37 protein-coding genes are annotated in these 41,033 nt (G+C 56.8%); 24 read left to right on the top strand and 13 right to left on the bottom strand.

The features are described 5' to 3' along the window. Nucleotides 1–146 precede the first annotated feature (146 nt). The 13 genes from rpsJ to rpsQ all read left to right on the top strand — a co-directional run bounded on the left by rpsJ (nt 147) and on the right by rpsQ (nt 8,466). Nucleotides 147–458 carry a 30S ribosomal protein S10 gene (gene rpsJ / locus VF694_RS16270; RefSeq protein WP_003803053.1) on the top strand — a complete coding sequence of 104 codons (312 nt, stop codon included), beginning with the start codon at nt 147–149 and terminating at the stop codon, nt 456–458. A 272-nt stretch (nt 459–730) separates the two neighbouring features. After that, nucleotides 731–2,665: a glycine betaine ABC transporter substrate-binding protein gene (locus VF694_RS16265; RefSeq protein ID WP_301606203.1), complete on the top strand. Its 1,935-nt coding sequence runs from the start codon at nt 731–733 to the stop codon at nt 2,663–2,665. Beyond that, entirely contained in the window at nt 2,662–3,504 is an 843-nt protein-coding gene (locus tag VF694_RS16260; RefSeq protein ID WP_131071097.1) for a quaternary amine ABC transporter ATP-binding protein, read from the top strand. The genes VF694_RS16265 and VF694_RS16260 overlap by 4 nt, the downstream gene beginning before the upstream one ends. A 240-nt stretch (nt 3,505–3,744) precedes the next feature. Further along, entirely contained in the window at nt 3,745–4,419 is a 675-nt protein-coding gene (gene rplC, locus VF694_RS16255) for a 50S ribosomal protein L3 (RefSeq protein ID WP_003803046.1), read from the top strand. A gap of 3 nt (nt 4,420–4,422) precedes the next feature. Continuing rightward, the gene (gene rplD, locus VF694_RS16250) at nt 4,423–5,043 is read left to right on the top strand and encodes a 50S ribosomal protein L4 (protein WP_059318600.1); all 621 of its coding nucleotides are present in this window, start codon (nt 4,423–4,425) and stop codon (nt 5,041–5,043) included. After that, nucleotides 5,040–5,336: a 50S ribosomal protein L23 gene (gene rplW / locus VF694_RS16245; RefSeq protein ID WP_003803043.1), complete on the top strand. Its 297-nt coding sequence runs from the start codon at nt 5,040–5,042 to the stop codon at nt 5,334–5,336. Before rplD ends, rplW begins: the two co-directional genes overlap by 4 nt. A gap of 1 nt (nt 5,337) precedes the next feature. Beyond that, entirely contained in the window at nt 5,338–6,165 is an 828-nt protein-coding gene (gene rplB / locus VF694_RS16240) for a 50S ribosomal protein L2 (protein ID WP_003803041.1), read from the top strand. 12 nt (nt 6,166–6,177) lie between these two features. After that, nucleotides 6,178–6,453 (top strand): 30S ribosomal protein S19, encoded by a 276-nt coding sequence (gene rpsS, locus VF694_RS16235; RefSeq protein ID WP_003803039.1) that lies wholly within the window; start codon nt 6,178–6,180, stop codon nt 6,451–6,453. 3 nt (nt 6,454–6,456) lie between these two features. Further along, nucleotides 6,457–6,786, top strand: a complete 330-nt coding sequence (rplV, locus tag VF694_RS16230; protein ID WP_003803038.1) for a 50S ribosomal protein L22 — start codon at nt 6,457–6,459, stop codon at nt 6,784–6,786. Between the two features lie 9 nt (nt 6,787–6,795). After that, the gene (gene rpsC, locus VF694_RS16225; protein WP_003803035.1) at nt 6,796–7,569 is read left to right on the top strand and encodes a 30S ribosomal protein S3; all 774 of its coding nucleotides are present in this window, start codon (nt 6,796–6,798) and stop codon (nt 7,567–7,569) included. Nucleotides 7,570–7,571: 2 nt separating this feature from the next. Beyond that, nucleotides 7,572–7,988, top strand: a complete 417-nt coding sequence (gene rplP / locus VF694_RS16220) for a 50S ribosomal protein L16 (protein ID WP_003803033.1) — start codon at nt 7,572–7,574, stop codon at nt 7,986–7,988. A gap of 9 nt (nt 7,989–7,997) precedes the next feature. After that, complete coding sequence (gene rpmC, locus VF694_RS16215; RefSeq protein WP_003803032.1) at nt 7,998–8,189, top strand: 50S ribosomal protein L29; 192 nt, start codon at nt 7,998–8,000, stop codon at nt 8,187–8,189. Between the two features lies 1 nt (nt 8,190). Next, complete coding sequence (gene rpsQ, locus VF694_RS16210) at nt 8,191–8,466, top strand: 30S ribosomal protein S17 (RefSeq protein WP_003803027.1); 276 nt, start codon at nt 8,191–8,193, stop codon at nt 8,464–8,466. Nucleotides 8,467–8,794: 328 nt separating this feature from the next. On the opposite strand, the gene VF694_RS16205 is transcribed toward rpsQ, so the two are convergent. Further along, on the bottom strand, nt 8,795–9,763 hold the full coding sequence (locus VF694_RS16205; protein WP_003803025.1) for an AraC family transcriptional regulator: 969 nt from the start codon (nt 9,761–9,763) through the stop codon (nt 8,795–8,797). A 129-nt stretch (nt 9,764–9,892) separates the two neighbouring features. Here VF694_RS16205 and VF694_RS16200 point away from each other — a divergent pair, with 129 nt between their 5' ends. From VF694_RS16200 to VF694_RS16180, 5 genes are all read left to right on the top strand, one after another. After that, the gene (locus VF694_RS16200; RefSeq protein ID WP_003803023.1) at nt 9,893–10,453 is read left to right on the top strand and encodes a carboxymuconolactone decarboxylase family protein; all 561 of its coding nucleotides are present in this window, start codon (nt 9,893–9,895) and stop codon (nt 10,451–10,453) included. Next, on the top strand, nt 10,438–11,529 hold the full coding sequence (locus VF694_RS16195) for an acyl-CoA dehydrogenase family protein (protein ID WP_219235358.1): 1,092 nt from the start codon (nt 10,438–10,440) through the stop codon (nt 11,527–11,529). Before VF694_RS16200 ends, VF694_RS16195 begins: the two co-directional genes overlap by 16 nt. Beyond that, entirely contained in the window at nt 11,526–12,335 is an 810-nt protein-coding gene (locus tag VF694_RS16190; protein WP_003803018.1) for an ABC transporter ATP-binding protein, read from the top strand. The genes VF694_RS16195 and VF694_RS16190 overlap by 4 nt, the downstream gene beginning before the upstream one ends. A 10-nt stretch (nt 12,336–12,345) precedes the next feature. Further along, the gene (locus VF694_RS16185; protein WP_131071095.1) at nt 12,346–13,542 is read left to right on the top strand and encodes an ABC transporter substrate-binding protein; all 1,197 of its coding nucleotides are present in this window, start codon (nt 12,346–12,348) and stop codon (nt 13,540–13,542) included. A gap of 77 nt (nt 13,543–13,619) precedes the next feature. Next, a complete protein-coding gene (locus VF694_RS16180; RefSeq protein ID WP_003803013.1) occupies nt 13,620–14,369 on the top strand; it encodes an ABC transporter permease in 750 nt (249 codons plus the stop codon). Between the two features lie 375 nt (nt 14,370–14,744). On the opposite strand, the gene cysG is transcribed toward VF694_RS16180, so the two are convergent. From cysG to VF694_RS16120, 12 genes are all read right to left on the bottom strand, one after another. Beyond that, nucleotides 14,745–16,199 (bottom strand): siroheme synthase CysG, encoded by a 1,455-nt coding sequence (gene cysG, locus VF694_RS16175; protein WP_131071094.1) that lies wholly within the window; start codon nt 16,197–16,199, stop codon nt 14,745–14,747. 1 nt (nt 16,200) lies between these two features. Further along, nucleotides 16,201–17,910, bottom strand: coding sequence for an assimilatory sulfite reductase (NADPH) hemoprotein subunit (cysI, locus tag VF694_RS16170; RefSeq protein WP_003803008.1), 1,710 nt, complete (start codon nt 17,908–17,910; stop codon nt 16,201–16,203). 11 nt (nt 17,911–17,921) lie between these two features. Next, nucleotides 17,922–19,754, bottom strand: a complete 1,833-nt coding sequence (locus tag VF694_RS16165; protein ID WP_440164908.1) for an assimilatory sulfite reductase (NADPH) flavoprotein subunit — start codon at nt 19,752–19,754, stop codon at nt 17,922–17,924. A 154-nt stretch (nt 19,755–19,908) separates the two neighbouring features. Then, a complete protein-coding gene (locus tag VF694_RS16160; RefSeq protein ID WP_003803003.1) occupies nt 19,909–21,573 on the bottom strand; it encodes an AMP-binding protein in 1,665 nt (554 codons plus the stop codon). Between the two features lie 23 nt (nt 21,574–21,596). Further along, nucleotides 21,597–22,169 carry a chalcone isomerase family protein gene (locus VF694_RS16155; RefSeq protein ID WP_003803002.1) on the bottom strand — a complete coding sequence of 191 codons (573 nt, stop codon included), beginning with the start codon at nt 22,167–22,169 and terminating at the stop codon, nt 21,597–21,599. 19 nt (nt 22,170–22,188) lie between these two features. After that, a complete protein-coding gene (locus tag VF694_RS16150; protein ID WP_003803000.1) occupies nt 22,189–22,707 on the bottom strand; it encodes a DUF4442 domain-containing protein in 519 nt (172 codons plus the stop codon). A 9-nt stretch (nt 22,708–22,716) separates the two neighbouring features. Beyond that, nucleotides 22,717–24,042, bottom strand: a complete 1,326-nt coding sequence (locus tag VF694_RS16145; RefSeq protein WP_003802999.1) for an OmpP1/FadL family transporter — start codon at nt 24,040–24,042, stop codon at nt 22,717–22,719. Between the two features lie 125 nt (nt 24,043–24,167). After that, complete coding sequence (locus VF694_RS16140) at nt 24,168–26,111, bottom strand: 3-hydroxyacyl-CoA dehydrogenase NAD-binding domain-containing protein (RefSeq protein ID WP_440164907.1); 1,944 nt, start codon at nt 26,109–26,111, stop codon at nt 24,168–24,170. Beyond that, nucleotides 26,108–27,403: an acetyl-CoA C-acetyltransferase gene (locus VF694_RS16135; RefSeq protein ID WP_440164906.1), complete on the bottom strand. Its 1,296-nt coding sequence runs from the start codon at nt 27,401–27,403 to the stop codon at nt 26,108–26,110. The genes VF694_RS16140 and VF694_RS16135 overlap by 4 nt, the downstream gene beginning before the upstream one ends. Then, nucleotides 27,400–29,745: an acyl-CoA dehydrogenase gene (locus tag VF694_RS16130; RefSeq protein WP_003802996.1), complete on the bottom strand. Its 2,346-nt coding sequence runs from the start codon at nt 29,743–29,745 to the stop codon at nt 27,400–27,402. The genes VF694_RS16135 and VF694_RS16130 overlap by 4 nt, the downstream gene beginning before the upstream one ends. Before the next feature lie 270 nt (nt 29,746–30,015). After that, nucleotides 30,016–30,675, bottom strand: a complete 660-nt coding sequence (locus VF694_RS16125; RefSeq protein ID WP_162829362.1) for a TetR/AcrR family transcriptional regulator — start codon at nt 30,673–30,675, stop codon at nt 30,016–30,018. Between the two features lie 100 nt (nt 30,676–30,775). Beyond that, complete coding sequence (locus VF694_RS16120; protein ID WP_059318604.1) at nt 30,776–32,203, bottom strand: NAD-dependent succinate-semialdehyde dehydrogenase; 1,428 nt, start codon at nt 32,201–32,203, stop codon at nt 30,776–30,778. A gap of 826 nt (nt 32,204–33,029) precedes the next feature. Between VF694_RS16120 and VF694_RS16115 the strand changes: the two genes are divergently transcribed. The 6 genes from VF694_RS16115 to VF694_RS16090 all read left to right on the top strand — a co-directional run. After that, nucleotides 33,030–34,571, top strand: coding sequence for a TolC family outer membrane protein (locus VF694_RS16115; RefSeq protein ID WP_080584989.1), 1,542 nt, complete (start codon nt 33,030–33,032; stop codon nt 34,569–34,571). 41 nt (nt 34,572–34,612) lie between these two features. Then, nucleotides 34,613–34,834 (top strand): hypothetical protein, encoded by a 222-nt coding sequence (locus VF694_RS16110; RefSeq protein WP_003802992.1) that lies wholly within the window; start codon nt 34,613–34,615, stop codon nt 34,832–34,834. Next, nucleotides 34,812–37,001, top strand: coding sequence for a type I secretion system permease/ATPase (locus VF694_RS16105; protein WP_039943650.1), 2,190 nt, complete (start codon nt 34,812–34,814; stop codon nt 36,999–37,001). Before VF694_RS16110 ends, VF694_RS16105 begins: the two co-directional genes overlap by 23 nt. A 71-nt stretch (nt 37,002–37,072) precedes the next feature. After that, a complete protein-coding gene (locus VF694_RS16100; RefSeq protein ID WP_230406343.1) occupies nt 37,073–38,359 on the top strand; it encodes an HlyD family type I secretion periplasmic adaptor subunit in 1,287 nt (428 codons plus the stop codon). Nucleotides 38,360–38,467: 108 nt separating this feature from the next. Continuing rightward, nucleotides 38,468–39,082, top strand: a complete 615-nt coding sequence (locus VF694_RS16095) for a response regulator transcription factor (RefSeq protein ID WP_003802989.1) — start codon at nt 38,468–38,470, stop codon at nt 39,080–39,082. A gap of 175 nt (nt 39,083–39,257) precedes the next feature. Then, nucleotides 39,258–41,033 (top strand): retention module-containing protein (locus VF694_RS16090; RefSeq protein ID WP_440164905.1); only part of this gene is annotated, 1,776 nt, incomplete at its 3' end.

Here is a 41,033-nt window from a genome sequence, read left to right as displayed (position 1 = left end):
TAAGCCTTGATCGCGGTGTGAAGGTGCAAACCTTCCCGCCGCGTCTTTGCTACCCCCAAAAGGGGTGCTTTTTAGTCAGAGTTTCTTCGAGCAATCGGTAAGCCCAGTCAAAAAGCCCCCACTTATATCGTTCTTTAGGATTACCCATGAAAAACCAGAAAATCCGCATCCGTCTGAAGGCTTACGATTACAAGTTGATCGATCAGTCTGCTGCTGAGATCGTAGAAACCGCCAAGCGCACCGGCGCTGTTGTTCGTGGTCCAGTACCACTGCCAACACGTATCCGTCGCTACGACATTCTGCGTTCGCCGCACGTCAACAAGACATCGCGCGATCAGTTTGAAATGCGTACCCACCAGCGCTTGATGGACATTGTCGATCCTACCGACAAGACCGTCGACGCTCTGATGCGTCTGGATTTGCCAGCCGGTGTTGACGTCGAAATCGCTCTGCAGTAATTCTGCCTAGCAGTTCGAGATACATCGAAAGAAACGCCATGCAACTGCATGGCGTTTTTTTTCGTCCGTAAGCAGCGGTCTGACTCAGACGATAGGGTGACTAGCCGCCATTTTTTCTGAGCAGGGGTTTTGTCTCTCGTCCTTGACCCTGTTGTGAGCGATGCACGCTGATGCCGCCGTGGAGTAAAACCTGTTTTTAGTTTGTTTTTACGACCGGACACACTTTCACCCGGAAACAAATGCGACGATGAGCGGGGTGAAGGAGGACGAGAATGAAAAATCAGATACGAAAGCCATTTCTGGCCCTGTGGTACTGCCTGGGCCTATGGCTTTGCCTGTGGGGAGGTCATGCATACGCGCAAGCTTGTCAGCCGGACAAACCAATACGTCTGGCTGACTTGAGCTGGGAGAGTGCCGCGTTCAGCACGGAGCTGTATCAACAGATTCTGGAAAGGGCGTATGGCTGCAAGACTGAACGGGTGCCGGGCTCCTCGGCTGCCTTGGAAAGTGCGTTGGCACAGAATGATATCCAGGTAATCGGCGAGATCTGGTCCGGGCGTACCGAGATCATCGAGAAAGCCATTGAAGCCGGACAGGTTCAGGTTCTGGGCAATACGCTGAAGGGTGGGGCCGAGCAGGGGTGGTACGTTCCGGACTATGTGGTCGAGGGTGATCCTGACAAGGGAATCAAGCCAATTGCCCCCGATCTCCAGAAAGTTGAAGATTTGGGGCGCTACGCCACTATTTTCAGCGACCCGGAACAGCCCCATAAAGGTCGCTTCTATAACTGTCCCTCCGGTTGGGTCTGTGAAACCTTCAATAGCCGTCTGTTCGATCTCTATGGTCTGGGCGAACACTATCAGAATTTCCGACCCGGTACGGGTGCGGCTCTGGATGCGGCCATCAGTGCTGCTTATGACAGGCGTGAGCCTATCCTGTTCTATTACTGGCAGCCAGCAGGCCTCATGGCCAAGTATTCCTTCAAAAAGCTGGCCAGCGCGCCTTTCAATGAACGCTGCTGGGAAGCGGCGGTGTCTGGCAAAGGCCAGGTTTGCCCCACAGACTTCATCCTGGCCCATATTGGTGTGGCGGCCTCCACGCCTTTCGTACAGTCGCATCCTGATCTGGTGGATCTGTTCGAAAAAATCCAGCTTGAGCCTGAGCAGATGAACAAGATCATTCTGGGTATGACGGAAGGCGGACAGAATGCCCGTACACAGGTGCAGAAATTCTTGAAAGAGAACCCTGAGCAATGGCGCCAGTGGATGCCTGCGGCACAGGCAGAGCGGCTGCTGGCCTCCCTGGAGCCGCAGTCAACAGGGAAGGTCGCTGTCTCGCAGCCGTCATTTTTTGCACAGTGGTCGGCGGCGGATTGGGTGAATCGCCAATTGCTGGTAGCCGTGCGGGATTGGGGCACAGGTTTTCGTCAGATCAGCGCCTGGATTCTGACGAACGCCATCTTGCCGGTGGAGCGGGTCTTGCAGCAGGTGCCCGCCTGGGCCATCCTGGCCTTGACCGGTTTGCTGGCCTGGTGGGGCCAGCGACGTTTCCTGCCGGTCCTGCTCTACGTGGCCGGTCTGTACCTGATAGGCGCCATGGGTTTGTGGGACAAGCTGATGCAAACCTTCACTCTGGTGCTGGTGGCCACCGTTTTTTCGATTCTGATCGGTGTCCCACTTGGCATTCTTAGCGCCCGAAGTCGTCTGCTTAGAAAAGTGCTGACGCCCGTGCTGGATGTGATGCAAACCATGCCCAGTTTTGTCTATTTGATCCCAGTGCTGATGCTGTTTGGCCTGGGTAAAGTCCCCGCCGTCCTGGCCACCGTTGTCTATGCTGTCCCTCCCTTGATTCGCCTGACCAGTCTGGGACTGCGACAGGTGGACAAGCATGTGATGGAAGCGGCACAGGCGTATGGGGTCACGCGCTGGCAAATGTTGACCAAGGTCACCTTGCCTCTGGCCCGTCCCAGTATCATGGCGGGCATCAATCAGACCACCATGATGGCACTTTCCATGGTGGTGGTGGCCTCCATGATTGGGGCTCAGGGTTTGGGTGAAGACGTGCTGGCGGGGATTCAGACCCTGGATATCGGTCGTGGCTTGCAGGCAGGGGTAGCGATTGTGATCCTGGCGATTGTCATTGATCGGATCACCCAATCCTTTGGTCGTTCTCAGCGTCACCGTCGTAAGGTCAGGAGGCAAGCATGACGACGATACCTACTTCCCACCATGACTCCGACTGCAAGATCGAGCTGCGGGATGTGTATAAGGTTTTTGGTAATCGGGCGACCGAAGCCATCGATTTGTTAAAGCAAGGGGTCGACAAGCAGGCCGTGCAAAAGCAGACGGACTGCATTGTGGGGCTGGCGGGGGTAGATGCCTGCTTTCCCGCGCAGCAGATATCCTGCGTGATGGGCTTGTCCGGTTCGGGCAAATCCACGCTGGTGCGCCACATCAACCGTTTGATCGACCCCAGCGCCGGACAGGTGCTGGTGGATGGGCAGGACATCTTGCAGCTGGACATGGCCAGCCTGCGACAATTCCGCCGCTATGGAATCAGCATGGTCTTCCAGGCCTTTGGCTTGCTGCCCCATTTGACCGTGTTGGAGAATGTCGCCTTCGGTCTTGAGGTGCGTGGAGACAAGCGTTCGCAAGCCCGGGAGCAAGCTCGGCAATGGCTGGAGCGCGTGGGTCTGCATGATTATGCCGATAACTACCCTGACGAATTGTCAGGCGGGATGCAGCAACGCGTAGGCCTGGCGCGAGCGTTGGCTGTCGATGCCGATATTTTGCTGATGGACGAGGCCTTCTCGGCCCTGGACCCCTTGATTCGCTACGAGATGCAGGATGAGCTTTTGCGTTTGCAGAGCAGCCTGAACAAAACCATTATCTTCATTACGCACGATATCGATGAGGCATTGCGGCTGGGGCAGCATATTGTGGTGTTGCGTGAGGGGAGGGTGGAGCAAAGCGGGACGCCGGCGCAAATTCGGGATGAACCGGTCAATGAGTACGTCGCTCGATTCGTGAATAAGGCACATCAATAAATGGCGGGGGTGGAATCCGTTTTCTTGATGGCGCCCTGATGGCGTGCAGGGGCAAATGGGAAAAAACTGTTGTCAATCAAGCAGTTTCGGGCCATTTTTTGCAGTAAATCTTGCTTGGCTTTACAGCACCGTGCTATATTTACTAGCTTAGCCAAAAAGTTTTGGCTATGGTCGTCGCGCAAATTATTGCGTGTACTCTCAGTTAGCCCTGACCAATCGTAGTCAGGAATGGAGAAAACGATGTCGAACTCGACACCTACGCCTGCCGCGTGGCGGCTGGGCCTTGTTGGGCGTAAAGTTGGCATGACCCGTGTGTTTACAGAGGAAGGCGAGTCCATCCCTGTGACCGTGCTGGACGTGTCCAACAACCGCATCACCCAGGTCAAGACGCCCGCAGTTGACGGTTACGCTGCTGTACAGGTTGCCTTTGGCACCCGTCGTGCAACACGCGTTACCAAGCCCCAGGCAGGGCATTATGCAAAAGCTGGCGTTGAAGCTGGCAGCATCCTGAAAGAATTCCGCCTCGACCCCGCTGCTATCGCCGAGCTTTCCGCCGGTTCCGTAGTTGCTGTGGAAAGCATTTTCGAAGCGGGTCAGAAGGTTGACGTTACGGGCACCACGATCGGTAAAGGCTTTGCCGGTACCATCAAACGCCACAATTTTGGCGGCCAGCGTAACAGCCACGGTAACTCGCGCTCGCACCGCGTACCCGGTTCCATTGGTCAAGCCCAGGATCCAGGCCGTGTGTTCAAAGGTAAAAAAATGTCGGGCCATATGGGTGACGTTACCCGTACGGTTCAGAATCTTGACGTGATCCGCGTCGACGCCGAGCGTGGCTTGTTGTTGGTCCGGGGCGCTGTCCCAGGTCACAAGAACGCCAATATCGTTGTGCGCCCTGCTGTGAAAGGAGCCTAAACCATGGAACTGAAGCTCCTGAACGAACAAGGCCAAGCTGCATCCACATTGCAGGCCAACGAAAACGTTTTCGGTCGTGAATTCAACGAAGCTCTGGTTCACCAGATCGTTGTTGCTTACCAAGCCAATGCTCGCAGCGGCAACAGCAAGCAATTGACACGCGCTGAAGTCAACCACAGCACCAAAAAGCCATGGCGCCAAAAAGGCACCGGTCGCGCTCGTGCTGGTATGACATCCTCGCCCGTGTGGCGTGGAGGCGGTCGTGCATTCCCCAACACCGGTGAAGAAAACTACGCACACAAGGTCAACAAGAAGATGTACCGCGCCGGTATCAGCGCGATTCTGTCTCAGTTGGTCCGCGACGAGCGTCTGTTGGTTGTTGATTCCTTCACTCTGGAAGCACCCAAGACCCGTCTGGCAGCCAACAAGCTGAAAGACCTGGGCCTGGAATCCGTGTTGATCATCACCGACGCGCTGGACGAGAACGTGTACCTGGCTACGCGTAACCTGCCTCATGTTGCTGTGGTTGAGCCACGCTACGCCGACCCGCTGTCCCTGATCCACTACAAAAAAGTGTTGGTCACCAAAGCGGCTGTCGCTCAGTTTGAGGAGATGTTGGGATGAACGCCGAACGTCTATTGCAAGTCATTCTGGCACCTGTCGTGACTGAAAAAGCCACGTACGTTGCCGAAAAAAATCAGCAAATCGCTTTCCGCGTCGCTCCTGATGCCACCAAGCCCGAAATCAAAGCTGCTATTGAACTGCTGTTCAAGGTAGAAGTTGAGTCGGTTCAGGTGCTCAATCAGAAGGGCAAAGAAAAGCGCTTTGGCCGTTTCATGGGTCGCCGCCGCAGTGTGCGCAAGGCATATGTCTCGCTCAAGCCCGGTCAGGAACTCGACTTTTCTGAGGTGAACTAATATGGCATTGGTAAAAGTAAAACCAACGTCGCCAGGTCGCCGTGGCATGATCAAAGTGGTTCACCCTGAACTGCACAAAGGCGCTCCTTACGCGGCTTTGCTGGAAAAGAAATCCAGCAGTGCTGGCCGTAACAACAACGGCCACATCACGGTTCGTCACCGTGGCGGCGGTCACAAGCAGCATTACCGTATTGTCGACTTCCGTCGCAACAAGGACGGTATTCCTGCGAAAGTAGAACGTCTGGAATACGACCCTAACCGCAGCGCTCACATCGCATTGGTGTGCTACGCGGACGGTGAGCGTCGTTACATCATCGCCCCTCGTGGTCTGGAAGTGGGTGCAACGGTTGTATCTGGCGCGGAAGCTCCTATCCGTTCCGGCAACACTTTGCCTATCCGCAACATTCCTGTGGGTCAAACCATTCACTGCATCGAGATGCTGCCTGGTAAGGGTGCTCAAATCGCTCGTTCCGCTGGTGGTTCCGCTGTGTTGCTGGCTCGTGAAGGCACGTACGCTCAAGTGCGTCTGCGTTCCGGTGAAGTTCGCCGCATTCACATCGACTGCCGCGCCACGATTGGCGAAGTCAGCAACCACGATCACAGCCTGCGTCAGATCGGTAAAGCCGGTGCTGTTCGCTGGCGTGGTATTCGTCCTACCGTTCGCGGTGTGGCGATGAACCCAGTCGATCACCCGCACGGTGGTGGTGAAGGTCGTACGGGTGAAGGCCGTGAGCCAGTCAGCCCATGGGGTACGCCTGCCAAGGGCTACCGCACCCGTCGTAACAAGCGCACAGACAACATGATTGTTTCGCGCCGTAAGCGCAAGTAAGGGGCGAACACTATGTCACGTTCGATCAAAAAAGGCCCATTCGTTGATGCTCACCTGATCAAAAAGGTTGATGCAGCCGTTGTGGGTAACGACAAGCGACCAATCAAGACCTGGTCGCGCCGCTCGACCATCCTGCCCGAGTTCATTGGGCTGACGATTGCCGTTCACAATGGTCGTCAACATATTCCCGTTTACATTAACGAGAACATGGTTGGCCACAAGCTCGGCGAGTTCGCCTTGACCCGTACTTTCAAGGGTCACGCTGCGGACAAAAAGGCCCGGAGATAAGTGATGGAAACTACAGCAATTATTCGTGGAGTCCATATTTCGGCGCAAAAAGCACGTCTGGTTGCGGATATGATCCGCGGCAAGTCCGTTGCTCACGCTCTGAATACGCTGACTTTCACTCCCAAGAAAGCCGCTGGCATCATCAAGAAAGCTCTGGAATCGGCTATTGCCAACGCTGAGCACAATGACGGCGCCGATATCGACGAACTGAAAGTTACGTCCATTTACGTGGACAAGGCTCAGTCGTTGAAGCGTTTTTCTGCACGAGCCAAAGGCCGCGGTAACCGTATTGAGAAGCAGACTTGCCACATTGTGGTCAAAGTCGGCGCTTAAGGAGTCACAATGGGACAGAAAATCCACCCAATTGGGTTCCGCCTGGCTGTTAACCGTAACTGGAGCTCGCGTTGGTACGCTGACGGTGCTGAGTTCGGTACGATGTTGGCTGACGACATCCGTGTGCGCGAATACCTGAAACGCAAGCTGAAAAGCGCGTCCGTTGGCCGTGTGGTCATCGAGCGTCCTGCCAAAAATGCTCGCATCACCATTTACTCGGCTCGTCCAGGTGTGGTGATCGGCAAGCGCGGCGAGGATATCGAAAGCCTGAAGGCTGACCTGCAGCGCCTGTTGGGCGTGCCCGTGCACGTTAACATCGAAGAAATTCGCAAACCTGAAACCGACGCTCAACTGATCGCCGATTCCATTGCCCAGCAATTGGAAAAGCGCATCATGTTCCGTCGTGCGATGAAGCGTTCCATGCAAAACGCCATGCGTCTGGGTGCCCAAGGCATCAAGATCATGAGCTCGGGTCGCTTGAACGGCATCGAAATCGCTCGTACCGAATGGTACCGCGAAGGCCGTGTGCCTCTGCACACCCTGCGCGCTAACATCGATTACGGTACTTCCGAAGCGCACACGACGTACGGGATCATCGGTATCAAGGTCTGGGTCTACAAGGGCGACATGCTGCCTAACGGCGAAATGCCTGTTGACACCGTAGCCCCTGAAGAGCGCCGCCCACGTCGTCCACGTGGTGACCGCCCTGAAAACCGCCGTCCAGGTGGTCGTGGTCGCGGTCCTCGTAAAGACGCTGCTCCTGCTGCGTCCGAAGGAGAATAAACATGCTGCAACCTTCTCGCAGAAAGTATCGCAAAGAGCACAAAGGCCGTAATACCGGTCTGGCGACTCGCGGTGCGCAAGTTTCGTTTGGCGAATTTGGTCTGAAAGCCACTGACCGTGGCCGTCTGACTGCTCGCCAGATCGAAGCAGCACGTCGTGCAATTAACCGTCACATCAAACGTGGTGGCCGCATCTGGATCCGTATCTTCCCCGATAAGCCAATTTCGCAGAAACCTGCCGAAGTTCGTATGGGTAACGGTAAGGGTAATCCAGAGTTCTGGGTCGCTGAGATTCAACCAGGCAAGGTCCTGTACGAAATGGAAGGTGTTAGCGAAGAGCTGGCACGCGAGGCATTCCGTCTGGCCGCTGCCAAGCTGCCTATCTCGACGACGTTCGTAACGCGTCAGATCGGTGCTTAAGGAGACGTCATGAAAGCCAGCGAACTCCGTACTAAAGATGCCGCCGAGCTCCAGAAAGAGCTCGAGAGCCTGTTGAAAGCACAATTTAACCTGCGCATGCAGCGTGCTACTCAACAGCTTTCCAACACCAGCCAATTGGGCAAAGTACGCCGCGACATCGCTCGCGTGCGCACTGTCATGGCTGAGACCGCAGGAAAGTAAGATGAGCGAAACTCAAACTACCGAAAAACGTCAACGTACCCTGATTGGTCAAGTTGTCAGCAACAAGATGGACAAAACTGTCGTCGTTCTGGTTGAACGCCGCGTTAAACATCCTCTGTATGGCAAGATCATCGTGCGCTCCAATAAATACAAAGCACACGACGAGACCAACCAGTACAACGAAGGCGATACCGTTGAGATTTCCGAAGGCCGTCCTATCAGCCGCAGCAAGTCCTGGACTGTTGTGCGTCTGATCGAAGCAGCCCGCGTGATCTAAACGCTTGCTCAGATGTCAGGCCTTGGCCTGGCTCTGGTAGGTCAAAAAAACCCCGATCTGTTTACAGATTGGGGTTTTTTTATGCCCCGCTGTCTGCCCCTCTGTGGCGGGAGAAGGCTGGGAAATCAGGGAGGTAAGGGGCGAACAGGGCTCAGGATGATTACCAGAGTCCGTATTTGAGTCTGAACGGGTGGGACAAGCCTTTTGTCTGACCGGCGTGGTAGGCCGCTCGCGGCATCACAATGATCACCTTGGGGCTGATTGTCTGCACGGATGAGCCGCGTGATGACAGGGTTGGACTGTCGTTCGTGGCTGGCGGTGTGGCCGCTCAGGTGCGTGGCTCTTGCTTACGCCATTGAGCCGGGCTGACACCGACACTGCGCCTGAATGCCGCACTGAATGCCGCCGCGGAACTGTAGCCGATGCGCTCGGCGATCTGTTCCATGGTGAGCCCCTGTTCCAGCTGCCGTTTGGCCAGTTGCATGCGTAGTTGCAACAGTATCTGGGCCGGTGCCATCCCGCATAGCAGGGTAAAGCGTCGGTGAAAGGCGGCGCGTGACATGTTCAGATAGGCCGCCATGTCATCGACTGACCAGGCCTTGGCCGGTTCCCGCAGCAGTTGTTCGATCAGACCACCAAAAGCAGGGTCGCTGGCAAGATGGATCAGGCCCGCTGGCAAGGCTCCTTCGGAGGGCGTTTGACCAATTTGCCGCCGCAAAGTGTAGAACAGCAAAAGCTCCACCAGTTTCTCCAACAGGCTGGGGTTGGCCTGTGGGTGGCGCTGCATTTCCGCCTGGATCAAGTCCAGCAAAGGACGGCCCGTATCGGCATCAGCCTGCGAACCGTCAATCAGCAAAACATCAGGCACCGTTGCCAGAAGCAATTCACTCAAACCCCGACCCAAATTCAGAAAGCCGCAGAGCAGGCCGGTGCTCTGGGGCACTTGAGGCTCCAGACCTTGCATGTTTTGCCGCTGCAACGCCGCATTCCAGTTTGGGGGCTTTGGCGATGAGCTCAGCCGGTGAGGAATGTCACGCAGAAAAAACACGGCGTCGCCTGCTTGCAGGGCCAGGGTGTCCTGATGCGGGATGTGTAGCCAGCACGGTCCATGCAAGACCACATGAAAGCCGGCCCGTTGATGCCCGTGCAGGCTGCTTTCCCATTGATTGCAATACTGGCCCAAATGAAACAGGCTGGCCGAGATCTCCAGCCCCGACAAGAGCAGCTCTTCCACAGGGCGCCCTGTGTCGTGGGAGTTGAGGGCGCAATGGCCGTCAGGAAAGGCAGAATCACTCATGTGGAAAATATGCTTATTTCTTTTCGTGGATATTTTTAATATGAATACCGCTATGTTCGCACATGGAGATCAGGCGCCAGTCAATCGACAATAAAACCTTCTCGGATTAACTAAGGAATTGTCGCGATCATGACCCGCTTAACGTTGCATACTGTGGACTCCGCCCCTGAGGCCGTCAAACCAGCCCTGGAAAAAGCTGTGCGTGGTAGTGGCTTTCTCTCTAACCTGCTGGCTATTTTGGCGAACGCCCCCGTTGCCTTGCAAGCCTACCAGGACATGTCTGCCTTGAATGCCACCGCCAGCCTGTCGCTGGTCGAGCGCGAGGTGGTGCAGCTGGTTGCCGGTACCACACACGGCTGCCGCTTCTGCGTGGCCGGTCATACCGCCATCGCGACGAACAAAGCCAAGCTGGACCCAGAGATTCTGGCCGCCTTGCGTGCTCGTGGTTTTGATCAGATCAATGATGAACGTCTCCAGGCCCTGGCCCTGTTCAGCCGCGCGGTGATTGACACCCGTGGTCAGGTATCGGATCAGGATCTGGCCGCCTTCCGTGCTGCGGGCTATGGCGATCAGCAGGCTCTGGAGGTCATTACCGGCATTGGTTTGGCGACCATCTGCAACTTTGCCAATAATCTGGCTCGTACGCCGCTCAATAGCCAGTTGGAGGCCTACGCATGGGAAACGCCTTAACACGCGCCGAACAGGCTGTGCTGGCCTCAGAGCGTTCGGTTTTATCGCCTGCTCTGGCCCAGTGGCTCGAAGAGCACGCCCTGTCGCTGGATAGTGAGGCCTCCCAGTCGCAGGCCTTGTTGCCCCGCCTGGCGCAAGACGGTTTGTTGAGCCTGGGTCTGCAAGCGGACTTTTCCGATTTTGGTGATGCCGTTCAGTCTATTGTGGAAGTGGCTGAGCATTCGCTGACGGCGGGTTTTGTCCTGTGGAGTCAGCGCACCTTTATTGAATATCTGCGTGAGGTTCAGGACCCTGCCATGCGAGAGCGTTACCTGCCCGGTTTGCTGGACGGCAGTATTGCAGGTGCGACCGGACTGTCCAATGCCATCAAGTTCCTGGGTGGCATTGAAGAGCTGCAAGTGCGCGCCCGGCCCGAGCAAGGTCAGTGGCAGTTTGATGGCCGTTTACCGTGGATTACCAATCTGCGTCCCGGTAATTGTCTGGTTGCTATTGTGGCCGCCATGCCCGGCGATCAGGCGGGTATATGGGTGGCCCAGTTGGGTGATTCAGGGCTGGAGCGTTCGGAGGACCTGGATTTGGTCGGCTTGCGCGGCAGCAATACCGCCGCCTTGACCTTTAATGCCGTGCGCCTGGAACAAGAGCGTTTGTTGCATCCTGATGCCGGCCTGTTTGTGCGTTCGGTGCGACCTCGATTCATGGCGTTGCAGTGCGGCATGGCGATGGGGCTGGCGCGTCGCTCCTTAAAGCAGGTACTCAAGGCGCCACGCTGCCAATGGGTGCAGGAACAGCCCGCCCGCCGCTTGTTGGATCGCGTGCAGGAATTGTCGGATGTGCTGCTGGATGCCGTGCGCAAGCCAGACTCGGCCACGCCGCCTGATCTGTTCAGAGTTCGTATCGAGCTCAGCAGTCTGGCGTTGCAGGCCGTGGCCTTGGAAAGCTCCGCGATTGGCGGGGCGACCTATATGCAAGGCAAGCACCCCCAACTGCTGCGCCGTTACCGCGAAGCCATGTTGGTGCCTTTGATATCGCCTACTGTAGCGCAACTGAAAGCTGAACTTGGACAGGATGCCCTATGAGTTCCGCCACCCCCTTGCCGTCTGATTCTGAAGGGGTCGCGCTCTTGTCCGCGCGGGGTATCAGTCTGGGCTACGGTGGCCAGACTATCTTGCAGAACCTGGACCTGAACGTAGGCGCGGGCGAGATCGTCGCGCTGCTCGGTCCCAGCGGAGTCGGTAAATCCTCGTTGCTGCGGGTGCTGGCGGGTTTGCAAAGGCCTACGCAGGGTGAGGTGTCATTTCTAGGGCAGGCTGTGCGAGGGGTTCACCCTGCCTTGGCCATGGCCTTCCAGGAGGCCATCCTCTTGCCATGGCTCAACGTGCAGGCCAATACGGGTTTTGGTTTGGGCTTTGCTCGTCAGCCCTGCGTCTCTGCAGCAGAGCGCCGCCTGCGAGTGGAACAAGCACTGCGTCAGGTCGGTTTATATGACAGCCGCCACCAGCGTCCCGGTGCCTTGTCGGGCGGTATGGCACAGCGTGTGGCGATTGCCCGCTGTCTGGCACGACGTCCACAGGTCTTGTTGATGGATGAACCCTTTGGGGCGCTGGATGAGGTAACTCGTCGTCAGATGCAGGAGTTGATTCTGTCGATTCGCGGTCAGACCGGCTGCGCCATTGTTCTGGTCACTCACGATATCGATGAGGCGCTGTTGCTGGCTGACCGTGTGCTGCTCTTAGGCGGCCGTCCGGCCGGACTGCAGCGTGAGTGGAGCTGCCCGGCACATCCCCGATCTCATTTGGATAACTGGCTTCAGGCCATACGCCTGGAAATTGTGGCCAGCCTGGAGCAAAGCCTCTCCCAGGCGGTTCACGCTTCTGTTTTGTAAGGTGCACTTCATGATTGAATCTCCTACCTCCCGTACCCGTCGTGACTTGCTGAAACTGGCATCCCTGCTGACAGTCGCGGGCGCTGCACCTTTGCTGGCCCAAGGGGCTGCCCGTGCGCAAAGTGAGTCAAATGCGCCTTTGCGTATCGGCTACTTGCCAATCACGGATGCTACCGCCATGTTGGTGGCGCATCACAATGGGTACTTTGAAGAAGCGGGCATTGCTGTTGAAAAGCCTGTCATGGTGCGTAGCTGGGCCCAGTTGATCGAAGCCTTTATCTCCGGGCAGGTCAATCTGGTGCATTTGCTCTCGCCCATGACGGTGTGGGCACGTTATGGCAGCAAGGTGCCTGCCAAAGTGGTCGCCTGGAATCATATGAGTGGCTCGGCCATTACCGTGGCGCAAAATATCAGTTCTGCTGAGCAACTGGGTGGGCAGACGGTAGCGATTCCCTTCTGGTATTCCATCCATAATGTGGTTTTGCAGCATGTGCTCAAGGCCCATGGCCTGACGCCGGTGGTGAAGAACTCGGGCGCGCTGGCTCCCAACGAGGTCAATCTGGTGGTGATGGCGCCGGCCGACATGCCGCCGGCGCTGGCATCAGGACGGATTGCGGGTTTCACTGTCGCTGAACCGTTCAATGCGTTGGCGGAGACCCAGGGCATGGGCCGCATCTTGCGCTTTACCGGCGATGTCTGGCGCGATCATGCCTGTTGCGTGGCCTTTATGCATGAGCAGGATTTGCAGGCGCGACCGCAGTGGTCGCAGGCGGTCGTCGATGGCTTGGTCAAGGCGCAGATCTGGATTCGGGATAACCGTGCCGACGCGGCTCGTATCCTGTCGCGTGAGGGTGGGAATCGCTATACCCCGCACACCCAGGAAAATCTGTTGAAAGTTTTGGCTCCGGACTCGAGCGACCGTGCCCAGTATGTGAAGTCCGGCGTCATTCGTCATCCGGACTGGGATGACCAGCGCATTGACTTCCAGCCTTACCCATTCCCCAGCTATACCGAATCCCTGGTGCACCTGTTGCAGGGCACGCTGATTCAGGGCGAGCGTGGTTTTCTGGAGGGTTTGTCGCCACAACAGGTGGCTAAAGATCTTGTGGACGACCGCTTTGTGCGTGCGGCCTTGGAAAAGCAGGGCGGGCTGACCCAGTTTGGCTTGTCCGAGCAATACACCCGCAATGAGAGCATCGTGGTATGAGTTTGACTGCGTCTGCCCCCCCATCCAGCGTGCCGTCTTTGACGCAGCCCCCTCAGCGAGCGACTGTCAGGCCCAAAATGAACGCCTGGGTAGCCAGCACCTTGTGGGGCCTGGGCGGTCTGGCCGCCGGGGTCCTGCTGTGGTGGTTGGCCACCGCATGGTCCAGCAGCCCCCTTATGCAGCAGTTCGGGCCTGCGGCTGCGTTTCATAGCCTGCTGGAGATACTGGGCTGGTCAGAGACCTGGATGCATGTGGGTGCCAGCTTGCAGCGTATCTTTGTTGGTCTGGCTATCTCCCTGGGCGTGGGTGTGCCCGCGGGTCTGCTGCTGGGTTTGTCTGCCCGTGCCCATGCCGCCTTGACGCCCTTATTTCAGTTCCTGCGCATGATCTCGCCCCTGTCCTGGATGCCGATTGCCGTGATGGCTTTCGGGATTGGGGACGCACCGATTTATTTTCTGCTGGGGGTGGCCGGTGTTTGGCCGGTCCTGCTCAATACCGCTTCGGGTGTACGGCATTTGAATCCGCGCTGGTTGATGTTGGGCCGTAGTTTGGCCGCGACCAGGCTGGAGACGCTGTTGTATCTGATTTTGCCGGGTATTGTCGGGTCTGTGCTGACAGGCAGCCGACTGGCTATTGGTGTGTTATGGATTGTGCTGGTGCCGTGCGAAATGCTGGGTGTGTCCGCTGGTTTGGGTTACCTGATTCTGGATACGCGTGATCGTATGGCTTATTCCGAACTGATGGCGGTGATCGTTCTGATTGGCCTGATTGGCTATTTGCTCGATAGCGCCTTGCGTGCCCTGTTTTCGGCTGTTGCGCAGCGCTGAATGATCAGGCCCTTCAAGGCTGGCCAAGGGCTTGAGTCTATCCGCGTGCTCCCGCCTTTGGTGTGTGCAGAAGCATGAGGAATTGCTCAGTGATGAGTGTTTCCAGACTGTCAGCATCTCTCAAGCCAAGAGCCTTAAGAAAAAAGCCCTCAACGTTTTTGAATGTTGAGGGCTTTGGCGATTTTTTTCTCAAACCATGCCGGTCAGTGACCTCGTCAGCCGCGAGCGCCGCCGGTTGAGTTTGTCGTCCTTCTGCCTGTCTTGCTGGTGATTCCCTGTTCAGAGACGTAACCTTGTGTCTGAATTGCTCGCCATAACGGCCCGGCGCGGCGAGAAAACCTGCTTTGAGATCGAGGCCCGTGTCTGGGCTGGCAATCAGGCTGCGGCAAGCGCCTTGTCCAACGTTGGTTCAATGACGGCACGGGGACTTAATTGATCAATCAACTCGCCATACCAGGACAAGGTACTGCCCAGGGTCACGACCTGACCAATTACCAAAATGCACGGACTGGCAAACTGATGTTGCTGGGCATCTTGGGCAATGGTGTCCAGGGTGGACAACAAGGTGCGCTGCTCCGGGCGTGAGCCGTTTTCAATCAGGGCGCAGGGTGTGGAGGCACTGCGGCCACGCTGTACCAGCTCGTGGCTAAAGCCCAGGATTTGCTGCAAGCCCATGTAGACAGCGACTGTTTGGCTAGTATCGAGCAAGGGATTCCAATCCTCGATTCCGTGCCCGCTTTTGCGATGTGCCGTTACGAACTGCACGGACTGTGCGTGCTCACGGTGCGTCAGCGGGATGCCGCTGTAGGCGGCACATGCGATGGCAGCCGTGATGCCGGGCACCACCTCAAACGCGATGCCATGCTCGGCCAGATGCTCCAGTTCTTCGCCGCCCCGGCCAAAAATAAAGCCATCGCCGCCTTTCAGGCGCACGACGGTCTGGCCAGCGCGGGCGTAGTCAATCATCAGCTGATGAATGCGGTGCTGGGTTTGATGATGGTCCTCGCCCAACTGTTTGCCCACAAAAATACGATGGGCGTCACGGCGGGCCAGTTCCATCACCTGATCGGATACCAGGCGATCGTACAGAATCACGTCGGCACGGTTCAGCGCGCGCAAGGCGTGCAGGGTCAACAGTCCGGGGTCGCCTGGGCCGGCGCCCACCAGAATGACACGACCTTGAGAGACACGGGGGGCTTCAGGCTCTTGCAGCGCGTTTTCCAGGCTAAGACGTGCCTGTTCATCCTGGTGGCTGCGAAGGGCGGCGCCCACCGGGCCATCCAGCAACCAGTCGTAAAACCGGCGGCGCGCACCCAGCTCGGGGCGGGCGCGTCGAATGGCGCTGCGGTACTCTTGCGCCAGACGGCTGATCGCCCCCAGACTGTGGTCCAACATGGTTTCCAATTGCTCCCTGACTCGTCGTGCCAGCATGGGGGCCGAACCGGCCGAGGAAATGGCAATAATCAGGGGGGAACGATCCACGATAGCAGGCACTTGAAAGCTGGACAGCTCGGGGTCGTCCACCACATTGACCAGAATGCGCGCTTCCTGGGCGTCCTGGGCGATCACCTGGTTTACTTCCCGCTTGTCGGTTGCGGCAATGATCAACCAAGCCCCCTGCAGGTGCAGGGCCTGGTAGCGTTCCCGGATCAGGGTAATGCGTCCCTGACGAGCCAGAGCTTCCAGGCTGTCCACCACATAAGGGGCGACTAGCGTGACCTGAGCTCCGGCAGCCAGGACCAGACGTACTTTGCGCTCGGCAATTTCGCCACCGCCGATCACCAGTACTGCACGTTGTTTCAAGTTGGCGAATAAAGGAAAGAGGTTCATGTCAGGCCGGCTGTAAAACCAGGGGAATCAGACGGCTCGTGGGTTCGGCAATGACGCCGACGCGCACTAGGAAATCTCCGAAGTGCTCATCTGGCAGACGCTCGGCTGCGAAACGGCCAAACAGCTCGTCCAGAATGCTCAGGATTTCCGGTTCGGCAATATTCTGACGATAGATCACGTTCAGACGTTCGCCGCTGAAGTTGGCTCCCAGGCGCAAGTCATAGCGGCCCAGTGCGCGTCCAACCAGTGCAATTTCACCCAGGTAAGGGCGGGCGCAGCCGTTGGGGCAACCGGAAATGCGCAGCACAATGCGCTCATTACGCAGCTGGTATTTGTCCAGCAGGGTTTCCAGCTTGGGCAACAGGATGGGGGCGTAGCGTTCGCTTTCGGCCATGGCCAGACCGCAGGTGGGCAAAGAGACGCAGGCAATTGTGCTGCTGCGTATGCCACTTTGCGTTTGATATACGTCCAGCTTGTGGTCGGCCACCAGTTTGTCGATAGCGGTTTTATCCGCCTCGGGAACGTCGGCAATAATCAGGTTCTGGTTGCAGGTCAGCCGGAAATGGCCTTGATGAATCTTGGCGATTTCACGCATGCCGCTTAGCCAGGGACCTGTTTCGGTATCCATGAGGCGTCCCGAATCCACCCGCAGGGTCAGGTGCCAGCGGCCATTGTTGCCTTGAATCCAGCCAAAACGGTCGCCATTGTGGTCAAAGTGATAGGGCCTTGAAGGCTCCAGAGTATGACCACTGCGGTTTTGTACCTCTTCCAGAAACCAGTCTGCCCCCAGCTTGTCCACGGTGTACTTGAGACGGGCATGACGACGTTCATCTCGATTACCGTGGTCCCGTTGGGTGGTGATGATGGCCTCGCATACCGCCAATATCTGTTCGGGGCGCGCAAAGCCGATCACGCTGCCCAGGCGCGGATACGTGGTTTCATCTCCGTGGGTGGCGCCCATACCGCCGCCGATCGCCACGTTAAAGCCCTGCAATTGATTGTTGTCGATAATGGCGATCAGGCCGATGTCCTGCGCAAATACGTCCACATCATTCAAAGGCGGCACGGCAATACCAATCTTGAACTTGCGAGGCAGGTAGGTTTTGCCGTAAAGCGGCTCGAAATCCTCGCCGTCAATGGCGTCTTCGACTTTTTTGCCATCCAGCCAGATTTCGGCGTACGCGCGGGTTTTGGGCAGGAAGGTTTCAGAAATCTTGTCAGCCCACTCTTGTACCAGGCCGTGCTGCTCGGACAGCAGGGGGTTGGTTGCGCTGACAACCTGGCGGTTCACATCGCCGCAGGTTGCCAGGGTGGTGGACAAGGCGTCGTTAATGGCGCGCAGGGTGGGTTTTAAAAATGGCTTGCGTACGCCGTGCCATTGAAAGGTCTGACGGGTGGTAATGCGCAGGCCGAACTGGGCCCAGTCACAGGCGATCTTGTCAAATGCCAGCCACTGGGCAGGCGTCACCACGCCACCGGGCAAGCGGGCGCGAATCATGAAGCTAAAGGCCGGCTCCAGCTTTTGCTTGCGGCGTTCTTCGCGCTGGTCGCGATCGTCTTGCTGATAGCTGCCGTGAAATTTCAGCAGTTTGTTGTCGTCTTCGCTGATGGCGCCGGTAATGGGATCGGCCAAACCCTCGGTAATGCTACCGCGCAGATAGTGGCTATCAATCTTGACCTGTTCGATAGCGGCGATTTTCTTTGTTGTCATGTCCTTGCTTCTCAGTAAACGTCGCGGGCGTAGCGGCCCTGCGCCGAGAGTTCTTCCAACCAGCTGCGAGCCTGGTCTGCATCCAGTCCGCCTTCCTGCTGCGCTATTTTTTGCAGGGTCTGGTGAACGTCTTTAGCCATTTGTGTGGCATCGCCGCATACATAAATATGGGCACCGCCCTGAATCCAGGCATAGACTTCGGCCGCTTTTTCCAGCAGGCGATGTTGAACGTATATCTTGTTTTCCTGATCCCGCGAGAAAGCCAGATCCAGGTGCTGCAACTGCCCATCCTGCAAGGCGCGCTGCCATTCGGTCTGATAGAGGAAATCAGAGTGAAAGTGCGGATTGCCAAAAAAGAGCCAGTTGCGGCCTTTACCGCCCTGGATGCCGCGTTCCTGTACAAAGGCCCGGAAGGGAGCAACCCCAGTGCCAGGGCCAATCATGATGACGTCCCGGTCGTTGTCCTCAGGCAGGCGAAAACGCGTATTGGGATCGATAAAGACCGGCACGGTATCGCCTTCGCTGCGGCTGGCCAGATAGTCCGAGGCGACACCCCACCGATCCTGTCCGTTGAACTGGTAGTGCACATTGGCGACGGTCAGATGTACTTCCTCGTCCACTTCGGACTGGCTTGATGCGATGGAGTACATGCGCGGTGCCAGAGGGCGCAAGGCTTGTACCAGCTCGGCAGCGCTCCAGGTGGCCGGAAAGCGTTCCAGTACGTCCAGCACTTGATGGGTCTTCAGCAACGTTTGCAAGGTGTTCAAACCGTCTGGGCCCACGGCTGTTTGCAGCACGGTATCGCTGTTGCGTTTGGCCAGTTCCACCAGGAAAGGTTTGGTCAGTTGGGTGAGTTCGCGGTAGTGGCTGAGCCATGCTTGCAGCGTGTGCGAGGTGCCCTGAATGGTGACGGTTTCCGTCGGGTCCAGCTTCAAGGTTTGAATGACGGCTTCAACCAGCTTGGCATTTTGTGTAGGCCAGACACCCAGAGCATCACCGGGTTGGTACTGCAGGCCACTGCCTTCCAATGACAGCTCATAGTGATAGATAGTGCGGGTGCTGTCACGGCCCGTGATGCTTTGACTTTGCAGGATGGTGGCCTGGAAGGGATTATCACGGGTATAGCTGCTACGCGCTGGGGTTTCCAGTACGGTGACGTTACTCGATTGCGCAGCAGGCGAGGCTGCTACAGCGTGGGCCTGGTGATCCGTTTCCAGAAAAGCAAAAGCCTTGTCCTGCCAGGGGGCGGCTACCGTATCAATATCCAGATCGGCCAGGCCTGTATCCAGGATGCGCTCTGCCCCCAGAGCGACCAGACGTTGATCGATTTTTTCCGCGATCCCACAGAACAAGGGGTAGCTGGAGTCGCCCAGACCCAGCACGCCAAACTTCAATCCGGGCAGCTTGGGAGCGCGGGCACCGGAGAGGAATTCGAAAAATCCGATGGAGTCGTCGGGCGGGTCGCCTTCGCCCTGCGTGCTGATAATGACATACAGCAAACGCTCTTCTTTCAGCTCGCGCGTGGGGTAGCGGTCGGCGCGCAGCAGGCGCACGGCAATACCGGCCGCCTCACACCGTTGAGCAAAAGCTTCGGCGACGCGTTGAGCATTGCCCGTTTGACTGCCAAACACAATGGTGGCAGGACGTTGGGCGGGGGCAGCGGCGGCCGGTACCAAAGACAGTTCAGGAGCGGCCGGCACCTGAACGGGAAGCCCGTTATGGCGTATTTGTGCGACCCCTGCGAGATAACCGGACAGCCAGTTCAGGGACAGCGGATCGAGCTCTTCGGTGATTTGGGCAATCGCGGTGCGATTCGTTTCCGAGAGGCGGGACAGGGCGTGCATTCTGACACTCGCTTATATGAATAGTTTGTCCCATTCTAAAGAGCGGTATCAGGGTGACGAACGATCTGATTCTTATTTGTTTATGAATATGCCGGTTAATGAAAAAGGGGCATAAGCCCCTTTCATCTTCGTCTAAGCCTGCGCCAAATACGTGCTAGGGACGCAGTTCCCGTCGCAGGATTTTGCCAACGTTGGTGCGTGGCAAGTCGTCGCGGAATTCAACATAGCGTGGCGCCTTGTACCCGGTCAGGTTCTTGCGGCAAAAGGCAATGACCTCTTTTTCAGTCAGCGCGGGATTACGGCTGATGACATAGAGCTTGACCACTTCACCGGCTTTCTCGTCGGGAACCCCAACGGCGGCAGCCTCGACAATATCCGGGTGCTGCGCGGCAACCGCTTCGACTTCATTGGGATAGACATTAAAGCCCGAAACCAAAATCATGTCTTTTTTACGGTCAAGCAAAAACACGTATCCGTGCTCATCCATATAGCCGATGTCACCCGTGCGCAAAAAGCCGTCCCGGTCAAAGACCTTGGCGGTCTCATCGGGGCGCTGCCAATAGCCAGGGGTCACTTGCGGGCCGCGAATGCACAGTTCGCCTGTTTCTCCCAAAGGCAGGTCGTTCTGGTTTTCATCACGGATGCGGATGTCGGTCGAGGGTACGGGCAGACCAATTGATCCGGTAAATTCCAGCTTATCCAGGGGGTTGATGGTGGCGGCTGGCGAAGTTTCTGTCAGGCCATACGCCTGTGCCAGGGGTTTACCGGTTGCTTCCAGCCAACGCTTGGCGACGACTTCCTGTACTGCCATACCGCCGCCCAGCGTAAAGCGAAGTGAGGAAAAATCCAGTTTGCGGAACTCGGCATTGTTCAGCATGGCGTTGAACAAGGTATTTACGCCGGTAATGGCGGTAAAGCGCAGCTTGGCCATGTCCTTGATCATGGACGGAATATCGCGTGCATTGATGATCAGCAGGTTCTCCGCCCCCAGGCGAAGAAACACCAGCAGGTTCGCGGTGAAGGCGAAGATATGGTAGAGCGGCAGGGCGGTCACCACGCAGTCGATCTGGCCTTCTTTGAGGTAGGGGCGAATCCAGGCCAGGGCCTGGCTCAGGTTCGAGACCAGATTACCGTGCGTCAGAATGGCGCCTTTGGCTACGCCCGTGGTGCCACCGGTGTACTGCAGACATGCAATGTCGTCGTGGGTCAGGGTGACCGGGGCAGGGGGGCGGGTACGGCCCTTTGCCAGCACCGATTTAAAGGACAGGGAACCGGGCAAGGACCAGGCAGGCACCCCCTTCTTGATATGGCGCACCACTTGGTTGACCAGCCACCCTTTAACGCTGCCCAGGCAGTCTCCCACACTGGTCACAATAATTCGCTTGATGGGAGTCTCGTGCAGGATTTCTTGCAGTACGTGCGCAAAGTTTTCAGCAATGATGATGGTCTCTGCGCCGCTGTCCTGCAGTTGGTGACGCAACTCCCGGGCGGTATACAGTGGGTTGGTATTGATAATGGTGGCCCCGCTGCGCAATACGCCATACAGGCTGATGGGGTACTGCAGCATATTGGGCATCATCAGGGCGACTCGGTCGCCTTTTTTCACACCCTGGCTTTGCAGCCAACTGGCCAGCGCCAGGGCATTTTCAGACAGTTCACGAAAGCTCATGCGCTTGCCCATGCTGATATAGGCCGTGCGCTGCGCGAACTCGGTGCAGCTTTGCTCAAATACATCCAGCAGGGATGAGTACTGCTGGGCCTGATCTTCGATCGTGGCAGGAATACCGGCGGGGTAGCTCTGCAGCCAGACTTTATCCATGAAGCGCTCCGAGGCGTGTAGGTTCAAGACAATCCCAGCAGGGCCTTTTTGAGCGATTCTTGGGCAGGTTTCTTGCCTAACCAGATTTTCAACAAGGCAGGGGTCAGCCCCGGGTGAGAGAGCTCGCCCAGCATTTTGTCGTTAAACAGGATTCTGACCTGGGGGGAGTTCATGTCCAGAATCACGATATCGCCCTCTTTGGCTTGCCCCACCTGGCGCATCAGATCCTCAAACTGTTTAAGGACCGGGTCCAGGTCTTGTTTTTCAGGATCGGTTAGGTTGTTGTGAATGCCTTCTTTCAGTGCATCGATCAGGGTTTGGGCATCCAGATCGCGTTTGAGAACCAAGCGAACCTGATGCGGCCCGGGGGACTGGATGATGGCTTGGGCATCCTGCGACGGGGAGGCGGTATACAAGGCGGCGACGTACACATCAAAAACAACTTTCTTGCGCAGGCCTGCCCCATTGAGTGTCAGGCTTTGTTGGTCCACCATGACGGCATCAGGCACGGAGACCTGCGCGACGGTGGCCGCCTGAACGGCGGGTAGCCCAAGGGACAGACTTAAAATCAGGGCGGCACAGCGGGGGGTAAACATGAAGCGGTCCTCCTGCAAATTAGCGTGATTGTGATTTCTGCTTGTAAAAGTGGGCGTCGGCAATGTAGATGGTGCGTTCCACCGTGGTGTAGACCTGTCCTTGCGGGTCCTGGATGTGTACGGTGAAGGTGGCTTCAGCCTCGTGATACTGGTCTAGCTGTCCTCGTATTGCGTCCAGTTCTTCCGGACGGATTTGAAAATCGGCGTACAGAGTCTGATAACCGGGACGGCGATACTGGATCTCTGCATTTTTGTCCCACACGATCACAGGGCGTTGCAGGCCGGCCAGCAGCATGGTGGCGTGTACGCCGTCCGTGATGGCAAACAGGGAACCGCCAAATAAGGAGCCATTGATATTGCGGGTGCGTCGACGCAATGGCAGGCGTACGACGATGTGCTGCAGGTTTGGGGAAACTTTATGGACCCGCCCCCCGGTCGCCCGGAAGGCGGGGTGCCAGTTAAAGCCCAGCTGCAAAAAGCGGGCACGCCAGGTGGGAGGCAGGCGTGCGAGCAGCTCCATGCGGCGACTGCGGGCCATGGTGCATCCTTAGAAGCGGTAGGTGAACTGCACGCCCAGAATGTCGCCACTGTTTTTATAGGTACCGCGAGTCAGGCCGCGATTGACGACATCGGTGTTGTTGTTCATATCTGTATTTTTCAGGAACAAGTGGGTGTAGCCGATATCCCAGGTGGCGTTTTTGCTGGGGCGGTATTGCGCACCCAGAGACACCCAGTAACGATCGCTGTCAGGCAACGCAGTGGGGCGGTAGTTTTCATCACGTACTGGCGATTGGTCCCAGGCCACCCCCCCTTTGAGGGTCCATTGCTCGTTGTAATGGTAATTGGCGCCCAGGGCGACGCGCCAGGCGTCCTTGAATTTCAGTTCCAGACCGGAATCCCGGGCGCCGGGGCCGCTGTTTTCGATAGTCAGGCGCGGAATGCTGCTCCAGCCGGTCCAGGATACGTCGGCCAACAATTGCCAGCGCGAGTTCAGGTCGTGTACCAGACTGACAATAGCAGTGTCAGGCAGCTTGATGGTGGCTTCGGCATCCCAGTTGATATTGGGTGCAGGAATGCCGGCGGGGACATTGCGATTGCGCAGCTTGGTGTCACCATCAGCCGTGATCTTAATCTGGGAGCGGTAGGACACGCCCAAACGTGTGCTGGGGGTCAGTTGATAGAGTAAGCCGGCGTTCCAACCCCATGCGTCGCCCTTCATCTTGACGCGGGTGTCCATATCCAGGGGGCCCAGTGCAGGATGGTAGCCGACCGGCGTGGCCAGGCGGTAGTCCGCGTCAATGTGCAGCCAGTTCACCCCCACACCGAACGACAATTGATCGTTGACCTTGTAGGCCACCGAAGGGTTGACGTTGACGGTTTCAATGGCGAATTTTTCGGAGTGATAACGACCAATCCAGCCTTCATCGTATTCGGTAGTCAGACCAAACGGTACGCCAATACCCAGACCCACCCACCATTTGGGCGAGAGCTGGTGAGACAGATAAATATTGGGAACTGCCGCTACTTTACCCGCATCGCCGCCCGAGCCGCCGGTTGCCGGACGGCTGGCGCCACCGGTCAGGGCCAGGGGATCGGTACTGCCTTTATCGGAGAATTTGAACGTGGGTTTGATGACATTCAAGCCGGCCGAGAAGTTGTTGTCGGGCAGCAGGGTCATGCCAGCCGGGTTGAAGTAGATCGTGCTGGCATTTTCACCAATGGCAGCCGAGCCTGCGTAGGCATTGCCCAGGCCGCTCGCATTTTGTTCGAGCAAGTTGAAACCAGCCGCATGGGCCTGGCCCATGCCCACGCTCATTCCCAGAGGAATGAGCAAGGCAGGAATGGTACGCAAAGCTACAACCGTCTTTTTCATGTCTCTTCTCCAAGGTATAGGTGCGACGTCTGACAGAGGCTTATGACAAGTTTTAAAACACCTGTTTGTTTTCTATGGTGCATGACCTAGGCCAATCGGCGTATAGGTATTTGTGCCAATTCGAGCTAATTGCGTTGTTTTTGTGTTGCTTTGTAATGCAGCGGCCCTCCTCGGAAGGGGGCAAAGCCTGTACCGAAAATGACGCCTGCATCGGCCAGATCTTCGTTTTGCACCACCCCGATGCGCACCTGGTGCTCCGTCTGTTCGATCAGGCGCTTGATCAGGCGATCTGCCAGACCGCTGGGTATCGTTCCTGCGGGTGGCTTCTGGGCTTTGCCATCTTTCCAGGTATAGAAACCCTGGCCCGTTTTGCGACCCAGCTCCTGGCGATCCAAATGGCTTTTCAGGCAGGCGGGCATGACGGCCTGCTGGCTAAGTTGCGCACCGGCATCCCGGGCAATGTCCAGACCTACCGTGTCGGCCAGTTCAAGTGGTCCCATCGGCATGCCGAACTGGACCATGGCTTTGTCCACGGTGGCCGGCTCCAGTCCTTCGTCCACACAGCGCATGGCCTCGAGCATGTAGGGCGCCAAGACGGCATTGACTAAAAACCCCGGGCTGTCTTTGACGGGCAAAGGCAACTTGCCGATCTGGTTCACAAAGGCGTAGGCGGTGCTGCGTACGTCAGGTGCGAGCAATTCGCTTTCCACGACCTCAACCAACGGCATGCGAGAGACCGGGTTAAAGAAGTGAATGCCCACCAGCCGCTGCGGATTGATCAGATTCAGGCTGAGTTCGGACAAAGGCAAACTGGAGGTATTGGTCGCCAGAATGGCCCCCGGCTTCAACAACGGCTCTATCGTGGTGTACAGGCTGCGCTTGGCGTCGGCGTTCTCGAAGATTGCCTCGAGCACCAGATCCGCTGAAGCGATGCCATGACCGTTCGGGTCCGGGATCAAACGATCCAGCGCCGCCTGCACCAGCCTGCGGTCTTTCAGACGGCGCTGGAACAACTTGGCGGCCCGCCCCTGAGCCTGTGCGATCCGCTCTCGGTCCTGATCCTGCAAGGTCACTCGCAGGCCTTTGAGAGCACATACTGCAGCAATATCGCCGCCCATGACGCCCGCACCTACGACATGAATATGACTGAGCACTTGTGATGAGGCGTGTTTGCCGATGCTCTTTAGCCGCTCCTGCAGGTGAAAGACACGCAGCAGGTTGGCTGCGGTGTCAGAGCGGGTGATCTGTTCAATCAGCTCGGGTGCTTTCAGCGCGTTGCCATTGTGTTTCTCCCAAATTTCCAAAATGGCGCGAGGGGCTTGATAGTGTTGATACGGATCACGTTTTTCCAGTTGCTGGCGTATCTGGCGAGCCACCAGGGGACGTAGCAGCTTGCTGTTCATCAGACGGGGCAAGCCCTGGGCACGACGAGGTTTTTTACCGCTGAGAACCTGCTTGACGGCCGCTTGCCGGGCCAGACGCACCGGGACGCAGGCATCGACGATGCCCAGACGGGCTGCCTTGCGCGCATCGACGCTTTTGCCACTGAGCATCAGGTCCATGGCGGCAGCCGGGCCGATGTATTCAGGCAGGCGCAACATTCCTCCCCAGCCTGGGAAGATACCCAGCATGACTTCGGGCAGAGCCAGGCGCGTGTCGTCCTGATCCACGGCCAGGCAGTAGCGACACGCCAGGGCCAGCTCCAGTCCCCCGCCCAGGCAGTGGCCTTGTACCAGTGCCAGGGTCGGATAGGTTTGCTTGGCCAGTTTGTTGAACACCGTCCAGCCGCGCGTGACCAATGCCAGACCCTTTTCAGGATTGTTGCCGTGTTCGGAAAACTCGTCGATATCAGCCCCCGCGATAAATCCGGCGGCTTTGCCTGAGTAAATGATCAACGCTTTTGGGGGATGGCCGCTCAGGTAATCCAGGGCCTGATTCAGTTCTTGCAACACGAGTGCAGAGAGTCGATTGACCGAACTGCCCACACAGTCGATTTTCAGCCAGGCAATGTGCTGATCGTCCGTATGCAGGGTGAAGTTTTGCAAATCCAAGGTAGCGACAGGCATCATGATTCAGTTCCTTGCAGCGATTCGATCAACATGGCGCCGCCCTGGCCACCGCCAATACAAATGGCGGCCATGCCCAGACGCAAGTTGCGACGACGCAGGGCATGCAGGCAATGCAGTACGATTCGGGCGCCAGAGGCGCCCACCGGGTGGCCGATCGCAATTGCGCCACCGTCCACGTTGAGCTTGTCCATGTCCAGCAAGCCCAGGGCATCACGTCCCAGATGCGTCTGGCACCATTGCTGATCGTCCCATGCAGCGCGACATGCCAGCACTTGCGCCGCAAAGGCTTCGTTGATTTCCCACAAGTCCGGGCCATTCAAGGCCAAACGATTGCGTTCCAGAATCGGTGTGGCCGCAAATACCGGCCCCAAACCCATGGTGGCCGGGTCCAGTCCCGCCCACTGGGCATCCACAATTCGGCCTATCGGTTTGAGCTGGTGCTCTTTGACGGCTGTCTCGCTGGCCAGAATCAACAACGCAGCGCCATCGGTGACCTGTGAGCTGTTGCCCGCTGTGATGTTGCCCCAGGGCGGGTCAAAGACCGGACGCAGCTTGGCCAGCTTGTCAGGTGTGGAGTCCGCACGTACGCCATCATCGTTCGGGTAGCTGTTGCCGCGCGTATCGCTGAGCGGCACGATCTCTTCAAACGCGCGTTCGTGTTGCGCACGCAGAGCCAGACGATGGCTGCGAGCGGCAAATTCGTCCATGTCCTGACGGCTGATGCCAAATTGATGGGCCAGAATTTCTGCGGTCTGCCCCATGGATAAGCCGACTACGGGGTCTGTCAGCCCCTTGAGCAATCCGATGACGGGTTTCAGGTAAGACAGCCGCAGGCTGCCCAGTGCTTTCAGACGTGCGCCCATGCTGCGAGCTTTGCCCCAGCCTGCCAGCCAGCGAACCATATCGTCGCTGAACAGGATGGGGGCGTGAGACAGGGCATCTACGCCGCCGGCCAGTACCAGTTGCGAACGACCGGTTTGGATGGCCTGCACACCTGAATCGAGCGCTTGCATGCCCGAAGCGCAGTTGCGCATCACTGTCCAGCCCGGCACTTTATGGCCGGTGCCCAGACGCAGACCCAGCACCCGGCCAATATTGGTTTCATCGGGCGAGGGAGCCGCGCAACCCAGAATGACTTCGCTGAGCTGCGACGCCTCAAAGGGTTGGCGCAGCAAAAGCTCGCGGCCGGTTTGTACCGCCAGGTCTCCCGCTGAGAACGGGCCGGGCGCGTTACGCGCTTTCAGAAACGGGCTGCGTGCGCCGTCAATAATATAGACCGGTTGAAAACTCATGCTTGGCTCCCACTGGTGGTTTCAGTGGCGGCGCGTTCCCGGCGCAGATCGAAAGGGAAATCGTCCACGGCGATCACTCGGTCGCGCAGGACATCGCGCGCCTGAATTTGCTCGAACTCTTGAGCGCTGATTCCGCCTGCCTGGAAGACCGCTTCGGCTATATCACGTACGTTGGCCTTGGGGTTGTCCTGTAACTGACCGCTCTTTTCGAACTGACGGATTTTCGCGTCAATATCGCGAGTATTCAGAGCCGCCAGCAATGCCGCTTCGATAGCGCCCACGGGCTCCTTGTCATCGTTGGGCAGATAGGTGTCGTAGGTCAGGCGGTCACGAGTGGGGCCGGGTCGGGTCAACAGTTTGGCGACGGCATGATCCAGCTTGTCATTGGGTCCCAGGCGGCGCAGGCCTAGCGGAAAGACCAGCAGGCGCAGCAGGCCAGCCAAAGGTCGGTTCGGAAAGTTTTCCAGCACCTTGTCCAGGGCATGCTGTGTGCGCATCAAGGCATCCTGGGCCGCCCAGTGAGCTAAAGGCGCATCTTCTTGTTGACGGCCTTCGTCCTGGTAACGCTTGAGGACCGCGCTGAGCATATAGAGTTCGGACAGTGCATCTCCCAGACGAGAGGAGAGGCGCTCGCGCATTTTCAGAGAGCCGCCCAGCACCAGCATGGAAGCATCGGCCAACAAGGAAAAGGCTGCGCTGTAACGGCTGGCCTGACCGTAGTAGGGATGCATGGACTTGGCTGTGCCCGTGGGGCCACTTAGCAAACGCCAGCCACCCAGGCCTAGCCAGAAAGAACGGCCCGTGTTGGCCAGAGTGTAACGAACGTGAGCCCAGAAGGCTTGGTCAAACTTGCGCAGTCCAGCTTCACGATCCGGGTCCAGCGCAGCAGTCATTTCTTCCAGAATGAAAGGATGGCAACGGATCGCGCCCTGACCAAAAATAATCAGGCTGCGCGTCAGAATATTGGCGCCTTCTACCGTGATGCCGACTGGTATTTGTTGGTAGGCGCGACCCAGGAAATTGGAGGGGCCCAGGCAAATGCCTTTGCCGCCGATCACATCCATCCCGTCGTTAACCACCATGCGGCCCCGCTCGGTCACATGGTATTTGACGATGGCTGAGACGACGGATGGCTTTTCGCCCAGGTCCACCGCCGCGGCTGTCATGGTGCGGGCGGCATCCATGGCATAGGTGTGGCCAGCAATGCGAGCCAGCGCTTCTTCCACACCTTCAAACTTGCTGATGGCGCTGCGAAACTGGGTGCGTACGGCGGAATACCCGCCTACCGCGCGGCTGGTTAACTTGGCCATGCCGGTAAACGAGGAGGGCAAGGAGATGGAGCGCCCTGCCGCCAGACACTCCATCAGCATGCGCCAGCCTTGCCCGGCCATGGCAGGGCCACCAATAATGAATTCCAGTGGCATGAAGACATCGTTACCGCGGGTCGGGCCATTCATGAACATGGCGTTCAAAGGGAAGTGACGACGACCGGTCTCTACCCCTGGGTGATCGCTGGGGACCAGGGCGCAGGTGATGCCAATGTCTTTCTCTCCCCCGAGCAAGCCGTCCGGGTCATAGAGGCGAAAGGCCAGTCCCAGCAAGGTGCATACCGGGGCCAGAGTGATGTAGCGCTTGTCCCAGGTGACGCGCATGCCCAGTACTTCCTGACCTTCCCATTCGCCTTTGCAGACAATCCCTACATCGGGAATGGCCGCCGCATCGGAACCGGCCCATGGGCTGGTCAGGGCGAAAGCGGGGATGTCACGGCCATCAGCCAGACGGGGCAGATAGTGTTGCTTTTGCTCATCGGTGCCGTAATGCAGTAGCAGCTCGGCCGGGCCTAGTGAGTTGGGCACCATGACCGACACGGACAGGGCCGAGTTGCGTGTCGAGAGCTTGGCCACCACGGCCGAGTGCGCCTGTGCCGAGAAACCGCGACCACCGTATTCCTTGGGAATAATTAGACTGAAAAAGCGGTTTTCTTTCAGGTAGTTCCAGACTTCGACGGGCATGTCGAAGTCTTCCTGGCTGACTTGCCAGTCATCAATCATGGCGCAGGCCACATTGACTTCATTGTCCAGAAACTGACGCTCTTCCTCGGTGAGCCGATAGGCGGGGTAAGCGCTCAAGGTATTCCAGTTGGGTTTTCCACGAAACAGCTCACTTTCCCACCAGACTGTCCCTGCCTCCAGCGCATCGCGCTCAGTTTGGGACATGGCGGGCAAAACACTGGAAAAGGCACGGTAAATTGGGCGACTGAGCCACTTAGTGCGTAGATTCCGGTTTTTGAGAACGTAGACGCAGCCAAGCACCAGCAGTATCAATAGCAAGGTCAGAAACATAGCAACTCCGGACTAGCTCAAAAAGAAAAAGAATGCCCCCATGCAGCCCCTTCAGCGTGCTGCCCCCTGAGGGGGCGCTTTGTACCGTGGGACGGCTTGGCGGTAGGAAAATTACCCCCATGCTGCGCCGCTGGCTTGTTGCCCCCTTGGGGGGCGTTTTGTCCCTCGGGACGGCTCAGCGGCAAAAACACCTTCATGCTTACCTGAGGCTTGTCGTTCCCTAACAGTACGGTTCGCCTCGGTGCAGCCCGACTGCCAGGACCTCGCAGATCAGCTGCTGGCCGGCAAAGGGGCCCGTAATCCGCCCAGCAGAAAACTCATCAGACGCTGTTGCAATTGCTGCTCACTTTCAGGAGAGTCGTTAAGGGGCAATTGCAAGGCCCGACGCAATGATTGGGTGCCCATCAGGGCATACGAAGTAGCGCCCAGCATGAAATGGAATCGCCAGATGATTTCTTCTTCCGGTACGGTGGGCAGCGCCTCGTGCAAAGCCTGCTTGAAAGGAAGAAAGATGGCGACTTGTTCGTCCCAGCAGATGGACTGAATGAAGTCTTGTGGCGCTGGACGATCCTGTCCGGGCAAAGGAATGAACGAGCGTGGAGCGCCCTTGCCTGAACCGGCTAGACGTATCAGCGGGCCAAAAAAGGCATCGACCACCTGAGATGCTTTCAACGGTCCATCACCGGCTTGCTGGCGATAAAAAGCCAGCTTTTCCAGCCGCTCTTGATTGATGCTGTTCAGGCGGCGTTGAAATACAGCCTGTGTCAGTCCGTCTTTACTGCCGAAGTGATAATTGACAGCCGACAGGTTCACCTTGGCCTGCGCTGTAATCTGGCGCATGGAGGTGTTTTCGTGGCCATACAGCGCGAAAAGATGCTCGGCTGCGTCGAGAATGGCGGACTGTGTCCGATCAGAGCGTTTCACCGTCATTTCCTAATTTCAAACGAGTGTTTGAATAATTTAACGGGAATACACAATTAGTACAGTAGGGGTTCACCCTAGCCCCGTAAAGCGGGGCCAGGAGCCATTCTTAGATCTGTGTCACAAATTTGGTGACTAAGTATCCGTCAAAGGTTTCAGTCCCGCCTTCACTGCCAATGCCACTGTCTTTGACTCCTCCGAAGGGAGTTTCGGGCAAAGAGCTGCCGAAGTGATTGATGTTGACCATACCCGATTCCAGTTCTGTGCCCAAGCGATGCGCAGCCTGTAAGGATTGCGTAAAGGCGTAGGCCGATAAACCGTAAGGCAGGCTGTTGGCGCGGGCGATGGCATCGTCCAGATCATGATAGCGGGTCAGGGGGGCGATGGGGCCGAAGGGCTCTTCGGTCATGACCAGTGCATCGTCAGGTAAGTCGGTCAGTACCGTAGGCGAGAAAAAGAAACCGTCGCGTTTGATCTGCTCGCCTCCCAGCACGACTTTGCCGCCCAGCGAACGGGCGTTGTCGACAAACTTTTGCATCATGGGAATACGGCGTTCGTGGGCCAAGGGGCCCATCTGTGTATCCGGGTCCAGGCCGTCTCCCACCTTCACATTCGCCAATTCTTCGGTAAAGCGGTCCACGAACTGGGTATAGATGTCGTCGTGAATATAAAAGCGTGTGGGTGAAATGCACACCTGCCCGGCATTGCGTATTTTGAACCGGGCGAGCTGACGAGCAGCGCGGGCGACATCGGCATCGGGCAGGACCAGAACGGGCGAGTGCCCTCCCAGTTCCATGGTGATGCGTTTCATATGAGCGCCGGCCAGCGCTGCCAACTGCTTGCCAACGGGGACTGAGCCGGTAAACGAGACTTTACGCACGATGGGGGAGCGGATCAGATAATCCGAGACCTCTTGTGGAATGCCCCAGACAATATTCAATACGCCCGGTGGCAAGCCCGCATCGTGAAAGGCCTGGGCAATGGCCATGACTGCGCTGGGGGAGTCCTCCGGGCCTTTCAGAATAATGGTGCAGCCCGCTCCGATGGCGGCGCAGATTTTCCGAATGGCCTGGTTATAGGGGAAGTTCCAGGGTGTGAACGCAGCGCAGACACCGATAGGCTCGCGCAGCACCAGTTGCTGCACTTTTGGATTGCGGGCAGGGATGACGCGACCATAAATCCGGCGGCACTCTTCGGCGTGCCAATCCGCATGGTCGGCGCAGGACATGATCTCGCCGACGGCCTCGGCCAAAGGCTTGCCTTGATCCAGCGTCAAATTGCGGCCAATCTCCTGCGCGCGTTCACGGGACAGTTCCGCCACCTTGCGCAAGATGGCACTGCGGTCCATCGGGGAACTGTGACGCCAGCTTTTGAATGCGGCTTGGGCGGCGCTCAGTGCGGCATCCAGATCGGCCTGTGACGCCAGCGGCAGTTGGCCTAGCGTGCTGCCGTTGGCCGGGTTGATGACGGCCTGGGTCTGGCGACCTTGTCCATCCAGAAATTGACCATTGATATACAGGGCCAGGTGTTGATACATGTGCGGCCTCCAAGTTGAGTGTTGCTCACTGAATACGTATCTTCCGATGGTATCGGGCAGGCAGAGGTGGGACAAGCGCCAGGGAGTGGACAACTGGTAAGCGATGGTTCTAAGAAGCGACCAAAGGGGCCTGGCACAGGGGGGAACGCGCGATTGCTATAAGTTTTTGATTACAAGTATTTTTTTCAATTCCTTGTACAAGGAAGTAAAAAGAAACCAAACTGCAATGGGAAACGGTTACAAGTGAGTTATTGTCGACAATAAAGAAAGTTATATGTTGGCCCCGTAAATTCCTTTTACCGACAGATGAGATTTAGATCGGCAGACGATGTAACCCAAATGCTTATTAAGGTGAAAGTTTTTTGTAGATTTATTACCAACGGTGCTGAGCGTGACTTATGACACAATGGTTTGTCGTTAAGCGCCTAATATCTTGGAGTCGTTTAATTTCATGGCGTTATTGCTGATTTTGTCACAGGCTATTTATCATTTTTAACATTGTGATCGACGAAGAGCTTTGTAATCTAAGATACAATTTGTCCTGTGATCGACGTAGAGAGTTTCACCTTTCTCTACACGAAAAGTCACAAATAGACACAAGGTTATGCTCCAAGAATACAGGTCAGAAGCCTGTAGCTCCGCCTTGTCTTGCCCCGGTCCATTATGAACATACTGCTGCGGCTGGCGTCAGGTTTGCCAGCCTTAGATGTAAATCCTATGTGCAATACATAGGTGTTGGGCCCTCGGGTGGTGTTCCTTTCGCTTATCTTAAGTGGCACACCGATCCCACTCTTCTTTCATTTTTGTACTTAAATATGATCCGGCCATGCGTTGCAACGCTGACGCGAGGACGTCTGTTGCGGACGCGGCTCAGGATCTTACGGAGGCCGACGTGCGTGGTAAGAAAACTCTAACGGTAAGTTCGCTGCTGACAGCGTTACTACTGGCGCAGCCAGCGCTTGCCCAGCAGGAAAACAGCTTGAGCTTCAAGGACAGTATTGAGCGGGCAATTATGTCCAACCCTGAACTTGGCGCTCGCTTTCAGGATTTCCAGTCGGCGCTGGAAGGCCAGAATGTGGGCCGGGGTGCCTTGATGCCCGAAATCAATGCTCAGGGCTGGGTCGGTAAAGAATGGCGGGGTGGTACATCGAGTGCGCCATCGGTCAACTGGACCCGTAATGGCTACAGCCTGCAATTGCGTCAATTGATCTTTGATGGTTTCTCCTCGATCAATCAAGTGCGTCAATTGGGCTACGAAAAACTGGCTACTTACTATGAGTTGCTGGCGTCGGTAGATTCGCTGGCCCTGGAAGCGGCCAATGCGCACATTGATGTGTTGCGTTACCGCGAAATGGAAAAGCTTGCCCGTGAAAACTATGGCATGCACCTGAACATTCTGAGCCAGATTCAGGAGCGTTCCGAATCGGGCGTAGGCCGTGGTGTGGATCTGGAACAGGCCTATGGTCGCCAAGCCCTGGCCCAAAGCAATATGATGACCGAAGCGGGCAATCTGAATGACGTGTTGCAGCGTTACCGCCGTATTGTGGGCGTGCCTGCGCCGGAAGTATTGCAGGCCGCACCCAGCCTGAGCGAGTCCATCCCTGCCAAGACCGTGGACTTCCTGCCTTCTTTGCGTACCAGCCCGGTAATTCTGGCTAAACAAGCTTTGTACCAGGCCGCCGAGTCGGGCAAGCATGTAGCCCAAGGTCGTCTGTCGCCAACGCTGGAGTTGCGCGCTGCCACTGGTAAAGACAAGACTGACCCCCCAGGTGCATCTGCCTACCGTGATTCACAAAGCAGCAATGTGCAGTTGATGCTGTCGTACAACCTGTTCCGAGGTGGTGCTGATGCCGCCCGCATCCGTCAAACCACGGCTCAACAGTATGCTGCCCGCGATGTGCGCGACTACACCTGCCGCAACGTACAGCAGGATCTGGCAGTGGCTTGGAACAATATCGAGCGTCTGCGTGCCCAGTTGCCTTTCCTGAAGCAGCACGAACTGGCGACCTCCAAGGTGCGAGTTGCCTATATGCAGCAGTTCCAGATTGGTCAACGCTCTTTGCTGGACTTGCTGGATACGGAAAACGAGCTGTTTGATGCCCGTCGCGCGCTGGCCAATGCCACTTACGATCTCCAGCAAGCTGAATACCGTTGGTTGACTTTGTCGCACCGCCTGGTGTCGTCCGTAGGCCTGTCCCAGCCCTACTCGGAACAACCTGAAGAAGCGGCCAAGCTCGATTTTCCTGAAGAAGCGTTCAAGGCATGTATGACACCGGTTCCAGATACGTCTAACCTGACGCCAGTCTCTGTTGATTATCGCGACGGCATGGCCCCGCCTGTCCTGCGCGAGAAGGCAGCCGGACTTTAATATCTGCCTGATGGCGTACTAGATAGAAAAAGGAGGCATGGATGAGTCAGAACGAAGACGATTACAAACAAGAGCTTTCGGCCTCGGATGCGAGTTTTATCCGGGTACTGGAAGATTTGATTGACGCACTGGTTGCAAACGGTGTGCTTCGCATGACTGATCTGCCTCCCCAGGCTTTGGCCAAGTTGAATGAGCGCAAACTGACCCGCCAGCGCCTGCGGGATTCGTTGGATTTGATTAATGACGATGAACCACTCATCTGATAGCACGGCACCAACAAGCGGGGAATTCAGTGTCCCGCCTCATCTGACTCATGATGATCCTCTTCTAACCTGCCTGGCGGAGATTACCCGTATACACGGTAATCCCTGCACGCCCCAGCACTTGTCTGCGGGCTTGCCTTTGCAGCGGGGGCGCTTGACGCCTGCACTGTTGAATCGGGCGGCGGCACGCGGTCATTGCACGGCGCGGATCTGGCGCCGGGTATTTACCGAGCTGGACGCCAGCTTGTTCCCGGTCATTTTGTTGTTGAAGAACAACCGGGCATGTGTCTTGCTGGGGCTGGAAGAAGGCCGTGCGCACGTGCATTTCCCCGAAAGCGGGAGCCCCAGCGAAATCAGCCTGGATGATCTGCAAGCGCAGTATTCCGGGCTGTTGGTCGTTGTCAAACCCGATTTCCGGGTTGAGGCGCGTGCCAAGGATGGTGTAGCCCCTATGAAGGGCAAGCACTGGTTCTGGACCGCCGTGGTGCAGAACTGGCGACTGTATCGCGATGCGCTTGGCGCTGCCTTGTTGATCAATCTGTTTGCCTTGGCCCTTCCGCTCTACACCATGAACGTGTACGACCGGGTGGTTCCCAACAAGGCGCTTGAAACCTTGTGGGTGCTGTCGATCGGGATCGGACTGGTGCTGATCATGAACATGGTGCTCAGTACAGTGCGTGCCTACGTGGTCGATGTCGCGAGTAAACGGGTGGACATCCAGCTGTCCGCGCGGATTATGGAGCGGGTGCTGGACTTGCGGATGGAAAACCGGCCGCCGTCGGTAGGCTCTTTCGCGGCCAATCTGCGCTCTTTTGAATCAGTGCGCGACTTTATCGCTTCGGCCAGTCTGACCACGCTGGTCGACTTGCCGTTTGTGCTGCTGTTTTTGGCGGTGCTGGCCTGGATTTCGCCTTGGATGCTGATCCCGCCCGTGGTGGCCATTGTGGTCATCTTGGGCATCTCCTGGTTTGCTCAGGCGCGTATGGAACGTCTGACCAAGCAAACCTTTCAGGCAGCTGCCCAGCGTAACGCCGGCCTCATCGAATCCCTGGCCGGTATGGAAACTCTGAAGGTTCTGAACGCGCAAAGCAATGCCCAGCGCGATTGGGAACAGTCCACCGAGTATCTGGCGCGACAGGGTGCACGCATCAAGATGACCTCGACCTTGACCGTCAACACGGTACAGATGCTGCAGCAAATGGTCACTATCAGCGTGGTCATTATTGGTGTGTATCTGGTTCAGGAGACGAAATTGTCCATGGGGGGCATCATTGCTGCGTCCATGATTGCGGGACGCTGCCTTGCGCCCTTGGGGCAGGTCGCCGGCCTGATGATGCAATACCAGAATGCCCGAACGTCATTGGGGTCGGTGGATACCTACATGACGATGCCCATCGAGCATCCGGAAGATAGACATTTTGTGCCGCGGCCTTACCTGGAAGGTTCCATCGAGTTTCGTAGCGTCAGTTTTGCGTATCCGGGTGCAAGCCAGAACGTGCTTGATAAAGTCAGCTTCTCTTTGAAGGCGGGCGAGAAGGTCGGCATTATTGGTCGCATCGGCTCCGGTAAAACCACCTTGTCCAAGCTGATTCTGGGCTTGTACAAGCCTACGGGCGGGACTGTGGTGCTGGATGGTATCGATAGCCAGCAGATCGACCCGGCAGACGTACGTCGCTCCATGGGTTATGTCTCGCAGGACCCCATGCTGTTTTACGGCAGCCTCAAACACAATCTGATGATGGGTACTCCTTACGCGACCGATGATCAGATGCTGGCGGCCGCCCGCCAGGCAGGGGTAGATGATTTCGCCCGACTCCATCCCGATGGATACGACATGATGATTGGCGAGCGGGGTGATTCCCTGTCTGGGGGCCAGCGTCAGGCCATTGCCGTGGCCCGTGCCTTGATCGGCAACCCGTCCATATTGCTGCTCGATGAGCCCAGCAGCAATATGGATAACCAGAGCGAGTCTGCCCTGCGTCGCAGCTTGCAGAAGGAATGTGAAGGCAAGACTGTAGTGCTGGTGACACACCGCACAGCGTTGCTGGAATTGGTCGATCGACTGATCGTGATGGATATGGGGCGCATTGTGGCGGATGGCCCTAAAGATCAGGTTATTGCCGCTTTGCGTAGCGGGCAGATTGGCAAGGCCCGGAGTGCAGCATGAAGATACAGAACCTGATCAATTGGGTGCGTGCGCAGCTTCAAGATACCACTTCGCCGCCGCCGGGCAGCAATATGCTCAAAAATGCATCATGGACCGCCCGATACCAGGACGTCAGAGGTTCCACGCTGCTGATCTGGCTGACTTTGCTGGCCATCTGCTTGCTGATCGTCTGGGCAAGTCTGGCCAGTATTGATGAAGTGGTACGTGGTGAGGGTAAAGTGGTCCCGTCTCGCCAGGTTCAGGTCGTGCAGAGTCTGGATGGCGGGGTAGTAGAAGAAATTCTGGTGCGCCCCGGCCAGTCTGTGGAAGCCGGTGAGGTGCTGTTGCGTATTGACCCCACGCGCGCCTCCTCCTCGTTGGGGGAGAACGAAGCAGAATCCTTGTCCTTGAAGGCCAAGGCGGCTCGTTTGGAAGCCATTGCCGCCGACCAGCCCCTGGACATGCCTGCCGAAGTTCTGGAAAAGGCCCCGGATCTGGCCGAAGGGGAGCGCCGCGTCTGGCTGGCTCGCACTGAGGAGCTGCGTTCCAATATTTCCGTGGCTCAGGAACAGTTGAATCAGCGCCAGCAGGAATTGCGCGAAACACAAGCTAATCGTGATCAGGCGGCGTCCAGTTGCGGTTTGACCTCGCAAGAGTTGCAAATGACCCGTCCTTTGCTCAAAAGCGGAGCGGTGTCCGAGGTGGATTTGCTGCGCCTGCAGCGCGATGTGGCTCGTTACTGTGGTGAGCAAAAAGCGGCCACGGCTCAGATCAGTCGTATTCAGGCTTCGATTCAGGAAGCTCAAAACCGGATCGGTGAGGTGGAAATTACGTTCCGCAATCAGGCTCGTACCGAGCTGGCGGAAACACGCGCCAAGCTGGCTTCTTTGGAACAGGGCCAACGTGCCTTGGCCGATCGGGTACGACTGGCTGAAGTGCGTTCGCCCGTGCGTGGCACCATCAAAACCTTGTCGGCCAATACCGTAGGTGGAGTGGTTCAACCTGGCAAGGACATCCTGGAGATCGTGCCTACCGATGACACCTTGTTGCTGGAAGTGCGCATCAACCCACGCGATATCGGGTTTTTGCACGCTGGTCAAAGTGCCGAAGTGAAGTTCACTGCCTATGACTTTGCCATTTACGGCGGGCTGCCCGGCGTGCTGGAGCAGACCAGTGCTGACACCATTACCGATGAAAAAGGCAATTCATTTTATATAGCTAAAGTACGTACTGACACGGTGTATGTCGGTGACGATAACCGTCCGATCCTGCCTGGCATGGTGGCCGAAGTGCACATTCTGACGGGTAAGCGGACCGTTATGCAGTACTTACTCAAACCTATTCTCAGGGCCAGATCCAACGCATTCAGGGAGCGTTAAGGCCGATTGGTCCGTTGGGGGAGTAGCGCTGACGATAGAGGTGTAACACCCGAGTCAGACCAAGAGCTGATGGCTTATAGCTCGTGTTACCAGTAAGGGAAAAGCGGTATGCGACAAGTAAATTCGGTTTTATTTCTGACGGCCGATGAGGCGTTGTGGCAGCATTGGCGTCATCTGGATTCCGTCACCTGGCTGCCTGCCAGAGGACACGGGATGGACGATTTGTTGCGTTGGAAACAACAGCATCGAGATCTGGTGGTGGTCGATAGCGCCTTGGCATTGTGGAACCATCCACAATGGGCTCAGGCGGTGCAGGGCATGAAAATTATTGTCGCCAGCCCCCGTCCTTCGGATACCGAAGGTCAGGCCGTTCTGGCTCAGGGCGCTCGTGGCTATATTCACGCTTACAGCTCGTCGCCTTTACTGATTCAGGCTTTGGATCATGTTGCAAGCGGTCAGGTCTGGGTGGGCGAGTCGCTGTTGAGCCGTTTGCTCAGTGACGTGACCCGCCGTCTGGAACCCAAGTCGGGCTGGGAAAGTTCGCTGACCAGTCGGGAAATCGAGGTTGCGCAACGTGCCTCTCTGGGCCATTCCAATCAATTGATTGCAGATGATTTGGGTATCACTGAAAGGACGGTTCGTGCCCACCTTCAGGCTGTTTTCGAAAAACTAAATGTAACAGATCGTTTGATGTTGGCGCTAAAAGTACACGGCATAGCCTAACAAGCTGCTTGCCGTCTTGTTCGCATTGTTAAGTTCAGTCAATAACTATAAATAAAACAGCGAACTGGCGGCGACGCCAATACCGAGTAGCGACCCAACTCGCTATTCTCTAAACAAAGAAAGTCCATTTCTGACTGCTGCGTTGCGGCAGTCTTTTTTTAGGAATCAGACAGTCATGGCACTGGATACAGTTTTAGTGACACGAGTTGAAGGTACGGCATGGATTCGTACCAGCGATGGCTCCAAAGTAGCTGTTAAAGAAGGGATGCGCGTCCCTGTCAATGCTGAAATCATTACCGAGACCGGCGCGACCGTTGAACTAGAAATTCCGGGCAGCCCACCCATGACTATTTCTGACAACCGCTCCTTCCTGGTGAGCGGCGATATTGCAGAAACGGATGTAGACCCTGTTGCAGCCGCCTTGGCCAATCCCGACGATCCAGCCATTACGGCTGTGTTGGCCGCTTTGGAAGCCGGCGATGACCCATTTTCCCAACTTGATCCTACCGCTGCGGTCTTGACCGGTGGTGGCGAAGGCGGTGGCAGCAGCTTTACCCGTCTGGTCAGCATTGTGGAAACTACCCGTCCCTTGGCGTTGGAATATCCACGTCCTGGCGTGCCCACTGTTGAAAACGTGCGCTTGGGCGGTTACAGCGGTACAGGCGAAGAGGAAGCCGGCCCCCTGGTTCCTCCCTCTGTTACGGTCAAGATCAATGATGACGGCACGGTTACCTTCACCTTCACTGAAGTGCCATTTGGCTTCGATGTTGGAGACATTGTGGTCACTGGCGGCGGTCGCATTGAAGGCCTGACGCCCGATAACAATGATCCAAAAAACTGGACGGGTACGCTGGTTCCTCCACCGAACTACGAAGGCGACATTACCATCACAGTGCCTGACGGCAGCTACACCAACGAAGTTGGTACCCCAGGTAACGGCGGCGAAGACACAACTACGGTCGACACTCTGCCTCCAGAAGCTGAAATCACCATCGATTCCATTACTGAAGACGGCGTCATCAATAAGGAAGAGTCTGAAGGTGATGTAACTATTACTGGTACGGTTGGTAAAGACGTCAAACCTGGCGACAAGGTTGTTGTGACTGTCGGCGGCAAAGAATACGAAACGACTGTTAACCCAGACGGCAAGACCTGGAACGTGGATGTTCCTGGTTCCGAACTGGTTAACAACGACAAGGTTGAAGCCAAGGTCACCACGACTGACGAGGCTGGCAACACCACGACCGCAACTGACGAGAAGCCTTACGACGTAGACGTCACGCCTCCCGAAGCCGAGATCAAGATTGATCCGATCACGGGCGATGATGTTATCAACAAGGACGAATCGGGCGGCGACGTCACGATTACCGGTACCGTTGGTAAAGACATCAAGCCAGGCGACAAGGTTGTTGTGACTGTCGGCGGTAAAGAATACGAAACCACTGTTAACCCAGACGGCAAGACCTGGAATGTGGACGTTCCTGGTTCCGAACTGGTCAACAACGACAAGGTTGAGGCCAAAGTCACCACGACCGACGACGCTGGTAACACCACGACCGCGACTGACGAGAAGCCATACGACGTCGACGTCACACCTCCTGCAGCCGAGATCACTATTAATGTCATCGCTGAAGATGACGTCATTAACAAGGCTGAGTCCGAATCAGACGTAACCATCTCCGGTACGGTTGGTAAGGACGTCAAGGCTGGTGACACGGTCACTATCACTATTGGTGGCAAAGAGTTCACTACAACGGTTAATGCCGATGGCAAAACGTGGAACGTGAACGTTCCAGGCGTGGACCTGCTGGGTCACGCTAAAGTTGACGCCAAGGTTACGACTGAGGACGAAGCAGGCAACCCCGCTTCCGCCAATGCAGAACGTCCATACGACGTTGATACCGACGCTCCTGAAGCTGCCATCACCATCGACACCATTGCCGGTGATGAC

It is taken from the genome of Alcaligenes sp. Lyrl_28 (genome assembly GCF_051948705.1).
Taxonomy (GTDB): Bacteria; Pseudomonadota; Gammaproteobacteria; order Burkholderiales; family Burkholderiaceae_B; genus Alcaligenes; species Alcaligenes ammonioxydans.
Note: the sequence above shows the minus strand (reverse complement) of the source record. Positions and strands in the feature narration are given on the sequence as shown.

Bases quoted from the DNA above. Each gene is read 5' to 3' on its own strand.
- rpsJ (WP_003803053.1), top strand. From the start codon at position 147: ATGAAAAACCAGAAAATCCGCATCCGTCTGAAGGCTTACGATTACAAG.
- VF694_RS16265 (WP_301606203.1), top strand. From the start codon at position 731: ATGAAAAATCAGATACGAAAGCCATTTCTGGCCCTGTGGTACTGCCTG.
- VF694_RS16260 (WP_131071097.1), top strand. From the start codon at position 2,662: ATGACGACGATACCTACTTCCCACCATGACTCCGACTGCAAGATCGAG.
- rplC (WP_003803046.1), top strand. From the start codon at position 3,745: ATGTCGAACTCGACACCTACGCCTGCCGCGTGGCGGCTGGGCCTTGTT.
- rplD (WP_059318600.1), top strand. From the start codon at position 4,423: ATGGAACTGAAGCTCCTGAACGAACAAGGCCAAGCTGCATCCACATTG.
- rplW (WP_003803043.1), top strand. From the start codon at position 5,040: ATGAACGCCGAACGTCTATTGCAAGTCATTCTGGCACCTGTCGTGACT.
- rplB (WP_003803041.1), top strand. From the start codon at position 5,338: ATGGCATTGGTAAAAGTAAAACCAACGTCGCCAGGTCGCCGTGGCATG.
- rpsS (WP_003803039.1), top strand. From the start codon at position 6,178: ATGTCACGTTCGATCAAAAAAGGCCCATTCGTTGATGCTCACCTGATC.
- rplV (WP_003803038.1), top strand. From the start codon at position 6,457: ATGGAAACTACAGCAATTATTCGTGGAGTCCATATTTCGGCGCAAAAA.
- rpsC (WP_003803035.1), top strand. From the start codon at position 6,796: ATGGGACAGAAAATCCACCCAATTGGGTTCCGCCTGGCTGTTAACCGT.
- rplP (WP_003803033.1), top strand. From the start codon at position 7,572: ATGCTGCAACCTTCTCGCAGAAAGTATCGCAAAGAGCACAAAGGCCGT.
- rpmC (WP_003803032.1), top strand. From the start codon at position 7,998: ATGAAAGCCAGCGAACTCCGTACTAAAGATGCCGCCGAGCTCCAGAAA.
- rpsQ (WP_003803027.1), top strand. From the start codon at position 8,191: ATGAGCGAAACTCAAACTACCGAAAAACGTCAACGTACCCTGATTGGT.
- VF694_RS16205 (WP_003803025.1), bottom strand. From the start codon at position 9,763: ATGAGTGATTCTGCCTTTCCTGACGGCCATTGCGCCCTCAACTCCCAC.
- VF694_RS16200 (WP_003803023.1), top strand. From the start codon at position 9,893: ATGACCCGCTTAACGTTGCATACTGTGGACTCCGCCCCTGAGGCCGTC.
- VF694_RS16195 (WP_219235358.1), top strand. From the start codon at position 10,438: ATGGGAAACGCCTTAACACGCGCCGAACAGGCTGTGCTGGCCTCAGAG.
- VF694_RS16190 (WP_003803018.1), top strand. From the start codon at position 11,526: ATGAGTTCCGCCACCCCCTTGCCGTCTGATTCTGAAGGGGTCGCGCTC.
- VF694_RS16185 (WP_131071095.1), top strand. From the start codon at position 12,346: ATGATTGAATCTCCTACCTCCCGTACCCGTCGTGACTTGCTGAAACTG.
- VF694_RS16180 (WP_003803013.1), top strand. From the start codon at position 13,620: ATGAACGCCTGGGTAGCCAGCACCTTGTGGGGCCTGGGCGGTCTGGCC.
- cysG (WP_131071094.1), bottom strand. From the start codon at position 16,199: ATGAACCTCTTTCCTTTATTCGCCAACTTGAAACAACGTGCAGTACTG.
- cysI (WP_003803008.1), bottom strand. From the start codon at position 17,910: ATGACAACAAAGAAAATCGCCGCTATCGAACAGGTCAAGATTGATAGC.
- VF694_RS16165 (WP_440164908.1), bottom strand. From the start codon at position 19,754: ATGCACGCCCTGTCCCGCCTCTCGGAAACGAATCGCACCGCGATTGCC.
- VF694_RS16160 (WP_003803003.1), bottom strand. From the start codon at position 21,573: ATGGATAAAGTCTGGCTGCAGAGCTACCCCGCCGGTATTCCTGCCACG.
- VF694_RS16155 (WP_003803002.1), bottom strand. From the start codon at position 22,169: ATGTTTACCCCCCGCTGTGCCGCCCTGATTTTAAGTCTGTCCCTTGGG.
- VF694_RS16150 (WP_003803000.1), bottom strand. From the start codon at position 22,707: ATGGCCCGCAGTCGCCGCATGGAGCTGCTCGCACGCCTGCCTCCCACC.
- VF694_RS16145 (WP_003802999.1), bottom strand. From the start codon at position 24,042: ATGAAAAAGACGGTTGTAGCTTTGCGTACCATTCCTGCCTTGCTCATT.
- VF694_RS16140 (WP_440164907.1), bottom strand. From the start codon at position 26,111: ATGATGCCTGTCGCTACCTTGGATTTGCAAAACTTCACCCTGCATACG.
- VF694_RS16135 (WP_440164906.1), bottom strand. From the start codon at position 27,403: ATGAGTTTTCAACCGGTCTATATTATTGACGGCGCACGCAGCCCGTTT.
- VF694_RS16130 (WP_003802996.1), bottom strand. From the start codon at position 29,745: ATGTTTCTGACCTTGCTATTGATACTGCTGGTGCTTGGCTGCGTCTAC.
- VF694_RS16125 (WP_162829362.1), bottom strand. From the start codon at position 30,675: ATGACGGTGAAACGCTCTGATCGGACACAGTCCGCCATTCTCGACGCA.
- VF694_RS16120 (WP_059318604.1), bottom strand. From the start codon at position 32,203: ATGTATCAACACCTGGCCCTGTATATCAATGGTCAATTTCTGGATGGA.
- VF694_RS16115 (WP_080584989.1), top strand. From the start codon at position 33,030: ATGCGTTGCAACGCTGACGCGAGGACGTCTGTTGCGGACGCGGCTCAG.
- VF694_RS16110 (WP_003802992.1), top strand. From the start codon at position 34,613: ATGAGTCAGAACGAAGACGATTACAAACAAGAGCTTTCGGCCTCGGAT.
- VF694_RS16105 (WP_039943650.1), top strand. From the start codon at position 34,812: ATGACGATGAACCACTCATCTGATAGCACGGCACCAACAAGCGGGGAA.
- VF694_RS16100 (WP_230406343.1), top strand. From the start codon at position 37,073: ATGCTCAAAAATGCATCATGGACCGCCCGATACCAGGACGTCAGAGGT.
- VF694_RS16095 (WP_003802989.1), top strand. From the start codon at position 38,468: ATGCGACAAGTAAATTCGGTTTTATTTCTGACGGCCGATGAGGCGTTG.